General features: G+C 60.8%; 57 protein-coding genes, 1 tRNA gene and 2 pseudogenes. 25 read left to right on the plus strand and 35 right to left on the minus strand.

Annotated features, from left to right (window positions below):
- Both IE166_RS09315 and xylB read right to left on the minus strand, forming a co-directional pair.
- Positions 1-469, minus strand: a pseudogene (locus IE166_RS09315) (xylose isomerase); the annotation flags it as partial.
- 33 nt (positions 470-502) lie between these two features.
- The gene (gene xylB, locus IE166_RS09320; RefSeq protein WP_189503331.1) at positions 503-1,951 is read right to left on the minus strand and encodes a xylulokinase; all 1,449 of its coding nucleotides are present in this window, start codon (positions 1,949-1,951) and stop codon (positions 503-505) included.
- Positions 1,952-2,329: 378 nt separating this feature from the next.
- On the opposite strand from xylB, the gene IE166_RS09325 reads away from it, so the two are divergent.
- Positions 2,330-2,704, plus strand: coding sequence for a hypothetical protein (locus IE166_RS09325; RefSeq protein ID WP_189503332.1), 375 nt, complete (start codon positions 2,330-2,332; stop codon positions 2,702-2,704).
- A gap of 35 nt (positions 2,705-2,739) precedes the next feature.
- On the opposite strand, the gene IE166_RS09330 is transcribed toward IE166_RS09325, so the two are convergent.
- The gene (locus IE166_RS09330; protein ID WP_280514880.1) at positions 2,740-3,135 is read right to left on the minus strand and encodes an ABC transporter ATP-binding protein; all 396 of its coding nucleotides are present in this window, start codon (positions 3,133-3,135) and stop codon (positions 2,740-2,742) included.
- Positions 3,136-3,155: 20 nt separating this feature from the next.
- On the opposite strand from IE166_RS09330, the gene IE166_RS20945 reads away from it, so the two are divergent.
- Positions 3,156-3,485: an LLM class flavin-dependent oxidoreductase gene (locus IE166_RS20945; RefSeq protein ID WP_210312954.1), complete on the plus strand. Its 330-nt coding sequence runs from the start codon at positions 3,156-3,158 to the stop codon at positions 3,483-3,485.
- Between the two features lie 521 nt (positions 3,486-4,006).
- On the opposite strand, the gene IE166_RS09340 is transcribed toward IE166_RS20945, so the two are convergent.
- From IE166_RS09340 to IE166_RS09370, 7 genes are all read right to left on the minus strand, one after another.
- A complete protein-coding gene (locus IE166_RS09340; protein ID WP_189503334.1) occupies positions 4,007-5,038 on the minus strand; it encodes an ABC transporter permease in 1,032 nt (343 codons plus the stop codon).
- Entirely contained in the window at positions 5,035-6,633 is a 1,599-nt protein-coding gene (locus tag IE166_RS09345) for a sugar ABC transporter ATP-binding protein (RefSeq protein WP_189503335.1), read from the minus strand. Before IE166_RS09345 ends, IE166_RS09340 begins: the two co-directional genes overlap by 4 nt.
- Positions 6,634-6,747: 114 nt before the next feature.
- Complete coding sequence (locus IE166_RS09350) at positions 6,748-7,746, minus strand: substrate-binding domain-containing protein (protein ID WP_189503336.1); 999 nt, start codon at positions 7,744-7,746, stop codon at positions 6,748-6,750.
- 71 nt (positions 7,747-7,817) lie between these two features.
- Positions 7,818-8,801 (minus strand): ABC transporter permease, encoded by a 984-nt coding sequence (locus IE166_RS09355; RefSeq protein ID WP_244641429.1) that lies wholly within the window; start codon positions 8,799-8,801, stop codon positions 7,818-7,820.
- A gap of 1,080 nt (positions 8,802-9,881) precedes the next feature.
- A complete protein-coding gene (locus tag IE166_RS20800; RefSeq protein ID WP_280514871.1) occupies positions 9,882-10,211 on the minus strand; it encodes an AAA family ATPase in 330 nt (109 codons plus the stop codon).
- 109 nt (positions 10,212-10,320) lie between these two features.
- Positions 10,321-10,410: an AAA family ATPase gene (locus tag IE166_RS20805; protein ID WP_189503337.1), complete on the minus strand. Its 90-nt coding sequence runs from the start codon at positions 10,408-10,410 to the stop codon at positions 10,321-10,323.
- A 111-nt stretch (positions 10,411-10,521) separates the two neighbouring features.
- The gene (locus tag IE166_RS09370) at positions 10,522-10,683 is read right to left on the minus strand and encodes a hypothetical protein (RefSeq protein ID WP_189503338.1); all 162 of its coding nucleotides are present in this window, start codon (positions 10,681-10,683) and stop codon (positions 10,522-10,524) included.
- Positions 10,684-10,934: 251 nt separating this feature from the next.
- Between IE166_RS09370 and IE166_RS09375 the strand changes: the two genes are divergently transcribed.
- Entirely contained in the window at positions 10,935-11,810 is an 876-nt protein-coding gene (locus tag IE166_RS09375) for an SDR family oxidoreductase (protein ID WP_189503339.1), read from the plus strand.
- A gap of 52 nt (positions 11,811-11,862) precedes the next feature.
- Here IE166_RS09375 and IE166_RS09380 read toward each other — a convergent pair whose 3' ends face one another.
- The 3 genes from IE166_RS09380 to IE166_RS09390 all read right to left on the minus strand — a co-directional run bounded on the left by IE166_RS09380 (position 11,863) and on the right by IE166_RS09390 (position 14,490).
- Positions 11,863-12,762, minus strand: a complete 900-nt coding sequence (locus tag IE166_RS09380; RefSeq protein WP_189503340.1) for a LysR family transcriptional regulator — start codon at positions 12,760-12,762, stop codon at positions 11,863-11,865.
- 741 nt (positions 12,763-13,503) lie between these two features.
- Positions 13,504-14,274: a hypothetical protein gene (locus IE166_RS09385; protein WP_189503341.1), complete on the minus strand. Its 771-nt coding sequence runs from the start codon at positions 14,272-14,274 to the stop codon at positions 13,504-13,506.
- A 3-nt stretch (positions 14,275-14,277) separates the two neighbouring features.
- Positions 14,278-14,490, minus strand: a complete 213-nt coding sequence (locus IE166_RS09390; RefSeq protein ID WP_308430516.1) for a hypothetical protein — start codon at positions 14,488-14,490, stop codon at positions 14,278-14,280.
- A 151-nt stretch (positions 14,491-14,641) separates the two neighbouring features.
- On the opposite strand from IE166_RS09390, the gene IE166_RS09395 reads away from it, so the two are divergent.
- Positions 14,642-14,878: a hypothetical protein gene (locus tag IE166_RS09395; RefSeq protein ID WP_189503342.1), complete on the plus strand. Its 237-nt coding sequence runs from the start codon at positions 14,642-14,644 to the stop codon at positions 14,876-14,878.
- Positions 14,879-14,898: 20 nt separating this feature from the next.
- Here IE166_RS09395 and IE166_RS09400 read toward each other — a convergent pair whose 3' ends face one another.
- Positions 14,899-15,381, minus strand: coding sequence for an SOS response-associated peptidase family protein (locus tag IE166_RS09400; protein WP_308430517.1), 483 nt, complete (start codon positions 15,379-15,381; stop codon positions 14,899-14,901).
- 113 nt (positions 15,382-15,494) lie between these two features.
- Between IE166_RS09400 and IE166_RS09405 the strand changes: the two genes are divergently transcribed.
- Both IE166_RS09405 and IE166_RS09410 read left to right on the plus strand, forming a co-directional pair.
- Positions 15,495-15,881, plus strand: a complete 387-nt coding sequence (locus IE166_RS09405) for a cupin domain-containing protein (protein ID WP_244641430.1) — start codon at positions 15,495-15,497, stop codon at positions 15,879-15,881.
- A gap of 196 nt (positions 15,882-16,077) precedes the next feature.
- Positions 16,078-16,416: a hypothetical protein gene (locus IE166_RS09410; protein WP_210312955.1), complete on the plus strand. Its 339-nt coding sequence runs from the start codon at positions 16,078-16,080 to the stop codon at positions 16,414-16,416.
- Between the two features lie 644 nt (positions 16,417-17,060).
- On the opposite strand, the gene IE166_RS09415 is transcribed toward IE166_RS09410, so the two are convergent.
- Positions 17,061-19,424 carry an EAL domain-containing protein gene (locus IE166_RS09415; RefSeq protein ID WP_189503345.1) on the minus strand — a complete coding sequence of 788 codons (2,364 nt, stop codon included), beginning with the start codon at positions 19,422-19,424 and terminating at the stop codon, positions 17,061-17,063.
- Positions 19,425-19,644: 220 nt separating this feature from the next.
- On the opposite strand from IE166_RS09415, the gene IE166_RS09420 reads away from it, so the two are divergent.
- The 10 genes from IE166_RS09420 (at position 19,645) to glpK (ending at position 30,603) form a co-directional block, all read left to right on the plus strand.
- A complete protein-coding gene (locus tag IE166_RS09420) occupies positions 19,645-20,442 on the plus strand; it encodes a transporter substrate-binding domain-containing protein (RefSeq protein WP_189503346.1) in 798 nt (265 codons plus the stop codon).
- Positions 20,443-20,580: 138 nt separating this feature from the next.
- A complete protein-coding gene (locus IE166_RS09425; protein ID WP_189503347.1) occupies positions 20,581-21,348 on the plus strand; it encodes a DeoR/GlpR family DNA-binding transcription regulator in 768 nt (255 codons plus the stop codon).
- 114 nt (positions 21,349-21,462) lie between these two features.
- Positions 21,463-22,974, plus strand: a complete 1,512-nt coding sequence (gene glpD / locus IE166_RS09430) for a glycerol-3-phosphate dehydrogenase (protein ID WP_189503348.1) — start codon at positions 21,463-21,465, stop codon at positions 22,972-22,974.
- Positions 22,975-22,996: 22 nt separating this feature from the next.
- A complete protein-coding gene (locus IE166_RS09435) occupies positions 22,997-24,076 on the plus strand; it encodes an ABC transporter ATP-binding protein (protein ID WP_189503349.1) in 1,080 nt (359 codons plus the stop codon).
- Between the two features lie 4 nt (positions 24,077-24,080).
- Complete coding sequence (locus IE166_RS09440; protein ID WP_189503350.1) at positions 24,081-25,151, plus strand: ABC transporter ATP-binding protein; 1,071 nt, start codon at positions 24,081-24,083, stop codon at positions 25,149-25,151.
- A complete protein-coding gene (locus tag IE166_RS09445; protein ID WP_189503351.1) occupies positions 25,148-26,014 on the plus strand; it encodes a carbohydrate ABC transporter permease in 867 nt (288 codons plus the stop codon). The genes IE166_RS09440 and IE166_RS09445 overlap by 4 nt, the downstream gene beginning before the upstream one ends.
- A gap of 1 nt (position 26,015) precedes the next feature.
- Positions 26,016-26,915, plus strand: a complete 900-nt coding sequence (locus IE166_RS09450) for a carbohydrate ABC transporter permease (protein WP_244641431.1) — start codon at positions 26,016-26,018, stop codon at positions 26,913-26,915.
- Positions 26,916-26,930: 15 nt separating this feature from the next.
- Positions 26,931-27,212: a DUF2160 domain-containing protein gene (locus IE166_RS09455; RefSeq protein ID WP_189503352.1), complete on the plus strand. Its 282-nt coding sequence runs from the start codon at positions 26,931-26,933 to the stop codon at positions 27,210-27,212.
- An 83-nt stretch (positions 27,213-27,295) separates the two neighbouring features.
- On the plus strand, positions 27,296-29,017 hold the full coding sequence (locus IE166_RS09460) for an ABC transporter substrate-binding protein (RefSeq protein ID WP_189503353.1): 1,722 nt from the start codon (positions 27,296-27,298) through the stop codon (positions 29,015-29,017).
- A gap of 80 nt (positions 29,018-29,097) precedes the next feature.
- Positions 29,098-30,603: a glycerol kinase GlpK gene (glpK, locus tag IE166_RS09465; RefSeq protein WP_189503354.1), complete on the plus strand. Its 1,506-nt coding sequence runs from the start codon at positions 29,098-29,100 to the stop codon at positions 30,601-30,603.
- A 64-nt stretch (positions 30,604-30,667) separates the two neighbouring features.
- On the opposite strand, the gene IE166_RS09470 is transcribed toward glpK, so the two are convergent.
- From IE166_RS09470 to IE166_RS09495, 7 genes and pseudogenes are all read right to left on the minus strand, one after another.
- A complete protein-coding gene (locus IE166_RS09470) occupies positions 30,668-31,237 on the minus strand; it encodes a cytochrome b (RefSeq protein WP_189503355.1) in 570 nt (189 codons plus the stop codon).
- Positions 31,238-31,251: 14 nt separating this feature from the next.
- On the minus strand, positions 31,252-31,467 hold the full coding sequence (locus tag IE166_RS20850) for a manganese efflux pump (RefSeq protein ID WP_308430518.1): 216 nt from the start codon (positions 31,465-31,467) through the stop codon (positions 31,252-31,254).
- A gap of 43 nt (positions 31,468-31,510) precedes the next feature.
- Positions 31,511-31,687: pseudogene (locus IE166_RS20855) on the minus strand (manganese efflux pump); the annotation flags it as partial.
- Positions 31,688-32,216: 529 nt separating this feature from the next.
- Positions 32,217-32,290: transfer RNA gene (locus tag IE166_RS09480), tRNA-Gln, on the minus strand.
- A 181-nt stretch (positions 32,291-32,471) separates the two neighbouring features.
- Positions 32,472-32,612 (minus strand): hypothetical protein, encoded by a 141-nt coding sequence (locus IE166_RS09485; protein WP_189503356.1) that lies wholly within the window; start codon positions 32,610-32,612, stop codon positions 32,472-32,474.
- 11 nt (positions 32,613-32,623) lie between these two features.
- Positions 32,624-32,941, minus strand: coding sequence for a BRA0787 family protein (locus IE166_RS09490; RefSeq protein ID WP_189503357.1), 318 nt, complete (start codon positions 32,939-32,941; stop codon positions 32,624-32,626).
- A gap of 331 nt (positions 32,942-33,272) precedes the next feature.
- A complete protein-coding gene (locus IE166_RS09495) occupies positions 33,273-35,240 on the minus strand; it encodes a polysaccharide biosynthesis protein (RefSeq protein WP_189503358.1) in 1,968 nt (655 codons plus the stop codon).
- Positions 35,241-35,345: 105 nt separating this feature from the next.
- Here IE166_RS09495 and IE166_RS09500 point away from each other — a divergent pair, with 105 nt between their 5' ends.
- Both IE166_RS09500 and IE166_RS09505 read left to right on the plus strand, forming a co-directional pair.
- Positions 35,346-36,299, plus strand: a complete 954-nt coding sequence (locus IE166_RS09500) for an NAD-dependent epimerase/dehydratase family protein (RefSeq protein ID WP_189503359.1) — start codon at positions 35,346-35,348, stop codon at positions 36,297-36,299.
- Positions 36,300-36,341: 42 nt separating this feature from the next.
- Positions 36,342-36,893 carry a sugar transferase gene (locus IE166_RS09505; protein WP_189503360.1) on the plus strand — a complete coding sequence of 184 codons (552 nt, stop codon included), beginning with the start codon at positions 36,342-36,344 and terminating at the stop codon, positions 36,891-36,893.
- A 21-nt stretch (positions 36,894-36,914) separates the two neighbouring features.
- Here IE166_RS09505 and IE166_RS09510 read toward each other — a convergent pair whose 3' ends face one another.
- Positions 36,915-37,391 (minus strand): DUF411 domain-containing protein, encoded by a 477-nt coding sequence (locus IE166_RS09510; protein WP_189503361.1) that lies wholly within the window; start codon positions 37,389-37,391, stop codon positions 36,915-36,917.
- On the opposite strand from IE166_RS09510, the gene IE166_RS20810 reads away from it, so the two are divergent.
- From IE166_RS20810 to IE166_RS09535, 6 genes are all read left to right on the plus strand, one after another.
- The gene (locus tag IE166_RS20810) at positions 37,390-37,521 is read left to right on the plus strand and encodes a hypothetical protein (protein ID WP_280514872.1); all 132 of its coding nucleotides are present in this window, start codon (positions 37,390-37,392) and stop codon (positions 37,519-37,521) included. The genes IE166_RS09510 and IE166_RS20810 overlap by 2 nt on opposite strands.
- A gap of 162 nt (positions 37,522-37,683) precedes the next feature.
- A complete protein-coding gene (locus IE166_RS09515; protein ID WP_189503362.1) occupies positions 37,684-38,025 on the plus strand; it encodes a TIGR01244 family sulfur transferase in 342 nt (113 codons plus the stop codon).
- A 149-nt stretch (positions 38,026-38,174) separates the two neighbouring features.
- Complete coding sequence (locus tag IE166_RS09520) at positions 38,175-40,244, plus strand: putative bifunctional diguanylate cyclase/phosphodiesterase (RefSeq protein WP_189503363.1); 2,070 nt, start codon at positions 38,175-38,177, stop codon at positions 40,242-40,244.
- 55 nt (positions 40,245-40,299) lie between these two features.
- A complete protein-coding gene (gene mutL, locus IE166_RS09525; protein ID WP_189503364.1) occupies positions 40,300-42,075 on the plus strand; it encodes a DNA mismatch repair endonuclease MutL in 1,776 nt (591 codons plus the stop codon).
- Positions 42,076-42,084: 9 nt separating this feature from the next.
- Positions 42,085-42,318 carry a DUF2093 domain-containing protein gene (locus tag IE166_RS09530; RefSeq protein ID WP_189505797.1) on the plus strand — a complete coding sequence of 78 codons (234 nt, stop codon included), beginning with the start codon at positions 42,085-42,087 and terminating at the stop codon, positions 42,316-42,318.
- 114 nt (positions 42,319-42,432) lie between these two features.
- Positions 42,433-42,735 carry a hypothetical protein gene (locus IE166_RS09535; RefSeq protein ID WP_189503365.1) on the plus strand — a complete coding sequence of 101 codons (303 nt, stop codon included), beginning with the start codon at positions 42,433-42,435 and terminating at the stop codon, positions 42,733-42,735.
- Positions 42,736-42,747: 12 nt separating this feature from the next.
- Here the strand turns inward: IE166_RS09535 and lpxK are convergent, their stop codons facing one another.
- From lpxK to IE166_RS09590, 11 genes are all read right to left on the minus strand, one after another.
- Positions 42,748-43,779, minus strand: coding sequence for a tetraacyldisaccharide 4'-kinase (gene lpxK / locus IE166_RS09540; protein WP_189503366.1), 1,032 nt, complete (start codon positions 43,777-43,779; stop codon positions 42,748-42,750).
- Positions 43,779-45,092, minus strand: a complete 1,314-nt coding sequence (waaA, locus tag IE166_RS09545) for a lipid IV(A) 3-deoxy-D-manno-octulosonic acid transferase (RefSeq protein ID WP_189503367.1) — start codon at positions 45,090-45,092, stop codon at positions 43,779-43,781. Before waaA ends, lpxK begins: the two co-directional genes overlap by 1 nt.
- A complete protein-coding gene (locus IE166_RS09550) occupies positions 45,089-45,895 on the minus strand; it encodes a lysophospholipid acyltransferase family protein (RefSeq protein ID WP_244641432.1) in 807 nt (268 codons plus the stop codon). Before IE166_RS09550 ends, waaA begins: the two co-directional genes overlap by 4 nt.
- Positions 45,892-46,143 (minus strand): DUF4170 domain-containing protein, encoded by a 252-nt coding sequence (locus IE166_RS09555; protein ID WP_189503368.1) that lies wholly within the window; start codon positions 46,141-46,143, stop codon positions 45,892-45,894. The genes IE166_RS09550 and IE166_RS09555 overlap by 4 nt, the downstream gene beginning before the upstream one ends.
- Positions 46,144-46,209: 66 nt before the next feature.
- A complete protein-coding gene (locus tag IE166_RS09560; protein WP_244641433.1) occupies positions 46,210-47,010 on the minus strand; it encodes a 3'(2'),5'-bisphosphate nucleotidase CysQ in 801 nt (266 codons plus the stop codon).
- Positions 46,997-48,337: a TldD/PmbA family protein gene (locus IE166_RS09565; protein ID WP_189503369.1), complete on the minus strand. Its 1,341-nt coding sequence runs from the start codon at positions 48,335-48,337 to the stop codon at positions 46,997-46,999. Before IE166_RS09565 ends, IE166_RS09560 begins: the two co-directional genes overlap by 14 nt.
- 134 nt (positions 48,338-48,471) lie before the next feature.
- A complete protein-coding gene (locus IE166_RS09570; protein WP_189503370.1) occupies positions 48,472-49,359 on the minus strand; it encodes a patatin-like phospholipase family protein in 888 nt (295 codons plus the stop codon).
- Between the two features lies 1 nt (position 49,360).
- A complete protein-coding gene (locus IE166_RS09575) occupies positions 49,361-50,827 on the minus strand; it encodes a M16 family metallopeptidase (protein ID WP_244641434.1) in 1,467 nt (488 codons plus the stop codon).
- Positions 50,824-52,218 carry a M16 family metallopeptidase gene (locus tag IE166_RS09580; protein ID WP_189503371.1) on the minus strand — a complete coding sequence of 465 codons (1,395 nt, stop codon included), beginning with the start codon at positions 52,216-52,218 and terminating at the stop codon, positions 50,824-50,826. The genes IE166_RS09575 and IE166_RS09580 overlap by 4 nt, the downstream gene beginning before the upstream one ends.
- Positions 52,219-52,313: 95 nt before the next feature.
- Entirely contained in the window at positions 52,314-52,868 is a 555-nt protein-coding gene (rsmD, locus tag IE166_RS09585; RefSeq protein WP_189503372.1) for a 16S rRNA (guanine(966)-N(2))-methyltransferase RsmD, read from the minus strand.
- Positions 52,849-54,876, minus strand: coding sequence for a pseudouridine synthase (locus tag IE166_RS09590; protein ID WP_189503373.1), 2,028 nt, complete (start codon positions 54,874-54,876; stop codon positions 52,849-52,851). The genes rsmD and IE166_RS09590 overlap by 20 nt, the downstream gene beginning before the upstream one ends.
- 93 nt (positions 54,877-54,969) lie before the next feature.
- Between IE166_RS09590 and IE166_RS09595 the strand changes: the two genes are divergently transcribed.
- Positions 54,970-55,404: a nucleoside deaminase gene (locus IE166_RS09595; protein WP_189505805.1), complete on the plus strand. Its 435-nt coding sequence runs from the start codon at positions 54,970-54,972 to the stop codon at positions 55,402-55,404.
- Here IE166_RS09595 and IE166_RS09600 read toward each other — a convergent pair.
- On the minus strand, positions 55,401-56,078 hold the full coding sequence (locus IE166_RS09600; protein WP_189503374.1) for a hypothetical protein: 678 nt from the start codon (positions 56,076-56,078) through the stop codon (positions 55,401-55,403). The two genes, IE166_RS09595 and IE166_RS09600, sit on opposite strands and share 4 nt — an antisense overlap.
- Positions 56,079-56,244: the final 166 nt, after the last annotated feature.

Raw genomic sequence — 56,244 nt, forward strand, 5'->3', positions numbered from 1 at the left:
GATTGGTCGCGGCACCTGCCATATAGCGGCGATGCGAGAACAGGTTTGCCGTGCCCCACAGCAGCTTGACGCCGGTTTCTTCCTGCTTGCGCGCAAAGATGTCGACGATCTCGTCGAGCCGCTTGGCACTTTCAGCAAACGTTTCGCCTTCCGGCCTGATATCGGCATCGTGGAAGCAGTAGAACGGTGCGCCAAGCGCTGCAAACATCTCGAACGCAACATCGGCCTTTAACCGGGCACCAGCCATATCCGCGGTAAACCACGGCCGCTCGAAGGTCTGTCCGCCAAACGGATCGCTGCCCTCCCAGGCAAAGGAATGCCAGTAGGCCACGGCAAAGCGCAGATGGTCTTCCATCCGCTTGCCGGCCACCAACTCGTCTTTGTTGTAGTGGCGGTAGGCCAGCGGGTTGGTGCTGTCCGTTCCCTCAAACCGCACCGGCGCAACGTCGCCGAAAAAGCCTGTCGTCATGATGATCCTCCCAAAACCATGCCGCGTCTTGGCTCAAGCAGCCTTGATCGCGGGATAAAGGCTGCGATAGCGCTCGTAGGCGTCCTCGAAGGCCGGCCGTAAAGCACTGTCCGGCTCGATGGTGAGGTCTGTCGCCGGCGGCGTGCACACAGTCAGGGGATCAGCGCCGATCGCGGCAATCAAGCCAAGGCGCGCTGCGCCAAATGCTGCGCCAAAATCGCCATCGGCAGGAATGTCGACCGGGATTCCCAACGCTGTCGCAATGACCTTCAACCAGTAATGCGACCGCGATCCGCCGCCGATGGCCGTAACGCGGCTGAGTTCGGTGCCCGCAACGCGAAGTGCTTCCAGGCTGTCGCGGAACGCGAAGGCAACACCCTCGAGCACGGCCTGGGTCATCTCGGTCGCACCCGTCTCCTGCTCCAGCCCAGAAAAAACGCCGCGGATCAAAGCATCATTATGCGGCGTGCGCTCACCTGAAAGATAAGGCAGGAAGGTCACGCCTGTTGGCGCCCGCAGAGTGTCACCCAAAGGCTGCGTCAGATCGGCAGCTTTCTTGCCCGTGATACGCGAGAGCCAGTTCAGCGAATCGGTGGCCGACAGGATGACGCCCATCTGGTGCCAGGTGCCCGGGAGAGCGTGGCAAAATGTATGCACCGCGCTTGAAGCGTTCGGGAGATAAGCAGCATTGGATGCAAACAGAACGCCTGAGGTACCGAGCGACACGAAAGCCGAACCCGGCTTTACCGTGCCCATACCGCAGGCCGAGGCGGCGTTGTCGCCCGCACCACCAGCAACAACAACAGTGCCACTAATGCCCCAAGCCGAGGCCAGCTCGGCACGCAAAGTGCCGCCGACCTCCGTGCCTTCCACTAGAGCGGGCATGTGGCTTTCATCAAGATCGGTCGCCGCAAGAAGATCCGACGACCACTTGCGATTAGCGACATCGAGCCACGCCGTTCCGGCAGAATCCGACATCTCCGAAATGGCTTCGCCGGTCAGCCATAGGCGCAGATAATCCTTCGGCAAGAGAACCTTGGCCACCTTCGCAAAAACGTCCGGCTCGTTCGCCTTGACCCAAGCCAGTTTGGGAGCGGTAAAGCCAGGGAAGACGATATTACCGGTAATGTCGCGGAAGCGCGGATCGGCATCAAGTGCTGCGGCTTCCCGATAAGAGCGCGTGTCGTTCCAAAGAATGCACGGTCGCAAGACCGCGCCGGTAGCATCGATCAGAGTCGCGCCATGCATCTGACCCGAAAGACCGACACCTTTCACTGCGGAAAGTTCAGCCGGATGGGCGGCCTTCAGCGCGCTGATCGCTTCTTCCGTGGCACGGATCCAATGGGCCGGATCCTGCTCCGACCATCCTGAATGCGGCCGCGACACTTCAAGCGAACCATTCGCCGATCCGACAATCCGCTGCTCATCATCGATAAGCAGCGCCTTAACACCCGACGTGCCGAGATCGAGACCTAGATACATGCATTCCTCCAGCAACTCTCCGCACGAAGCTGAGAGTTCGCGATAAGCGATGCCTCCGGTGAGGCTGTTGGGCTCTGTCATAGCAAAATGCACGAGAGCGAAAAGCAGGAACCCTGCGCTATCGAACGTTTTCTGCTTCGGAGAGTTCAAGCCCAAGGCTCAGCAGTATCCATACCTGAGTAGGAAGCTAGGATTTCAAGTCCGATGAGTGGCAGCTGCCTAGGAACGTAAAGGCACCATCGGTCTCAAATATTCCAAGGAATTAGAAAAAGCTAATTTAGAGATTCAACTTCAAGTAAGTGCAGCTGAACAAAACAGCAGGCATTTACAACCTCAGGCTCGTTCTTGTGCATCTTTGTAGCTGGCATGATCTGCATCATGTCGGCGGAAGCGGATCATCCACAAAACCTCGTTCTAAAATGGAGACAGGACGAGCAGAACGATGCCTTCTTGGCCAGCAATCAGATGCGCTGCTCGGCTTCCTATATGCAGACATTGCAGCAAGGTATTGCGCGAACATGCATAATCTACATACCGAAGGGTGGCGTACCAAACAGGCCAGACTTGAATGCCTGCTTCGCAGCAAAAGCTGTTCTCCACCGTATCGAGAATGATCTTTGTGATGGCAAACGCGTTATGCTTCATCTTGCCAATATGATGCCTCTTCCATTTCCAACGCCACGTGAATTAGCTGGCGTGCTGCTGGAATTTGGCGAAGCTTATGGAAGACGTGATTATTCGCGCGAGCAGTAAGATGTCTACTCGTCATGGGGAAAGGAGTGGCTCGTTTATCTTGCTTCGATATGCTGCCAGATATGATCAACAAGCTCCCGGTAAACGGGATCCTTTCTGACCTGCCGAGCATCTCTTGGACGTGCAAGATCAATTGACTGATCCAGCACGATGCGCCCTGGTTTTGCGGCCATGACGATGACCCTGTCCGAAAGCGTGACGGCTTCTTCGATATCGTGGGTGACAAAAACCACAGTTTTCGTGTCCTCGGCCCAGATCCGCAACAACTCGCGTCCCATCGCCATCTTTGTCTGGCTGTCGAGGGCGCCGAACGGTTCATCCATGAGGAAGATGTCCGGTTCGTAGGCAAGGAGCCGACCCAGCGATACACGCTGGCGCATGCCGCCTGACAGTTGATGCGGACGATGATGCTCGAAACCCTTGAGCCTCAGAAACTGCTACGCTCGATCATTTGAGCGGCGGTCGGATCGGCTGGAACATCGTCACGGGCGAAGCCGAAGCGGCAGCCCAGAATTACGGTCGCAAGGAGCACTGGGACAACAACCAGTGCTACGAATGGGCTGGCGAGTTCGTTCAGGTGGTGAAATCCCTCTGGGACAGAGGGAAGGACGATGCGCGCGCTGCCGACAAGGAAAAAGGGCCACTTCATCGACGAGGCACGTGTCCATCGCGTCAGCCACCATGGGAGATTCTTCAACGTCGAAGGACCGCTCAACGCGCAGCGCCCGATTCAAGGACAGATCCCGATTGTCAATACCGGCCGGTCAGATCGCTCCATTGAGCTGGGTACCAAATATTCGACATCAAGTTCACCAACTCGTCGACCTTCGGCTTGGATGGCGCCAAGGCCTACTATGCCGACCTGAAGGCTCGGGTCGCTCGCGTCGGACGCAAGCCGGACGAGCAGTTCATCTTTCCCGGCATCGTCGTCTACACCGACGAAACGGACGAGGAGCACATGCGCTGTATTGCGAGGTCCAGGAGCTCTGGACGCGATGAGGCGACCTGCGCACCATGATTGCCGGAATGCGCGAAGCCGGCGCACGACCTTCAACTTCAACATGATCGAAGGACTGACTGGTGTTCGTGTAGATCAGGGTTCGGGACGGATCCACTGAGGCTTGGATGGTCTCGCAAAGAACCGATAGCCGAACGTCCCCTTTCCCTGAAGATTGTTTGATAGCTACCGGTCAGCTTTCGGCCAGTGGCAGACATTCACGTCCAATGGGCGAATTTTGCTATTGGTGCGGTACCGCGCGACACCCTCGGCAGATCTGACCACTCAGATGGTTTCGGCTCGTCTCACCCAGCGCGCTTTTGCAGAACAAAGAACACGCCAGCGCAGAGGATGAAAAGGCCGAGGATCGCGGTCTGCCATGAGCTCGGAATGCCGATCAGGATCAGCACATTGTTGACCAGCGTGATCAGAACCACCCCAAGCAGCGTGCCAAGGACGGAGCCCGATCCGCCGGTGATGCGGGCGCCACCGAGGATCACGGCCGAGATTACCGACAATTCGATACCGGCGAGATCAAACGGGTTGGCAAGCCGGTTGCTCGAAACATGGATGATGCCGGCAATGCCGGCCAGCATGCCCGCCCAGGCAAACACGAAAAGCTGTACGCTGGACACGCGGTATCCTAGCCGCTCGGCAATGTCGGGCCTGCCGCCAATGGCATAAACGGCGCGGCCGATTAGGGTGAAGCGCAGCATGGCCCAGGTGGCAAGCGCTGCAACCGCCAGAACCAGAACGAAGCCCGGCAGTTGCACGGTGAAGCCGTTTTCGGCTGTGCGCGACATCAGGCTCCATTGGCCAAACGCGTCCATGGCGGGGGGGATATTCATGAACAGCGCCGTGCCGATAAAGGTCAGCAGAAAGCCACGATAGGCATATTGCGTGCCGATAGTGACGATCAGCGATGGCGCTTTCAGCGTATTTACGAGAAGGCCGTTGATCGCGCCTAGCAGCGCGCCGCCAACCGCCGACATGATGAAGATCGACAGCATGCCCATGTCGGGTGCAAACAGCGTCACGGCCTTTGTGACGGCATACATCACAAGCGCGGCAATGGCTGAAAAGGACACATCGAGGCCGCCCGCAGCCAGCACCATCAGGACGCCCAGCGCAAACAGACCGCGCACAACGGAGGCGCGCAGAATGTCGAACAGGTTGGCTAGTTGCCAGAAGGCCGGGTTCAGCAGACCGACGGCGACGCACAAAACCACGATCAGAAGGGCGGCAAAGGCTTCCGGATAACGGCGAAAGAAGCCTGCCGTGCGGCTTGCAAAGCCGGCGCGCGGAGCGTGGTCTTCATTTGTGGCAGACAGGCTCATGCTGTTTTCCCCGCCGCGTCGCCCGTGCGGATCGCGGCACCCATCAGTTCATAAAGAGCGGTTTCGGTTAGGCTTTCGGCCGCTTGCGTGGCCACGACCCTGCCCTTCTGCATCACCGCGATGCGATCGCAGTTCTGCAGCAGTTCCGGCAGGTCGTCGCTGATCAGGATCACTGCCATGCCCGTATCAGCAAGCCCCTGGATGATGCGGAAGATCGTGTCCTTGGAGCCGACATCGACACCGACGGTCGGGCCATGCAGGATCAGGAGGCGCGGCTCGATGGCCAGCCAGCGGCCGATCAGCACGCGCTGCTGGTTGCCGCCGGACAGGGATTGCACCGGCGCCTTGATGTTAGGGGCGACGACCTTGAGGTCGCTCATCAGCTTGCCGGCAACGGCTGCGCTTTTGCTGCGATCCACCAGACCGAGCATGTTGCGCAACCGGTTGAGGATCGCCATGACAACATTGTCTTCGATTGGCTTTTCCAGAAACAGGCCTTCCGTGAGGCGGTCTTCCGGCACATAGCCGACGCCTGCCGCGTTAGCGGACGCTGGATCGGGTAGGGACAGGCGCTCGCCGCCAAGCCGGATTTCGCCGCTATCAGCCGGAACCACGCCGGCAAGGGCCAGCGCCAGCTCGTTGCGGCCGGAGTCCAGCAAGCCGGTGATGCCGAGGATTTCGCCCTTGGCAACGGAAAAGGACACATCGGCAAAGCGCCCGTCGCGGCTGAGATCGGCCACCTGCAGAAGCGTATCGCCAAGCTGCGGATTTTCGCGGTATCGGCCTTCTTCCAGCTCGCGGCCGGTCATCCACTGGCCGAGTTCGCGCTTGCTGGCTTCGCTGATGTCGCATTCGCGCACCATCTCGCCGTCGCGCATCACAATGGCACGGCCGCCGATTTCCTTGCACTCATCGAGCTTGTGGGTGACGAATAGCACGGACACGCCATCAGCATGAAGCGTGCGCACAACCGAAATCAGGTTTTCCACCTCGCGGCGCGTTAGCGACGTGGTGGGCTCGTCCATGATCACGAGGCCGGCCTTGCCGGCAATGGCGCGTGCGATGGCCACCAGCTGGCGCGTCGCGATCGGCAAGTCCTCAATGCGGCTGGACAAGAAGCCGTTGTCGGTCGGCAGGCCGACCTTGGCGAGCGCGCCCTTGGCGGTTTCGCGCAATCGGCGGCCGTGCAGCGGCCGGAACAAGCGGCCATTGCCTTCAACCAGCTGCTGGGTGAGGCCGATATTCTCCTCGACCGAAAGGTTCGGGAGAAGCGACAGGTCCTGATAAACGGTTTCAATGCCGGCCTGCAGGGCGCGGATCGGGTCGAGCTCTTTGCGAGGGGTGCCGTCGATCACGAGATCGCCTTCGCTGGACGGCTGAGCGCCGGACAGGATCTTGATCAGCGTCGACTTTCCGCAGCCGTTTTCGCCAAGCAGATGATAGGTCTGGCCGCGCTCGATGGAAAAGCTCACGCCGCGCAAGGCATGCACGCCGCCATAACGCTTGTGGAGGTTGCGCACTTCAAGGAAGGGCGTTGATCGGGCGCGCTGCTGACCCGGGGCCGCGGCGGGCTGGCTCTTGGCGTCGAGTTCCATGTTCTCGGTCCTGCGTAAAGCCTGCAGCAGCGCATCGAAGCACTGCGGTCAGATAAGGAGGAAGGTCAGGACGACCTGGCGCCGTCCTGGCCTTCGTGGGCGCCGTTCAGATGATCAGAACGGGTAGTCCTTGTAGTTGTCCTTGGTTACGTCGACCCAGGCCTGGCCGCGCACGATCACGCCTTCGCCCGGCCCCTTGGTGACGGCAACCTTGTTGTAGCCGGACACGCCGAGATCCATGCCGTCGGTGATTTCCTCGCCCTTGAGGACCTTGTGGGCCAGGATGTTCATGACATAGCCGGCATCCTTGGGATCCCAGAAGGAGATGCTGTCAACGGCGCCGGAGTCGAGGTACGGGCCGGAGTCCTTAGGCAGGCCGAGGCCGATCACGCAGGTCTTGTCGGCAAGGCCGGCTTCCTCGACCGCGCGGCCGATGCCGATTACGTCGATGGCCGAACCGCCCTGGAAGCCCTTTATGTCGGGATGGGCTCGCAGGATTTCCTTAGCGAGTTCGTAAGCGCGGTTGGCATCGTTGAAGGACTCGTTCTTCGGGGAAACAAGCTCCATCTCGGAATGCTTCTTGGCGTTCTCCGCGCCGCCATCCGCCCACTGCACATGGGTCAGGCTGCCCAGCGAACCGACGAAGGAGGTCCACTTGCCCTTGCCTCCCATGCAGGTGGCGAGCTGTTCGTTAAAGTGGGCGCCGAAAGCGGTGTTGTCGAAGGCTTCCAGGTCAACCAGAGTGTTCTGCAGGTTGTCGGCTTCGTGGGTGATGACCTTGATGCCGCGGCCCTGCGCGCGCCGCAGCACGCCTTCCAGCGAAGACGGGTCCATCGGCACGATGGCAATGGCGCCGACGCCCTGGGCAATCAGGTCCTGCACGATCGCGGCCTGCTGAGCGGCATCGGCCTTGGCCGGGCCGACTTGGCGGGTGGTCACGTCCTTGTTGTCTTCGCCGTAAGCCTTGACGCCTTCTTCCATGCGGGTGAACCAGTTTTCTCCAGTCACCTTCACCACGGTCACGATGCTGTTGTTGCCTTCCTGGGCAACCAACGGGGTTGCGAGCAGGGCGAAAATGGCCGCGCCGCCGAGAAGAGTTGAAACTTTACGCATGTTTGGGGTCCTCCCTTTATCCCTCTCGATGATCGCCGCTGCGCATGAGGGCGTGCGCTGCGGTCGGTTCTTCAACTCCGGACGCGTCGGTAGGGCGTCAGGTCGATGCGAGCCGATGCAAGGAAAAGCAGCAGCAGCACGCCCCAGGCGCAATCGCGGAAGAAGTTCGAAATGTTCATGAAGTTGAACAGACTGGAAAGCATCTGCAATGCGATGGCCGACAGTACGACGCAGATGACCCGTCCATATCCGCCAGCGGGCCGTACACCGGCCATTACCACAACGAGGATCGCCACCAGCACATAGGACGTGCCGTAATCCCATTTCACGCTCGAGGTTCGTGCGGCGATGATGAAGCCGGCGATGGAAGCGAGTACGCCCGCCAGCGTGTAGGTGTGGAACAGCATACGACGCACCGGGATGCCCGCAAAGAAGGCTGCCGTTGGATTGCTGCCGAGTAGAAACAGGCGTTTTCCGAACGAGGAAAAACGCAAAACGACGGCAATGATGGCGGCAACGGCAACGAACAGCGCAAACGGCAGCGGAATTCCCCAGAAGGGCATATTGCCGAAATCATCCATCGGTACGATGTAGCCGAGCGTGCGGGCCGAGCCGCCGGTCAAGCCGACCGCAATGCCTGTGAACAGCAGCTGAGTGCCCAACGTCGCAATGATGGGCGTGAGGCCGGCATAGCCGACAAGCACGCCGTTCACCATGCCGCCAACGAGGCCAGTTGACAGTGCCACCAGTGCGAAGCTGAACGTGTAGGCTGAGGGGGCGGCTTCGGGCGAAACAACAAACGGAACCAGCAGTACGGCCACGACGCCAGACAGATTGGCAAGCGCGATGCCCGATAAATCGATGCCGCCATTGCCGGAAATCATCGCCAACATGACACCCAGCGATAAAAGGCCGAGTTCAGGCACCTGCGCGCCCATGGACTGAAAATTAAAAAGATTGATGAAGGAGCCGCCCACAAACATCAGTGCGGCCACAAGGATCAGCACGTTGACACTGGCCAAGAAGCCAAGCTGGCCATCAAATTGCCTATCCACCTACTTGCTCCGTCATATCTTCATTGTCGATTAGCTGAGGCATAGGCGAGAGACGTTTTCCCACCCTAAGCTACCTTTAGATCGACATCTGTCAAACACAAGCTGAAATACGTAAACTCCACATTCACCTTCCTAAGCCTCTAAGTGGCGATCCGCTTTTTCAACGGTGGTTGAATCTAAGAAGCACAATACTGTTCTTGGTGATGAGTTCGGGCCACAGGGCCGGTCTCAAGACCGCGTTTAGGTAAAAAGCGCCCCGCTGATTGTGCCCACCTAGTCATGCCCTTATGTTAGTAGGAAGGATTGTTAAATTTCGAACGTTCGCAAGACAGAGTATTCGCCACTTAGTTAAATTGATCAGCCTCGTATGCTGAAAGTCTGAATTTAATCTTCAGCGGCCTATTAGCCGACAGTCCAGGTTCAGCCAGACAAGGGCATAAGGTTCAACGAAAGCAGCTCACTGGATCCGGCGTTTAAGGAAGCATTTGTCCACCTGGGACACTATTCCAAGACGGACAAATGAAGCTCGATTTTGCAGTTCCTCGCAACGAGCTCAGTCGGAACTGGATCGCTCTAACGCAATTCCGAGGCGCAAGACTGGCAATCCGCGTTTTACGAAGTAATGGGGAGTAGGCAAGGCAGGTGATAACGGCGTTTGATGGCCCCCCCCCCCTGGTGACGTACTGCGTGCCTGTGGGCACAGTGCACGGGTCATCGGCTGGATCAAAGCTCCGCTGGATGATGCGGCGATTAAGGATCGCGTCGCAACCATCAAGGGTATCAAGGTTCGTTACCCACTTCACCTCCGGTTGCCTAGCGTCCACTGCTTTCCTCCCAATGCTCCGCAACGTTGTGGACTTGCGGGAGGAGGTGCCCCCTGCCCTGGAAAGTCCAGCCTTCGCCATATCGTTTCACGATCGCCTTGAAGGCTCGGTCCGACGCCTTGGCATCGAAGCCGCGGCAAACAGCCGCTCGATCACGGCGTCAGCCAGCAGCCGCAGCTGCTTTCCGCATCCAAAATTCAAGTTTTCTGTAATCGCGTAGTGCAGGAGCTCGCGCGCGATCTCATCCCGGTCGGGTTCACGCGATGCCTTGATGCGCTTGCGATACTCCTGCTGGTACTCTCTTTGCTCCCTGAGCCGCTCCTCGCGCGCGTCTCGCTTCGCCATGTCTACATCCGAGTTCGGCACCATTGCCACGGCAGGGGATTTCGATATGCGTCTCCAAACGTCCCAACCGCTTGAGGGCTGGATCAATCACATCCGGACCGTTGGTTGCGCCTACGATAATTAGGCCGTCGGAACGGGTTGTGCCGTCGAGCAGCTCCAGCAGTTTGTTGACGACGCTGTTCCAGTAGTCAGCGTATTCGTTTTTCTCGCCGCGCCTGCCGATGCCGTCGATCTCGTTCACGAACAAATGGCGGGTACATGGTCCTGTGCTTCCTCAAAGGCCAGCCACATGCCCTTGATGACATTGCCAAGATGGCTCCGCTCCGGTCAGGTAGACACGGATGTGGCAATTAGAGGCACCGCAAGCTGTTGCAGAGAGCCCGCGCGAACGTTGTCTTGCCCGTTCCCGGCGGTCCGGAAAGCAGCAACCTACCTGCCATGCCTCGCGCGACAGTTGCGTGCCGATCCAGGGGCGGGCGTCGATGGCATCGAAACGGCCAAGCCAATCGCGCGGATCGTCTCTGCAGGCTTTGGGCTTCCAGCACACCGGCTTAGAGCCCTGCGACGACGAAGTTGGTCGCAGCGTTCAGCAAGGCGTTCTCGTCTGCTACGCACCAATAGATCGCCCCGCTGCCAGTTCCCAGATGGACTGAAAGTGCCCGAAAGGTCAGAGCGTTCTCACCTTCCGCGTCCAAAATTTCAATTTCGGCCATGATTCCGTCCGAGGGCTGCAACTGGCAATTGCGAGGTGATAGCTGCTTGTTCCCGTCCTATCGGAAGTTTCTGCCAGCCTGAGGATCCATCTTCACTATCGTCGCTGCAGACTACCCGCCGCAACACCAATGTCATGAGGTACTTTTTGTCATTCCTTGTTCAATCATAATGCGTTCTGCGACGTTGTAACGAGAAGCTACCTCTTGTGACGCGTCGAAAAGACGGTTCACGCAATTAAGAGGAATGCAAAATGTCCGATCGCAACGACATTACAGGCGGTAGCAGCGCTTCAGCAGGCGTAGTCTCGCGCCGCAAACTTCTCGCAGCGGCTGCCGCTGCACCTGCCTTCGCAGCAGTCGTGGCGTCAGGAGCTGCGGCGCAAGTGCCTAGTGGCGGAAGCAACAAGGTTGCGCTCGTGACTGGGTCGTCGCGCGGCATCGGTGCAGCGACAGCAAAGCGCCTTGCGCGCGATGGCTACAAGGTCATGGTCAACTGCGTGGTCAATCGCGATCTCGCTGCTGAGGTTGTGCGGGATATCGAAGCAGCGGACGGACAGGCAGCCTGGGAACAGGCCGATGTCAGCGATCCCCGCGCTGTTGCGCGCTTGTTCGAGGCAACCGACAAGGCCTTCGGCGGCGTCGATGTCGTGGTCAACAATGCCGGCATCATGAACCTCGCGCCCTTCGCGCAAATGAGCGACGACGACTTTAACCGGATGATCGACGTCAACCTGAAGGGCGGTTTCTTTGTGCTTCGCGAGGCTGCCAAGCGCGTTCGCGACGGCGGACGCATTATCAGCCTGTCATCAAGCATCATCGAGCTTCGTTCGCCGACTTACGGACCCTACACCGCCACGAAGGGTGCCAACTCCTATTACTCGAACATCCTAGCAAAGGAGCTTGCCGGGCGGCAGATCTCGGTGAACGCTGTTGCACCTGGTCTGGTCAACACGACCCTGTTCACTGATGGCAAGACGCCTGAAATGATCGACGGCTTCGTTCAGCGCACCCCGCACAAGCGCCTCGGGGAGCCCGAAGACATTGCAAACGTAATCGGCACGCTGTGTGAAGGCGATGGTGCCTGGATCAACGGACAAACCATCTTCGCCAATGGTGGCGTCGTTTAAGCATCAGAAGGCTGCGTGGCAGGTCGAGCGGCGCTCGTCGCTCGACAGCCGCCTACTTCGCAATCTCAGTCAGAAAGTCGAGGATGGCACGCACCTTGGCTGATACCATCTTCGGCGAGTGGTGGTAGACGTAAAGCGGAAAGGTTTCTTCGGCCCAATCCGGCAGAAGCTGGATCAGGCGTCCGTCCGCCAGCAGCGGACGCGTGTAGATTTCCAGCGGTTGCGCGATGCCGTAGCCAGACTGGCACGCGGCAAGCAGGCCGCCTGTATCGGTCACCATCATCCGGCCGTTGATCTTGATGGCAATCGTTTCCTCGCCTTTCACGAAATCCCAGTCGTAATGCTTGCCCGTTGCTGGATCACGCATGAGGATGCATTCGCGCGCTTCTAGGTCACTGGGGTGTTCAGGCCTCCCCCATCGCTCGACATAGGCTGGCGATGCGCAAGTCAGGACGCGTGTTTCCAGCAACAATCGGCAGATGAGCGACGAGGGTTCCGGCGGGCCGAAATGGATACCGACATCGAACCCATCTGCAACCAGGTCGCCCATCCGGTCACGGACATGCATCTCCAGAGAAAGCTCAGGATATCGGTCGAGGAACGTGGGCAGGACGGGTCCAAGCACGTAATGCCCGAAACAGCTGTCTACGTTGATGCGCAGGCGGCCGCGGACTTCAGCGCCTGCTCCGGCTGCCCTTGTTGCGGCGTCCTCGATGCTGGTCAGGTGCGGCGCAACCTGCTCGTAGAAGCGCCGGCCTTCATCGGTCAGGGTAATGGATCGAGCATTTCGGTGAAAGATGCGGATACCGACACGTTGCTCGAGGCGAGCAACCGCTCGACTTACAGCCGATTGCGTCAGTCCAATGGCTTCACCAGCGCGTTTGAAGCTGCCCGCTTCAATTACAGCCGAAAGAACTCCGATCCCGTTCAGAAGGCGGCTGTCAAAGACCATGTGTCATGCTTGATGTCTTCTACCGAGATCAGGTGCTCGAACATGTTTGGTGCACCGGAACCTCATGCGAGCCACTGCATGCAGTCCATCACTGCCCGACAGTAAGACGTCAAGTTCGGCCTTCTGACAGTTACGTGAAGCAAGCCTACGAAGCGGCGGTGGTGCAAGTCATTCACACTCGGCAGCACTTAGTGTCTTCACCAGGTTCCTCACTACCGGTTCGAAAGCAGCAGCATGCTTCTCGTTATACTCCAGTCGAAAGTATACAGATGCGCCGTCGCATACCGGGATCGCACGCTGGTAGGAAATCCGCGCCCCTTTTCTTCCTGACCAACTCCAGAACACGTCTGCTTCACGCTTGTAAGAAATCACCCAGCCCGCATGCAAATCTTGCTCAACACGCCATCTGTTCTCAGCAGAGAAACTGCTTTGGTCCGTATAAGCTGCCCACACCCGGAGTTCAGCGGTGCCATCGGCGGAGCGAGCTACGCCACCATCCCCGTTGTCTGACTCTTCAACTCTGGTGAAACCGGCAGGAACTGTTACGCGGTTGCCAAAGCGAGATTTGCGTACTCCTCGGGTTCACTCAAAGCGTCCGTTATGTATCCGGCCTGGGCAGACGCGGCGGAAAGTAACACCAGAAGGGCCGAGATTGTTCTAAGCATTTCTACTCCATGTTCGGCACGGCGCCGGCCGTGAAAAGTACCTGTGGCTTACCGAAGAGAGCGGCGGCGAAAGAATCTAGGCATAGTCGAGCAGGGATCGTCTAGGAGACGACTTCGCTGTGCCCTGAGAGTGTCGACCAATAGTTGATCTTTGCGGATCAGCCAAAGCCCGTTCCTGCCAAGCAGTCATCAACGATCGCAACGACGTTTTAAGGATGCCCACCTGGCCAGCAATCATCAGACCTCTTCGACCAAACCAGCGATGCTTTGGCTGGTGTGCAAATGTGCATACGAGAATGTTGCCTTGGCTCGTCAGCCTGAAGTCCGAAATGCTTTCCCAGCGGTAAGAGCACCGACCAGTCAGCTTTAGATACTCGAAGCCCTCACGCCTGAGTACAAGCTCCCGGCGGGGCAGCGTACAAAGAGCGCCTGCCGTCACAGGGAGGCTTAATATCCCGCCTATCATCAGGTTGAGAGGATCCCAATCGTCAAGCCGTCCCGGCTCTCCCCGAACGCCAACAGAGTAGAAGAGTAATCCTGCGAGAAGCATCACGGCGAGGCATAGCAGAAGGCGATGCCAGAGCGGCGCGCTGAAGCTGATGGGCCCCGGATAAAGCGCCATCCACTTGTCGGCTTGGCCTCGTGAGTAAGCGGAGGCGAACAACCCGTAAAGCATCGACCCTGAAAAGAAGAGGATCGGTAAGGCGAGCCAGCTGCCTTCTTTTTCGAAAGCGATCAACCAGACAGCAGATACAGCAGCCGAAGCGATTAAAGCGGAGACAACAAGAGAAAGGGCTATGGTTGAGTTCGCCAGGCTTTTTAGCGACTGCCACCATCTAATGCGCACCGCTTACTCCACATCCGGCATGGCGCCAGCCTGAAACAGCACCGTCGGTTCGCCGTACTCCCCAAGCGCCACATCGGCCACGCGCGACCAGGCGATGACTTCCGCGTGTTTGTCGGTGAGCCCCTTCGCAATTCGAACCGCCCTTTCCTCGCTTTGTTGATCGACAGGGCCGAACACAGTCTGCAGTTCGCCCTCTTCGTCGCGATCGGAAACCATAACATCAATCAGCTTCGGGAGCTTTGCTTCAGATGACATCATGATCCCCAGTCATGCCGGCAATGATGATCAAGAACTGCTTTGGCGACAAGATGGGGCGCATCCAAACTGGCTGCCGTTGGTTACACCAGACAAATTCTAGGAGATCCACATGGCCACCAACAACGAGCGTCCGAGCATATTATCGCGAAAGTCCGCCTCGGAAACCGAGCGCACACCCGCCCATGGCGACATGCCCAGGGTCTCGGATACGCTGGTGAACATGACCGGGGCACCCGACGCTGACTACCATCCCGAAGCTCTGGCCAACGCGGTAGCAGACAACGAAGCCGGAACCATCCCGGATGACGAGATCGGCGGGATTGAGCCGCTCGAACGCAAGAAGTAGAAGTCAGGATGTCGGGCCAGCTACGATAGACAGTGAGCATCGGGAAACGGTCGCTGTAGTGCCTTCGCTTCGCTCCAGGGCGCACGCATCCCAGCAAACACGATCAGCGGCTCTCTTTTATCCAGCGCAAACCAGTGCAACGGCTTCTTGTTGGTCACCGGGTCAGGCATAGGGCCGTACTCGGAGAAGGACGTCGCCGCCACCAGGCAGCGGCTTTCCGGCTCCAGCCACCGCTTCCAGGGGGCGGAGGACACGTTGCGGAAGTTTGTGGTGCCTGCGTCCGGCTCCATCTTCAGCAAAGCCGCGAAGTCGACATCCTTGCCCTTAGCACGCAGCTTATCGGCCCGTGTGCTGACGGTATCCGTCAGCGCCTTCTGTGAAGACGGCATTCCCCAGTGGGCACGGACAAGCTCGCGTTCGCCGTCGGCGTCAGTGCGAACGATCGGCGCCGAATAGTCAGGAAACACTTTCCCAGGTTCGAGATTGCCGACGTCGGTACGCATCGCTCGTGTGAACTCAAGGATCGCCTGCGGACCTTTGGGTACATTGTAGAGGTTGCACATAGCGCGAACTTACAGGCATGGTCTTTGACTGTAAGTCGGCTCTTGAGTGTGTCATGCGCAAAGATTTCGATCCCGAGACAGTGAAGGCCGATGGTAGATCGGCTGCCAAGGGGTTCCTGTTCGATCCAACAGCACCCGGTCCATGGCGCGGCTCTTTAGCAGGAGAGACCATTGGCAGCCCTGTGACAGTGCTCGCCTACGGCAACGATACACCTGGTGAGGGTCCACCCTTGCATGTTCATCCCTACGACGAGACGTTCGTGGTTTTTGCGGGACGGGCCAGGTTCTTTGTGGGGGATCAAGTAATCGACGCCACCGCAGGAGAGGCCGTGTTAGGACCTGCTGGTGTACCCCATAGGTTTGTGAACCTAGGTCCAGGACGTTTGCAGACGATCGACATCCATCATTCCGATCGTTGGATCCAAACGGACCTCGCATAAAGCCGTCTTCGATCAGTCGGAGGGACCAAACAGGCCTGCTCGGACGTTAGTGGATGACCAATCGACAGGACGTCCCATGCTCAGATCAATGCTGATAGGCCTTACTGCTGGCCAGCGCTCGATGATGCCACTTGCAGCGCTTGCGTTCGCAGCTTGGCGCCGAACGCTTCCGCACGATAACCCTGAAGCACGCTTGATGCAGTTGCCCTTGATTGCCGCAGGCGGTGCGGTGATGGCGGCCGCAGAGGTGGCAGGCGACAAGATGAAGACCGCGCCGGATCGGACGGTGTTCCTCGGCCTGCTCGCGCGAACGATTACCAGCGGCTTTGCAGGTGCGGCTCTCGCGCCTTCGAAGCATAGGGCAGCGGGAGCAACACTCGGCATCGGCGCGGCAATCGGATCGTCCTACCTGGGGCTTGCCACACGCAAATGGGCGATGCGCCGCTGGGGACAAACAACCACTGGCTTCGTAGAGGATGCGATTGTCTTCGCCGCGGCTATGATGATTACCAACGCTAAACGTAAGCGATTCTGAGGGGACAGGATCGGGCTGTATCCTAGATGGTCGGCCATCAAGCAGATAAAGGCCCACCGGTTACGAGCTGGCTATAAGCGTCAAAGCCGTCTTGCCCACTCCCCTTTAGATCTTCGTGCGCAGATGACGAAGCTCCTCGTCGTACAACTCCTCATTGATTTGAGTACACCATGTCTTTGATCGCCCATCATCGCCGTTCGACCACCGACAACCCTCGCCTCCTTCATGTCGAACGGTGAGATCTGGGCGAAGATGCGATCCTGCAGCGTGCACTCGATCGAAGCAGCTCGGCGAAAGGCGGTTATTCCACCTCCTCCACCGCACGTGCCAGAACGTCAAGCAGTGCGTGACAATCGTCGGTTGCGCGATGCCCCTCATGAAAGAGGCCTGACTGGCCAACCAAGTAGCCGAGCTTGTTGCCTTCAAAGCACCGCCCCCTATAGGTCTTTAGTGCCAGAAAACCGACTGATAGCTTTCCACCACTTACTGCCATGTAGGATCGAGGAAACAAGCAGCTAGCACTGGTAGGAGGCCGCCCCCTCTTGCCGTCGATGATCAGTTCACGCCTGGGCAATGGAAATGTTGCCGATGCCTGGCAGATAGCTTTTAAGATTGCTCAGCACCATGTTTGAAAGAAACGCTGCTTAACTTTGAGCTCGTCCTAATTCCCCTGAACGTAGTTGGGAAAATTCGCTCCTTGCTTGAAGTTCACCGAGTGGCATTGGCTTGGAGAAAAGGAAGCCTTGCAGGTCGGTGCATCCAAGGGCCACAAGAAAGTCCCGCTGCGCTTCGGTTTCTACACCTTCCGCAGTTGTCGAAATACTCAGAGTACGCGCGAGGCTCAGCAGCCCGGAGACGAGCGCGGCTCCATCCGCTCTGGCTCCGAGGAGCGCTACGAAAGATCTGTCGATCTTTATTCTATCTATGCCGAAATGCATGAGATGGCTTAGGGATGAGTACCCCGTGCCGAAGTCGTCAAGGGAGACCTGTACACCTCTTGCCCGAAGACGCCTCAATGCTCCGGCGATGTCGCGGCTGTCTTCAATCAGGGCGGACTCTGTTACTTCAAGTTCGAGACGTGACGGAGGCAAGCCTGTCTCAAGAAGCACGGTCTCAACCACATCCTCAAAGCCCGGCACTCGTAGTTGCGAAGGTGAGACATTTACGGCCACGAAGGTGTCTGGCGACCAACTTGCTGCAGCGCTGCAGGCCTCCCGCAGCACCCAACGACCCAGCAGTTCAAGCAAGCCGCCCTCCTCCGCAAGCGGAATGAACTCGTCGGGTGCTAGAAAACCATGCCGTGGATGATGCCATCGGATCAACGCTTCCGCGCCAGACGGCTTGTAGCCATCCGACGCACGGTGGATTGTTTGGTAATAGAGATCGAGTTTCCCGAAATTCTCGTCAAAGCCGAAGGTAGAAGCAGACTGGCCGTTTTGCCCCAGACCGCTGTCTGGCGAGTTCTCCAGCAGCTTGCGCAACTCGCCCTTGAGCGCTTCCCGTGCGTCGCGGCCCTCTTCCATGTCTGGCTGAAACAGCACAGATCTCCCGCGACCCTGGTTCTTGGCCTCGTACAAAGCAACATCGGCCTGTCTCAGGATCTCGCTTGCACTCCCTCCTGAGGGCGGAAGAAGCGTCATGCCCGCCGACCCGCCTATGTGGGCCACAACTTCTCCTGACCGGAGATGGAAGGGACGGCTTAGTTCAGCTACAAGCGCCTTGCATTTGTCACCAAGGGTATTTTCCTCCCTGCCGCTGGTGCAGATCAGGAGCGCAAACTCGTCGCCACCAATCCTGGCCAGGACGTCAGCCGGTCCTATTATGGATCGCATGCGCTCGGCGGCCGTACGGATCAGTTCGTCCCCGGCCGCGTGACCGAAGCGGTCATTGACCGCTTTGAAGCGGTCAAGGTCGATCAGGGCAATCGCTGATCGCTGATCGGACACCGGCTTTTTCGCAAGACATTCTTCCAGCTGAGCCGAGAAATAGGCGCGGTTTGGCAAGGCCGTCAGGACATCATGGCTCGCCAGATGGCGGGCATTGGCTTCGCTGAGCTTGAGTTCGATCAGGCTCGTTCTGAGACGTTTAAGAAGCAGCAGGAAGAGGACGGCAATGACAAGTGCTGCGCCTAGCAAAGCAGGCAGAAGGCGTCCAATAACCCTGGAGCCAGGCAGGTCGGGGCTCCAGACGATGAAGCCGATCGGTTCTCCAGTGGCGCCAGCATCGATCTGAACGGCCACTTCATTGGGATCGGGATCTGCAGAGCGAGCAAACCGGGCACCATTCAATCCTTGCTCGCGGCTTAGATCGTCAAGCGCGGCACCGTCCAGGAAGCGGATTGCGATCAGATAGCGCATGTCTTGCGGCGTGAGAGGTGGCTCTCTTGAGCTGAGATCCTCGGCACGATTTATTGGCGCGATACCGGCAATTGTGGGACGGCCCTCTAGGCGCATCAGTTCAGCAAAGCTGCCGCGACGAGAACTTGATTCCGACGAGTTGGCGAGGACATTGTTGCTGGACATTCGACGAGCCGGATTTGCGCCAGGCTGTCTTTCACGCAGCAGCGGCAGCAGCAGCGGTCGTATCCATCGATAGCGTGCCTCCACTTCCGGACCCGAGCGCATCGCCAATTGTCCATTGCCATCAACCACGAATGCTTGGTCGTAACCGAACACGGCAACAACGATCTTGCTTATCGTTTCCGCGGATTCCGGCCCAGCTACCTCCGACGCCAAAACATCGCCGCTGCTGACCGGACTGGGAACACGGCTGACTTGCGAGGACAATAAAGCCATGTAGCCGGAGCTCACCTGGTCGATCGCTTCGGCCACCTGGTCGACCTGTTCGTGAAGGCGTTGATTAATGAGCGACCGCTGACGTTCAAGCGCAGCGGCATCGCTTTCGGCACCAGCCCAGAGGCCGGACAGAACGACGAGGCCTAAGGTTGCGAGTCCAATCCCCCCAATCAACCACAGGACGCTGCTGGAAGCATTGGCAGCGCGGTACATCAGATAGCCAGGCTCTGGAAGGTTAAGACGCACAGACAATCCCCCACTAAGGCGGAGTATCTCGCCAATGCGTTGAGCATGCCTTACGAAACAACTGGAACTTGCTTTTATGATTACATTGAAACGTCGATTCCGATTTCAATTTATCTTAAGCTGTTTCCGGCCACCGTTGTCGCGCAGCGGAGCCGATTTGCGTTGCTCCATACAGCCGGGAGGTCTCATGCGCTTCGCCAATGCGTCACCGCTTTCCCCTGCGCTCTTCGCGGCTGTAAGTATCCTGATGATCGCCTTTCCAGACTTCAGCCAGGCGCAGACCAAAGTGATTACCAAAATTGCGGTGGAAGGCAGCTTTCCGCCCTTCAACTATGTCGACGCGGACAACAAACTTCAGGGCTTCGACGTCGAGATTGCTCGCGCGCTTTGCGAGACTGCAAACCTTTCGTGCGAGTTCATCATCCAGAAATGGGATGACATGATCCCGAACCTAAACGCGCGCCATTACGATGCTATCGTTTCCTCGATGTCGATGAGCGAGGAGAGACAGAAGCTCGTTGCCTTCACGAACAGCTATTATTCCAGCCCTTCGGTTTTCGTCGTCCGCAAGGAAAGAGAAATGCCTGACTTCCAGTCGAGGTCTCTGGGTGGCCTTGCTCTTGGCGTCACTCTGGATACGGTGCAGGCAGCTTACGTCGCCGAGTTCTTTCCCGATGCAAAGGTGACGATCTTCCCCTCATCGCCTGACCTCTACAAAGGGCTCGCGGAAGGAAGCATCGACGTAGCCTTCGAGGACAAACTTGCGATCTACGACTGGCTGACAAACACAAAGGCGGGTGGCTGCTGCGAGTTCAGAGGCAACGACATCATCGATCGCAAATTTTTCGGCGACGGTGCCGGGATCGCCATCCGCAAGGCAGATGACGACCTCCGCGCAAAATTCAACACTGCACTGGCCGAGATCTCTTCGAACGGAACCTACGACGCTATCAACGCCAAATACTTTCCGTTCAGCATTCGATAAGGGTGAACTGCGTCGCGAAGGTGCAGTCTTGGCAACCAAATCAGCTTGGCTGAGCGCTTAGGAACCAACCCCCGCCATCTCGCCACTTGCCATCTGACTGTCGCCACCCGAAAAGGAAACGAACCTGGAGGCGCCGGCGTGTTTCTTTCTGAACGGCATGCAACGATCATCGCAATGGCCAAGGAGAATGGCCGTGTTCTGGTCGGTGATCTTGCTGCGCATTTCAATGTCACTCCGCAAACGATCCGCAAGGAACTGAACGACCTTTGCAACCAGCGCCTGTTGACGCGCACCCATGGCGGTGCACTGTTTCCATCGGGCATTGAGAACATGGAATACGAAGCGCGGCGTCTCATCGCCGCCGCCGAAAAGGATGCGATCGGTCGGGCAGCGGCCGACATCATCCCGAACAATGCATCGCTGTTCGTCAATATCGGCACGACCACAGAAGCTGTTTCGGAAGCTTTGCTCGCTCATAGCGGCCTCATGGTAATTACCAACAACATCAACGTCGCCAACCGGATGCGTGTTTATCCATCGATCGAAGTCATCATCGCCGGGGGCGTCGTGCGCGGCTCGGATGGCGGCATTGTCGGCGAGGCAGCGGTGGATTTCATTCGTCAGTTCAAGGTCGATTATGCCGTGATTGGCGCATCCGCGATCGACCATGATGGAGCGTTGCTGGATTTTGATCTTCGCGAAGTAAAGGTGGCGCAGGCAATCATTGCCAACGCGCGCCATGTCATCCTTGTGGCCGACGCCACCAAGCTGGAGCGCACTGCGCCCGTAAGGATCGGGCAACTTGCGCAGGTCGACACCTTCATTACCGACCGATGCGACGTCGAAGCCTTACGCACGATCTGCGCCCAAAACGATGTTCGCCTTGTCGAGACCGCCACCAGATAAGCTGACATAGTGTTTGACATTCGTTTGAGTTTGAAACTAACCTTCACTTACTTTCGTTATGGCGCGGAATAAGCATCAGGCGGGGGTTGGAGGAGCTCTTTCAGCGGCGGGCGGATGTACGACATCCTTGTCATCGGCGGTGGCGTTAACGGCTGCGGAATTGCCCGCGATGCCGCAGGACGTGGCTATTCGGTGCTGCTTGCGGAAATGAATGACCTCGCCAGCGGCACGTCTTCTTGGTCTACCAAGCTCATCCATGGCGGCTTGCGCTATCTGGAACATTACGAGTTTCGGCTGGTACGCGAAGCGCTGATTGAGCGCGAGGTTCTGTGGCGGAATGCGCCGCACATCATCTGGCCGATGCGCTTCGTGCTGCCTCATGCTCAGGGCCTTCGGCCTGCCTGGCTGATCCGCCTCGGGCTGTTTCTCTACGACAATCTGGGTGGCCGCCGCTTGCTACCCCCTACCGGCACGCTCGACATGCGCAGCGATCCAGCCGGACTTCCGTTGAAGCCCGGGTTTGCAAAAGCGTTCGAATATTCGGACTGCTGGGTCGACGATGCCCGTCTGGTTGTCCTGAATGCGCGAGACGCGGCTGATCGCGGCGCTGAGATTCTGACCCGCACCAAAGTGGTGCGCGCCGTGCGTGATGGAGACCACTGGCGCGTCACGCTCAGAGACACGATCAGTGGCGAAACGCGTGACATCACGGCTCGCCTGATCGTCAATGCGGCGGGTCCTTGGGTCGATCGTGTCATCGCCGATGCGCTGAACGTTCCGGAAAAGCACCATGTTCGGCTGGTTCAGGGCAGCCACATCGTGGTGCGCCGAAAGTTCAGCGACCCGCGCGCCTACTTCTTCCAGAACCGCGATGGGCGGATCATCTTCGCCATTCCCTATGAGACCGATTTCACGCTGATCGGCACGACGGACCGTGATTATACCGGTGAGCCCGGCTCGGCCGCGATATCGCAGGAAGAGACCGACTATCTCTGCGCAGCCGCCAGCGAATATTTCCGTGAGCCTGTTCGGCGCGGAGACATTGTGTGGACTTATTCCGGTGTCCGGCCGCTCTACGACGATGGTGCATCCAAGGCGCAGGAAGCGACGCGCGACTATGTTCTGAAATCCGAAGGTGGACCGGGGCAAGCGCCGCTCGTGAACATCTTTGGCGGCAAGATCACGACTTATCGTCGATTGGCGGAGTCGATGCTGCAAAAAATTGAGGCGCTGATCGGTCGTAAGGGCAGCGCCTGGACGGCGACGGCACCGCTTCCAGGCGGCGATTTCCCGGTTGAGGGCTTCGATAAGGAGGCCGACCGGCTTTTGCGTGATTATCCGTTCTTGGCTTCGAACGGCGCTCGACGCCTGTCGCGGCTTTACGGAACGCGCGCCCTAAGCTTCCTCGGCAATGCAAATGACGCTGCTGATCTGGGCCAAGTGTTCGGCCACGGCTTGACGGAGGCTGAGGTTCGGTACCTGATGGATCAGGAATGGGCGCTCACGGCGGAAGACGTCCTTTGGCGCCGCACCAAGCTCGGCTTACACTTGGAGGAGCGCCAAGTGGCGGCCCTCGAGTACTTTATAAGGACGACCGCTAAGCGATATCGACCCGCAGCGGAATAGAGCAAGACGGAGGGAGGCCGGAATGCTCGAAATCAGAAACGTCTCGACGCTGGTGGGTGGCCGAACGCATATCGATGGCGTTTCGATCAACCTCGAACGTGGCACGCTCAATGTGCTGCTTGGCCCGACCCTTTCGGGCAAGACTTCGTTGATGCGCCTGATGGCAGGGCTCGACCGACCGACATCGGGCCAGGTGCTTGTTGATGGCAAGGACGTCACTGGCGTTCCGGTACAGAAGCGCAACGTCGCGATGGTGTACCAGCAGTTCATCAACTACCCCGCGATGACGGTCTACGAAAACATCGCTTCGCCGCTGCGTGTCGCCGGAAAGGACAAGGGCGCCATCGACAAGGCGGTCCGCGACGCTGCCGCCCTGCTGAAGCTGACGCCCTATCTGGACCGCATGCCACTCAGCCTGTCCGGCGGTCAGCAGCAGCGAACGGCTTTGGCACGAGCGATTGTCAAGAATGCCGAGCTGGTGCTGCTCGACGAGCCGCTGGCCAATCTCGACTACAAACTTCGCGAGGAACTTCGGGCCGAACTGCCCCGCCTTTTTGCCGCGACTGGCGCCGTCTTCGTTTACGCGACCACTGAGCCACACGAGGCGCTGCTGCTGGGCGGCAACACGGCCACCCTTTCCGAGGGGCGCATCACGCAGTTCGGGCCGACCGTCGATGTGTTCCGCAAGCCGCTCGACTTGATAACGGCTCGAACTTTCGCCGACCCGCCGCTGAACACGCTGGCCGTGCAAAAGGTAGGCACCCGTCTTGAGATCGAGGACGGACCCGCCTTGCCTCTGCCGCCGAATGCGAATGGCACAGCGGACGGCAGCTATACGATCGCCATCCAGCCGCACCACCTCTCGCTGTCGACACCCGCTGGAGAGGCCATCGCGCTCAAAGGCCGCGTTTCGATCGTGGAGATCACCGGTTCCGAAAGCTTCGTGCATCTCGATTTTTCCGGCACGCGCTGGGTCATGCTTGCTCATGGCATCCACCAGTTCGAGCAGGGCGACGAGGTCACGTTCTGGCTCGAGCCGCGCCACATCATGGTCTTCGACGCATACGGACGGGCAGCGACATCGCTGGCGGAGGCTGCGTAAAACGATGGCACGCATCGACCTTGACCATATCCGGCACGCATACGGGGCACGGACGCAGAAGCCGGCTCAATATGCGCTGAAAGAGGTGCATCACACCTTTGAGGACGGCGGCGCCTATGCCCTTCTCGGGCCATCCGGATGCGGCAAGACCACGCTGCTCAACATCATCTCCGGTCTGGTGCAATCATCCGAAGGGCGCATCCTATTCAACGGCCGCGACGTGACGCCGCTGTCGACCCAAGAGCGCAACATTGCCCAAGTGTTTCAGTTTCCGGTCATCTACGACACGATGACGGTCTACGACAATCTGGCCTTCCCGCTGCGAAACCGGGGTGTTGCCGAGCGGGAGGTGGACCGCACGGTTCGCGAGATCCTAGCCATGATCGACCTGGAGAGCTGGACCAACCGCAAGGCACGTGGACTTACGGCCGACCAGAAGCAGAAGATTTCGCTCGGCCGCGGCCTCGTGCGTGCCGATGTCAACGCCATCCTGTTCGACGAACCGCTGACGGTCATCGATCCGCACATGAAGTGGGTTTTGCGCTCGCAGCTCAAGCAACTCCACAAGCGCTTCGGCTACACGATGGTCTATGTCACGCACGACCAAACCGAGGCGCTGACCTTTGCAGACCAGGTCGTCGTGATGTTCGAAGGCGAGATCGTTCAGATCGGAACGCCAGCCGAACTTTTCGCGCGGCCCGAGCACACCTTTGTAGGCTACTTCATCGGCTCACCCGGCATGAACGTTCTGCCTGTGACTTTGGAGGGCGGGACGGCGCGGATTGGCACCAACGAAATCCAACTGCACACCGCGCCAACCCAAGCTCCAAACGGCACGATTGAACTCGGCATCCGGCCTGAATTCGTGCGGATCGGGCGCGAGGGGATGCCTGCTACGGTTACCAAGGTCGAGGATGTCGGCCGCCACCGTATCGTGCGCGCCAAAGTGGAAGGGCACGAGGTTGCGGCGATCCTTGGCGAGGACGACGAAATTCCAGCCGAGCCTCGGATGATCTTCGACCCGGCCGGCATCAATCTCTACGCCGACAACTGGCGGGTGGAAACGGCGCGATGAACAAGACCTGGAACAACAAGGCTTGGTTCATGGTGCTGCCCGTTCTTTTGCTGGTGGCGCTCTCGGCGGTCATTCCGCTGATGACGGTAGTCAACTATTCGGTCCAGGACACGTTCGGAAACAACCAGTTCTTCTGGGCGGGCACGGAATGGTTCCAGGAGATGCTGACCTCAGACCGGTTCTGGGCCGCGATGGGTCGCAATCTGATGTTTTCGGCCATCGTGCTCGCGATCGAGATTCCGCTCGGCATCGTCATTGCTTTGAACATGCCGAAGTCCGGGTGGGGCGTGCCGGTATGCCTTGTCTCGATGGCTTTGCCGCTCCTCATTCCCTGGAACGTTGTCGGCACGATCTGGCAGGTCTTCGGGCGTGTTGACATCGGCCTGCTCGGCTATTCGCTGCGCCAGATTGGTATCGACTACAACTACGTCAACGATCCATTCGACGCCTGGGTAACGGTGATCGGCATGGATGTATGGCACTGGACCAGCCTCGTCGTTCTGCTTTGCTATGCGGGCCTCGTCTCGATACCGGATGCCTATTATCAGGCTGCGAAGATCGACGGCGCTTCGCGATGGGCCGTATTTCGCTACATCCAGCTGCCGAAGATGAACCGCGTCCTGTTGATTGCCGTGCTGCTGCGCTTCATGGACAGCTTCATGATCTACACCGAACCGTTCGTGGTCACCGGCGGCGGACCGGGCAACGCGACGACCTTCCTGTCGATCGATCTGGTCAAGATGGCGGTTGGCCAGTTCGACATCGGCCCTGCGGCGGCTATGTCGATCATCTACTTCCTGATCATTCTGCTCATGTCATGGGTCTTCTACACGGTCATGACCAACTACGATGCGGAGCGGTGACATGAACGACACCGTATCGCGCGTTAATCTGGCCGGCACGGCAGCACCATCGCTTGCAGCCTCGGACAAGCTCGCCCGTTCGATGCGCCGACGCGGCGACGAGAGCCGCTTCTGGTGGCTGGTTCCCTTGCTCTACATCCTGTTTCTGATGCTGCCGATCTACTGGCTCATGAACATGAGCTTTAAGACGAACCAGGAGATCCTCGGCACATTTTCGCTGTGGCCACAGAGCCCAACGCTTCGGAACTATCAGGTCATTCTGACAGACCCATCCTGGTACAAGGGCTACATCAACTCGATCATCTACGTGGTCATGAACACGGTAATTGCGGTGACAGCAGCCCTGCCCGCCGCCTATGCCTTTTCCCGCTATCGGTTCCTCGGCGACAAACACCTGTTCTTCTGGCTCCTGACCAACCGCATGGCGCCGCCGGCGGTGTTCGCCTTGCCCTTCTTCCAGCTTTATTCAGCCTTCGGACTCATCGACACGCACATCGCGGTAGCGCTCGCGCATTGCCTGTTCAACGTGCCGCTAGCGGTGTGGATCCTGGAAGGCTTCATGTCGGGCGTGCCGAAGGAGATCGACGAAACCGCCTATATCGACGGCTACTCTTTTCCGCGCTTCTTTGTGAAGATCTTCATGCCGCTGATTGCGAGCGGCGTCGGCGTCGCAGCGTTCTTCTGCTTCATGTTCTCTTGGGTCGAACTGTTGCTCGCCCGCACACTGACGACCACCGAAGCCAAGCCGATCTCCGCGATCATGACGCGCACGGTTTCCGCTTCCGGTCTCGACTGGGGCGTCCTGGCGGCAGCAGGAGTTCTGACCATCATCCCCGGTGCTCTCGTGATCTGGTTCGTTCGAAATTACATCGCCAAGGGCTTCGCCCTTGGTCGAGTTTGAGCGGAGGGTTTGACCATGAACCTTTCCTGGATGGCATGGACCCTGCCGACCGCAGCCTTTTTCGTCACGATCCTGCTTCTGCTGGTCGGGATGGCAGCCTGGGAATACGCATCCCCCGGCGGCAATCCGCGCGTCGGTATCCTGCGCTTCGAGACGACGCGCGGCGACCGGCTCTTCGTCTCGCTGCTCGGCAGCGCCTTCATCCATCTCACATGGCTCGGGCTGATCGGCCCCAATCTGTGGTGGGCACTCGCTCTTTCGGTGGTTTACGCGATCGGCGTCTTCCGTTTCGTCTGAGGGAGGACTTGTGGTTCCGGCTGGAGGGCCGGAGCTAAATGCTAGGGAAGTGAACTCGTCGCTTTTTCCAGGGAGGAACGAACATGCGACTGAATTTAGTGGCTTCCAGCAGCGCGCTTGTGCTGCTTTGCGGCTTGGGCACCGCCCATGCCGGTATGGATGAGGCGAAAGCCTTCCTTGACACCGAGATCGGCGACATGTCGACGCTCGACCGTGCCGCACAGGAAAAGGAGATGCAGTGGTTCGTGGATGCGGCCAAGCCCTTTGCAGGCATGGACATCAAGGTCGTTTCGGAAACACTGACAACGCATGAATACGAATCCAAGACGCTGGCCAAGGCGTTCTCGGAAATTACGGGCATCAACCTGACCCACGACCTCATCGGCGAGGGCGATGTCGTCGAAAAACTGCAAACACAGATGCAGTCGGGCGAGAATGTGTACGACGCCTATGTCAACGACAGTGATCTGATCGGCACGCATTGGCGCTACCAGCAGGCACGCTCGCTGACCAAGTGGATGGCGAACGAAGGCAAGGACGTCACGAGCCCGACGCTGGACCTTCCCGACTTCATCGGCACCAAGTTTACCACTGCGCCTGACGGAGATCTGTACCAGCTGCCCGACCAGCAGTTCGCAAACCTCTACTGGTTCCGCTACGATTGGTTCAACGACGAGAAGAACAAGGCCGACTTCAAGGCGAAGTATGGCTACGACCTCGGCGTTCCCGTAAACTGGTCCGCCTATGAGGACATTGCCGAGTTCTTCACCGGCCGCGAGATCGACGGCAAGAAGGTCTATGGCCACATGGACTACGGCAAGAAGGATCCGTCGCTCGGCTGGCGTTTCACCGATGCCTGGCTTTCAATGGCCGGCAATGGTGACAAGGGCCTGCCGAACGGTCTTCCGGTCGACGAATGGGGCATCAAGGTAGACGAGAACTCGCGCCCCGTCGGCTCCTGCGTGGCTCGCGGCGGCGACACGAACGGCCCGGCTTCGGTTTATGCCATTCAGAAATATCTCGACTGGATCAAAGCCTATGCACCGCCGGCGGCACAAGGCATGACCTTTGGTGAGTCCGGTCCCGTACCGAGCCAGGGCGAAGTGGCCCAACAGATGTTCACCTACACGGCGTTCACAGCCGATTTTGTCAAGCCAGGCCTGCCAGTGGTGAATGCGGACGGCACACCGAAATGGCGCTTTGCCCCCTCGCCCCACGGCGTCTACTGGAAGGATGGCATGAAGCTCGGCTACCAGGACGTGGGCTCCTGGACCCTGCTGAAGTCGACCCCTGATGATCGCGCGAAAGCCGCCTGGCTCTATGCACAGTTCGTTACCTCGAAGACCGTGGACGTGAAGAAGAGCCATGTCGGTCTCACGCTCACCCGTGAGTCGACCATTCAGCACAAGTCGTTTACCGACCGCGCTCCCAAGCTTGGAGGCCTGATCGAGTTTTACCGTTCGCCTGCGCGTGTCCAGTGGTCGCCTACCGGTACGAACGTCCCAGACTATCCGAAGCTTGCGCAGCTTTGGTGGCAGGCGGTCGGCGACGCCTCGTCAGGTGCCAAGACCGCGCAGGAGGCGATGGACTCGCTCTGCGCCGAACAGGAAAAGGTCATGGAGCGTCTCGAGCGTGCGGGCGTTCAGGGCGACTTCGGGCCGAAGATGGCCGAGGAGCACGATCTCGAATACTGGAACAAGGACGCGGTCGCCAAGGGTAACCTCGCTCCGCAGCTCAAGATCGAGAACGAGAAAGAAAAGCCGATGACCGTCAACTACGACGAGCTGGTGAAGAGCTGGCAGTAATCGCCTCGGCTTGAAAGCAAAACGGGCGGGCGAGCGATCTCCCGCCCGTTCCTTGGCAGCGGTGCGAACCGGACAAGAGCATGAAAAAGCATATCCTCGCTATCGACCAAGGCACGACATCGTCTCGCGCGATCGTCTTCGACACGAAGATGGACATCGTCGCAGCCGGACAGAAGGAATTCGAGCAGCACTATCCACAATCCGGCTGGGTCGAGCATGACCCGGAAGACATCTGGGGTACTGTTGTCTGGTCAGTAAACGAGGCGCTCAACACTGCCAGGCTGAAGGCGGACGACGTCGCTGCGATCGGCATCACCAACCAGCGCGAGACCGTCGTGATCTGGGATCGCGCGTCGGGCAAGCCGATCTACAACGCGATCGTCTGGCAGGACCGGCGGGGAGCGTCGTTGTGCAGGACGTTGCGGGAAGAAGGGTTCGAGCCGGCCTTCTCCCAGAAGACAGGTCTGCTGCTCGATCCGTACTTTTCCGGCACCAAGATCGCTTGGCTGCTGGACAATGTTCCAGGTGCGAGAGAGCGCGCCGAGCGGGGTGAACTGGCTGCGGGAACGATAGACACGTTCCTGATCTGGCGCCTGACCGCTGGCAAGGTTCACGCAACAGATGCGACCAACGCGTCACGCACATTGATCTACAACATCGTTGAGAACCGATGGGACAAGGAGTTGCTCGATATCTTGGGCATTCCAGCTTCGCTGCTTCCTCAGGTGCATGATTGCGCCGCTGACTACGGCTTGACCGACAAGTCGCTGTTTGGAGTGGAAATACCGATCCTCGGCGTCGCCGGCGATCAGCAGGCCGCCACGATCGGGCAGGCATGCTTCGAGCCGGGAATGATCAAGTCGACCTACGGCACGGGCTGCTTCGCCGTCCTGAACACAGGCAAGGAGATCGTGCGATCGGAGAACCGGCTCCTCACCACCATCGCCTACCGGCTGGACGGTGAAACCACGTATGCCCTCGAGGGCTCGATCTTCATCGCGGGCGCGGCAGTGCAATGGCTGCGCGACGGCGCCCGGATGATCTCGAAGGCAGCCGACGCTGGGGAACTCGCCGAACAGGCAGACCCGACCCAGACAATCTATTTCGTCCCCGCCTTCGTCGGCCTCGGTGCGCCGCACTGGGATGCGGACGCACGAGGGGCGATCTATGGGCTCACCCGTAACACCGGTCCGGCCGAATTTGCGCGGGCCACGCTCGAATCCGTCGCATTCCAGACCCGCGATCTTCTCGATGCGATGCACAAGGATTGGAAGTCTAGCGGAACAAACACGGTGCTGCGCGTCGATGGCGGCATGGTAGCTTCTGATTGGACCATGCAGCGGCTTGCGGACATCCTGGATGCGCCCGTCGATCGTCCGCGCATTTTGGAAACCACCGCGCTGGGTGCAGCCTGGCTGGCCGGCAGCCGATCCGGCTTGTGGCCAAGAGAAAAGGGTTTCGCGGACAGCTGGGCACTGGAACGACGGTTCCAGCCGATCATGGAAAACGGCGTGCGGCTGAAGGCAATTAACGGCTGGCGTGACGCCGTAAAGCGCACGTTGTCAGATCCGGTGCCCCAAGACTGACTCCACTGCAGGAAAGCAAAAAGCTGCCTGTCCGCCTCCCACCAAGTTCATCAACGCAAAGGACCTATCGACCGCCGATCGCCCCGATCATGCGTTTGACGGCTGGCGGTTCAAAGCGCTTGTGTGGTATAATCGCCATGAGGACATGGCCTGCGACCAGAACCGCCAGCGTCCACGCGAGAGAACCGTGGAGCCAATCGGCAGGTTCAGTCAGCCAAGCGATCTTCTGTCCTGTTTGCGGAACAAGTCGAATTCCCCAAAACTCGTACCCTTTTCCGCTTCCATAGGCGCGCGTCAGGGCCAGGAACGGAACTGCGAACATGAGCATGTAGAAGATGCCGTGAACGAGGCTGGCGACCCTTCTTCGAAAGGATTGATCCGGCGATTGGCGACAACGCCAGCTTGCAACGGTCCAGGCAATGCGCGGCATCAGCAGGGCGAGAACCAGAACGCCGACGGTGCCATGCGCAGGGCCGAGTTGTGATACCGTCCGCATAACAGTGCCGTCCCCCAGCACACGCCAGCCCACAAGCGTGACGAACTGCCAGACCAAGAGGTAGGCCATGGCCCAGTGCAAGCATCGGCTTATCAGCCCATAGCGCTCCGGCGTGTCGAGCCATTTACTGTTTTGCATCGGTCGTTTCCCACTCACGCGCTCAGATGCTCGAACAGGATCGATGCGCCAAGCACCACCAGAGCGATGCCCGCCACGCCTTCAGCGAGCCTGCCGAACCGTTCAACGATGAGGCGCCCGACCAGCATCCCGCCCGATGCCATAAGGAAGGTGGCCAAGCCAATCGCAACTGCGATCACAACTACGTTGACGTCGAAAAACGCCAGCGACACGCCCGAAGGGTATGGCATCCGGGCTGTTGCCGATCGCGATCGCAAGCAGAACGGTCATGGATCGCACGGCGGTTGCTTCGCCCTCCTTATGGGACAGGGCAGAGAACACCATGTGGAGACCGACGACGGCCAGTATTGCAAACGCAATCCAGTGATCGACGGCTTCGACGAAGCTGCTGGCAGCCAGACCCGCGAACCATCCGATGATCGGCGTGATCGACTCCACAGCACCGAACACTGCGCCGGTTCGGAGCGTTTCCCAAACCGGGGCTGACCGATTGCGGCGCCGCGTCCGACCGAACCGGCAAAGGCGTCGACCGACATGCTGACAGCGACCGATGCGACGGTAAATGGCGACGAAAACACCGCCTCAAGGACAAACGAGAACAGGCTCCGTGCTCACCCGTCCGCTGTAGGTGCATGCAAGCACGGTCTTACTTTCCAGGTCAGGTCGAACACGCCACGCGCTGATGCGCGATTCTCTGGCGCGCTGCCGTTCACAAGAGGTCGCTAGTTCCGATACGCATCACCCAGCTTCGGCAGTGCAGAAAGTCAGACCATAACAGCAGCTTAGAATGTTTATGGCGCAGTCTCCCGTCTTGGTACCTTCGCAGTCCCATCCGCCCTGTGCTCCGTCGGCCCAAAGCGGATGGACACCAGCTCTGGACATCCCTGTGGGCACAAGTTGCGGCAAGCCGATACGACACGAGGGAGCGTCGCTTCGAACAGCTGGATTTCTGCGGATTTCGTGAACCTGGAAAGCAGTTTGGCTGGGGAACCTGGATTCGAACCAGGACTAACGGAGTCAGAGTCCGTGGGTCTACCGTTAACCTATTCCCCAGCAGGCGAAAGAGGATGGCTTGGCCGGTCCGTCTTTGCGAGGCGCGTTATGTCGGTGATAGCAGGTTGTGTCAAGTGGAAAGGCGGCGGCTTATTTCGGGGTTGTGCAATACCCACAAGGGTCTCTTTAGCCGACCGTCGGGCGGAGCCGACACGCTAGGTAAGCGCGTCGGAACCCGGTCTTAGGGCAGGAAGCCGAAAACGACTGCCAGGGTGAACACAGCGGCTGCCGTGAAGACCGTGTAGGCGGCTGCCTGTGAGAGGCTGAACGGACGCGCCTTCAAGGGACGTGTGGCGGGTGCGAGGTCGGTAATCAGGGCCATCGGTTGTCTCCTTAGGCTCGCAGGCGTTCAACGAACAGCGTGCGCATCAAAGTGGCCGCGTCGGCATAGGTGACCTGCTGGTCGCTCAGCGCTCCGTCCTCCTGGGTAACCGCGCGCACTGTTTCGAGCGTGCGCGTCGGCAGAAGGTCGGTGCAATCGCGCATGCGACCGAACACGGCGCTGATGCCCACTGCGCGGCCGTCGAACTCGACTTCCGGTTCGGCCAGATCAGGCGCCCATTCCTCGTAGGCATGGATCGCATCGTCGAAGGCTTGATGCAGAAAGATCGGGGCGTGCCCTTCATGAAGCGCGGGAAGCACAGTCGTCATCGGTCTGTCCTCAGCTTGATGGCAAGATGCCGGTTCAGTTCAGAGCGTCAGATCACTGGTTCGAGGGAAAGGTTAACGCGGACGGATCGGGAAAGTTGTTTCATTTTTCGGCCGCAAGCAGAAACATCTTCCTCAAGAATGAACCCGTGCGATTGGAGGAGCGTCAGGCTCCCTAAGCCGGTTTTCTCAACATCGGCTCAAGGAGTATGACGCACTGAAACAGGATGTCAACAATGTCTACCAAGCTTGTAGATTAAGGCAATGCTTGATGAAAAGCGCCTCTAAGCCATTGATCCGGCTAAGATTCAGGCTCTTGTGGTAAGGCCAGACCTCAGCTCGCGTCCTGATTATATCCGGCTGAGGGTGTGAGATCGGAGGAAGAAAGGAGCGCGCGGTCGCCTGAGTCGGCGCGATATTCCGGCACGATGTGGAACAGCAGCTGCAGCGCGCGCTCGGCGTCTTCTGCGTCCGCTGCCGCCTCGATTTCGTCGATGGTGCGCTTCAGCAAGGCCTTGTCGATCACGCGCGGCGAGGCCATGACATAGCCTTCGTCAGTCCGTTCGTTCTTCACTTCGGATGGGTCGAACAGCTCTTCGTAGAGCTTCTCGCCGGGGCGCAGACCGGTGTAGGTGATCTCGATATCCACGCGCGGCTTGAGCCCCGCCAGCTGGATGAGGCGCTCGGCCAGGTCGACGATGCGCACGGGCTTGCCCATGTCGAGCACCATGATCTTGCCGCGCTCGTTTCTCTGCTGAAGCGCGTGCGACGACGCATGGAGCACGAGGCGCACGGCTTCCGGGATGGTCATGAAATAGCGGATGATATGCGGATGGGTGACCGTGACCGGCCCGCCGCGCGCGATCTGTTCCTGGAAGCGGGGCACGACGGAGCCGTTGGAGCCCAGCACATTGCCGAAGCGCACGGTCTTGAAGCGGGTCTTCGCGGACGCGAGGTCGAGCGACTGGCAATAGGCTTCGGCGCCGCGCTTGGTGGCGCCCATGACGTTGGTGGGGTTCACCGCCTTGTCGGTGGAGATCATCACGAAGGTCGAAGCGCCGGCTTCGAGTGCGGCATTGGCGATGTTGCGTGTGCCGAGCAGATTGGTTTTCACACCTTCGAGCGGGTTGTCCTCGACGAAGGGAACATGCTTGAGCGCCGCGGCATGGAACACGATGTCCGGCCGGTGTTCGGCGAACAGGCTTTGAACGCGGCCGGTGTCGCGGATGTCCATGATGCGCGAAACGACCGGCAGCTTCGGGTGGGTGTCGTGCAGTTCGAGATCGAGCTCGAACAGGTGGAACTCCGAGTTGTCGGTGGCAATCAACACGCGCGGCGCAAAGCCTGCAATCTGGCGGCAGATCTCAGAGCCGATCGACCCGCCTGCCCCGGTCACGAACACGACCTTGTCGTTGAGGAGGCGTGACACGCCTTCGAGGTCGGTTTGGACTTCAGCTCGGCCGAGAAGATCGCCGAGTTCGATCGGCTTGCGTTCCATGGCATCGCCGCTGCGCACTTCCGAGCGCTCGGATTCGCCCGGCAAACGCGACACGATCATGCCATGCGCTGTTGCAGCTTCCACGATCTCGCCAAGCCTCGCCCGATCGACGCCCGCTTCCGTAATCAGCAATTCGGTGATGGACACGCCGCGTCGCTTCAAGGCCGCGTTTATCGCCGGCAGATCCTCCAGCGAGCCCAGAACTTTGACGCCCTGCACCTTGCGGCCGAGATTGCTGCGCGACTTGTCGAGGATGCCGATAACGGACACGCCTCCGGCGGGATTGCGGCGCGCCGAGCGGATGAAGCTGTCGGCCGCATCGCTCATGCCCAGCAACAGGATATAGCGTCGGTTTTCCGACAAACGGCCGATCATCGGCGTGCCGAGGAAGCTGCGCTCCACGATCAGGCGATAGGTGAGCCGCGAGGCCGTCATGCCGCCGACAAGATAGATCATGGTCAGGATCGGCACGGAGCGCGGCAGCCATTCGCCACGCGAAACCAGGAACGCGGCGAGCGTGCAGGTGATCACGGCCGTCAGCGCTGCCTTGATGATAGCCGTCAGATCCGGCAAGGACACATAGCGCCAGGAGCCGGAACTCACCGAAAACAGGATGAAGGACACGGCGCACACGGCGGCAAAGGCGCCGATGCGCAGATGCAGATCCGGCACATACATCAGGCCAATCTCGCCGTAGAAGGTGAGATATGCGAGATAAACCGCGATACATGCGACGATCAGGTCGTGCGCGAGGCTGACATAGCGCAAAATGCCGTGATCCCTCGCAAAGCCGTAGAGACTCATTGCATCATCCAAACCCAATTCACGTCATTCACTTAGGACAACAGCCATGTGCAAGCAATTGCATCCGCATCACAGCGGCTTTCTCGCATCGACGGGTGCGGACAAATGAGGCTGGCCGTCACAGGGGCCAACGGCTTCATCGGGCGTCACGTCGTCCGCCATCTGGCTAATCAGGGCTACCAGGTGGCAGCGGGCATCCGCGCCGGTGCGGCAATCCCCGCTGACTGGAACGGCACGTCCGGGATCGACCTCGTTCGCCTGAGTGAAAAGCCCGACCAGTTCGCACCCTTGCTCGACGGCGCCGAGGCCGTGATCCACCTCGCCGGGCTGGCCGCCGTTCCGAAGGGCGATGACGTAGCCCAAGCCCTGCAGGCGGCGAATGTGGATCTGACCGCCGCGCTGGTGAAAGCCGCAAAGGCCGCCGGCGTTCAGAGTTTCATTCATCTTAGCTCCATCCGCGCCGTGGTCGGATCGACGTCATCGACCGTCGTGACGAACGAAACGCCGCCGGCGCCAGTCGAGCCCTATGGCCGCTCCAAGCTGGACAGCGAGCGTATCGTCGCCACCTTTGCCTCGCCGGAACGTCTGGCCGTCGCATTGCGGCCGCCGTTGGTGATCGGCGCCGATGCGGGCGGCAACTGGAAACGGCTTCAGCAGCTCGCTGCCAGCGGCCTGCCCCTGCCCTTCGGCGGCATCGACAATCGACGCTCCTACCTGTCCGTGCAGACCCTGAGCGAAGCGCTTGCGCATCTTGCCGGACGCGAATGGGCAGTTGACCTTTCGGGGACCTACTGCCTCGCCGATCCTCTCCCGCTTGCCCTTCCGGAGGTCATCACCGCCTTGCGGATGGGGATGAAGCGCGGCGGCCGCTTGTTCTTTTTGCCTGGCCTGTCCGCCACACGCGCCCTGCCCGTCTTGAGCGGTGCGGCCAACAGCCTGTTCGGCTCGTTGCCGGTCGATGCAGGCCACTTCTTCCGCTCCTTCGCCTTCGAGCCAAGCACGCCGCTGGTGAACGCCATCGAGGCGTCGGGCGCGCAATATGTTGCGGCTTCCTCATGAGACAGCTGGTCAGGCAGGCCCTTCCCCTTCTATGAGGCGTGCATGAAGCGCTTGCTCGACCTTTCTTTGGCCCTGATCGGCATTGTTCCCGCCTTGGCGGTGATCGGCATTCTGGTCATCTTCGTGCGCCGCGGCTCTCCGGGTCCCGGCCTTTTGCGGCAGGCGCGGGTGGGACGCGATGAGCAGGTCTTCACCTGTTTCAAGTTGCGCACGATGTTTGTGGATACGCCTGATCGCCCTAGCCACGAAGTCGGCCGCGTCGCCATCACTCCGATCGGCGGGTTGTTGCGGCGCACCAAGCTCGACGAACTGCCGCAGCTCATCAACATCCTGCGCGGCGAGATGAGCTTCGTGGGCCCACGCCCTTGCTTGCCGAGCCAGGTCGCCTTGGTCGAAGCCCGGCGCCGACACGGTGTTTCCCACCTGCGGCCAGGCATTACGGGCGTGTCGCAGGTAGCGGGCGTCGATATGTCCGATCCCGAACCCCTCGCCACGCTGGACGCAACCTATCTCGGTCAGATGACGGTTGCGCGCGATTTGCAACTGATCATCCAGACCGTGCTCGGTTCAGGTCGGGGTGACCGGGTCGTTTAAAATCGCTCTAGCGACGCGCGCTCAAGCAGCGTCATAGTGCGAAAAGATCTCGGTCTTCCCGTTCTTGCCGAACAGCACGACATCATAGGCTTCGCGTTCGGCCTCCGACCCCATGCCCGGCGCGCCCGTGGGCATGCCCGGCGCAGACAGGCCGATGGCGTCGCGGCGTTCGTCTAACAAGCGCACGATATCGGCAGCCGGCACATGTCCTTCGATCAGGTAGCCGTCGATGTGGGCCGTGTGGCAGGAGAACAGCGCTTCGGGAATGCCATTCTCGCGCTTGTAGCGATCAAGCTCGATCGCATCGATCGTTTCCACGGTGACCTTGAAGCCGGCTTTTTGCATAACATTCACCCAGGCCGAGCAGCAGCCACAGTTCGGATCCTTGAGGACATGGATTTCGCGGCTTTGCGCGTTTGCGGCCGGCATGGCCAGCGTCAGCCCAAGGGCAGAAGCGGCGAGCAGAAGTTTGCGGCGGGAATAAAGGTGAGTGGACATGACGATCCTTCATCTGACGGACAAACGGATCGAGCCGTCGCGCCGCCTTTTCGTGCCTTGGCTGCCGGTGGTGCCGAACCTGGCTCGTTCGCCATCCCCCGCCGAAGGCAAGTGCTTGCAGCATCGTTAAAGACCGCCATCGGGCAATGGTCTTTGAGGTAGATCAACGGGCATCAAAAATGCAGCGCTTCGCTCAGGCTCGTAAGGGCACCGAAGCCGTTTCGAGATCAGCTTGATTGACGCCGCTGCGCACATCGGCTCTGTAGCGCTCAGGTGAATGCGAGAGGACGCCATGAACATCAAAGAGATCGCACCGGACTATTCGGTTTCCGCGCAGATCCAGGCCGGCGATGTCGCCGAACTGAAGGCTGCCGGCTTCAAGAGCGTGATCTGCAACCGTCCCGACAATGAAGATCCCGGCCAGCCCAGCGTTGCCGAGATCCAGGCGGCCGTTGAAGCCGCTGGCCTGGAATTCCGCCATGTGCCGGTGATCAGCGGCCAGATGACCGCGCAGAATGTCGAGGAACAGGCGCAGGCGCTCGAAGCGTTGCCGAAGCCGGTCTTTGCTTATTGCCGGTCCGGCACGCGTTCCACCAACCTTTATGGCTATATCCAGGAAATGAACCGAGGCTAAGCCGCTAGCAGCTTAGTCGTGGTGCCCACCACCTAGTCTTGGCTGCAACGCCTCGGTAACCACGATCGACTTAGCGCGGGGAACATTTTCCGACTCATTAACTTCATCCGGTGACTGTCCGTGGGGGGCGGGACAACCGGGGAAAAAGAATGACGGATAAGGGGTCCGGTCCAAGTGCGGACAGGCTGAGTACCGTCATCAAGTGCGCCTACTGGTTTGCCTTGATGGTCATGTCCGCCATGACCATTGCTTCCTTCGTGCTGCTGCAGCAGATGATGACGGAACAGCAGCGCGACGCAGGCATCCTGCAACTGTCCGGCGAGCAGAAGGCGCTGTCGCAGCGCGTCGTATTTCTCGTGCTTGCCGCCAGCAAGGGCAATGGCGACAACGAAAACCTCGTTTACTCCCTCCGGTCCGCAACGGCGCTGTTCGAAAAGAACTATGATCGCCTGCTGTCGCTCACGGGTGCGGATTTCAACTCACCAAACGTGCAAGACCCTGCTTCGGTGGACGCCGTCTTCTACGGCAAGCCCTATCATCTCGACCACTTCTCAACGAGCCTGGCTGCCAATGGCTGGAGGCTCGCGACCGCAATCGAAGAGGGACTGGAGCAAGAAGGACAAAGTGCGACCTACCTTGCCGGCCGCGAGCGCGCCAATGTCGATCGCACCGTCGCCGACGCGACGCTCAACGCCTATGAGGCGCTGAGCACCCGGCTGATGGAGCAGGCCGAACAGCGGCGAGCGCAGCTGATGAGCATGCATCGCAAGCTGTTCATGCTGTCCATGGCGACGATCGCGATGATCGGTCTGCTGGTTTTCCGGCCGATGACGCAGATGATCGTGCGGCGCACCGGCCAGTTGGTGGAAGCGCGCAACGAAATGGCCTTTGCCGCCGAGCACGATTCGCTCACCAGCCTTTACAATCGCGCCTATCTCATCGCCAATTTCGAGCGTTTTCTGAGCGATATGCGCGCCCGTGGAGAGCGGCTCGCGGTGATCCAGATCGATCTCGACCGTTTCAAGCAGATCAACGACACGCTCGGTCATGCAGCGGGCGACATGGTGCTCAGCCGCACGGCGCAGCGCATGCGCCAGGCCTGCCGTGCCAAGGACATCTGCGTTCGCCTTGGCGGCGATGAATTCATCGTCCTCATTCCAGCACCCAACAGCTTCACCAGCGTCCAGTCCGCCACAACGCATCTGCTCGACACCATCAACCAGCCCCTCACTTTCAACGGGGCGACCATTCTTCCCGGTGCGAGCGCCGGCGTCGCGATTTTCCCTGACGATGCCAGCCGATCCGAGGATCTGATCGTGCATGCCGACCTCGCGCTGTATTCCGCCAAGCGGCTGGGCGGCGGAGCGTCCGCCTTCTTTTCCGGCGATCTGCGCGCCGAGCTCGATCATCACAAGGCATTTGCGCGCGACATCCGCATCGCGGTGGCTGATGACGCCTTCAACGTCTTCTTCCAGCCGCAGGTCGATCTGATCGGAGGGTCCGTGATCGGCGTTGAAGCGCTTATACGCTGGCGCCACCCCGTCCGCGGTACGATCTCGCCATCGATCTTCCTGCCTGTTGCGGAAAAAAGCGGCGCGATGGCAGATATCGGTCGCCTCGTCATTCGCAAGGCGATTGCGCAGGCAGGCATATGGCATCGCGCCGGCATCGTGTTCGGGCGGCTTGCCGTGAATGTGTCGAGCGCTGAATTGCGCGAGCCCGACTTCGAGAGCTTCCTGTTCAAGGCACTCGACCAGGCCGGCCTGCCGATCTCGTGCCTCTCGCTCGAGATCGTGGAATCCGTCATTCTCGACGACGAAAAGACGGGCATCGCCCACAAGCTGCGCCGGCTGCGGCTTGCCGGCATCCATCTCGAACTCGACGATTTCGGCACCGGCTATGCGTCGCTCAGCCATATCGATCCGGACCAGATCGACCGGGTGAAGATCGATCGCCGTTTCGTCAGCGGCATTGACCACCATGATGCCAATGCCAAGATCGTGCGCGCGGTGATCGAACTGGCGCGGGCGCTGGAGATCGGCGTGGTCGCCGAGGGTGCGGAAACGCAGGCGCAACTCGAAGCCCTGAAGCGTTTGGGATGCCCTGCCGTTCAGGGCTACGGCATCGCCTTCCCCATGCCCGGCCACGAAACCGCTGTGTGGCTGACGCAGCAGGCGCGCATGGTTGCCGGCCTGCCGCCATCAAGCCAGGTTGCCTGAAAAGCTCGAACACTGACAGGCTGACCGGACCGTCGAATCCGGCTATAGCTACGTCATGCCCATTCGCCAGCTTTCAGACAGCGTCATCAACCAGATCGCCGCCGGCGAGGTCATCGAGCGCCCCGCTTCGGTGGTCAAGGAGCTGGTGGAAAACGCGCTCGATGCCGGTGCCTCGCGTATCGAGATCGCGACGGCCGGCGGCGGGCTGACGCTTCTACGCGTCAGCGACGACGGCTGCGGCATGGGCCCGGACGAACTGCCGCTGGCGATCGGCCGCCATTGCACCTCCAAGCTCAGCGACGACATCTTCGACATCCGCTCGCTCGGCTTCCGCGGCGAAGCTCTGCCCTCGATCGGTTCGGTGTCGCGCCTGTCGATCCGCTCGCGTACACGCGATGGCGAGGCAGCCGAAATCCGGATCGAAGGCGGCACACTGCATCCGGTGCGCCCGGCGGCGGGCAATCAGGGCACGGTGGTGGAAGTGCGCGACCTCTTTTATGCCACCCCTGCCCGGCTGAAATTCATGAAAAGCGAGCGGGCCGAAACCGCCGCCATCACCGATTTGGTCAAGCGCATCTCCATCGCCTTTCCGCATGTCCGCTTCACCCTGTCCGGCAGCGACCGCTCCACGCTCGACCTCCCCGCCCATACAGGGCCCAATGCCCGGATCGCCCGCATCGCCGATGTGTTGGGCGCAGAGTTCGCCGACAACGCGCTGCCGCTGGAAGCCGGTCGCGAAGGCGTGCAGCTTGCCGGCTACATCTCCATTCCCGCCTTCAGCCGCGCCAACGCCCTGATGGCGCATGTTTATGTCAACGGCCGCCCGGTGCGCGACAAGATGCTCGGCGGCGCCATTCGCGGTGCCTATGCCGACGTTCTGTCGCGCGATCGCTATCCGGTGACCGCGCTGTTTCTGTCGCTCGATCCCGCACAAGTTGACGTCAACGTTCATCCCGCCAAGGCCGATGTCCGCTTCCGCGATCCCGGCCTGGTGCGCGGCCTCCTCGTCGGCGCGATCCGGCAGGCATTGGCGCTTGGCGGCGTGCGGGCGGCGACCTCGGGCGCGGATGCGATGCTGCAAGCGTTTCGTCCGGGCACGCCGCCCCCGTCCACTCCGCAGCCAGCGCCCTTCTCCTACACCGCCTCCCCCTCCCGCCCGCTAGACTTCGGCTTCCGCGAAAGCGCGCGCAGCGATTACGTCGCGGTTGAACCGGCACCCGCGCCTGAACCGCCGGATTTCATCACCGATCAGCAGACGCTGGGTGCGGCCCGCGCGCAGGTGCATGAGAACTACATCGTCGCTCAGACCGCCGATTCCCTCATCATCGTCGACCAGCACGCCGCCCATGAGCGCCTGGTCTACGAAGCGTTGAAAACCGCGCTGCATGACCGCCCTCTTCCCACCCAGATGCTGCTTCTGCCGGAGATCGTCGATCTGCCGGAAGACGACGCCAGCCGCCTCGAAACCCACGCTGACACGCTCGCCCGCCTCGGTCTCGTTCTGGAGCGCTTCGGCCCAGGTGCGATGGCCGTGCGTGAAACCCCGGCGATGCTCGGCGAAGTGGATGTGCCCGCGCTGATCCGCGATCTGGCCGACGAGATCGCCGACAGTGACACCACCGACGCGCTTACCCGCCGCCTTCATGCGATCGCCTCGCGCATGGCCTGCCATGGCTCTGTGCGCTCAGGCCGGCGGTTGCGGGCGGAGGAGATGAACGCGCTTTTGCGCCAGATGGAAGCGACGCCGGGGTCCGGCACCTGCAATCATGGCCGCCCCACCTATATTGAACTGAAATTGCACGATATAGAGCGGCTGTTCGGACGCCGCTGAGACCATATGATGATGAACCGTTTTGAAGGGCCCGGTGCCCGTGAAGCCAAGCTGCGCTACCTGGATGGCGACTTCCAGGTGACAAGCCCCGGCGCCTTTGTTCGCTGCGCCGTGACGCACGAGACGATCCCGCTCGACGAGCTGCGCTATTGGAGCGTCGAACGCCAGGAGCCTTACGCCAGCTGCGAGGTCTCCCTTCAGCGCGAAATCGACAACAATCCGGATCTGCGCAAGCGGGGTTGAATCAGCAAAGTCCCGGGGGATTGAAGCTCCCGCCCGTTAGGAGCATGGCTCGGCCATGCCGGCTTGCGCCCATCTCGGCGAGTCGGCGGTTTCATCAGCCTACGGACTTTGACTATGCAGACCTTCAAGCAATTCCTTATCCCGATCATCGTCGGCCTCGTGGTCGGCTTCGGCGCCATGACAGCCGACAAGATGCGCGGGCGCGAATGGGTAGTTTCGCCCGAACAGATCGCCCAGGCCAAGGCGGAGGGCAAAATGGGCTATGAAAGCGCGCCCGGCACGGTGACCGTACTGCCGATCCGCAGCGAAAGGGCCGATAGCCTCCCCTTCATCTGGACCTTCTATGGCATCGCCGCCGCTGCCGCGTCTTTCGTCGTGATCCGCCGCAAGGAAAAGGCAAAGGCCAAGCAGGCCTAGGACCCACCTCAGTCAGCCAGAAACTGCTCGCCGCTGCTTGTATGCGGCGAGCGTTGCGTCGATGATCCGCTGGGTCGCCGTGGGATTGTCGAAAGCGGTCTCGACCTCCAGCACGTCCACCCCCTCCAGGAAGCGGTTGGCCGCCGGCGACCAGCCCTGCAACCGCGCCGCGTCCTTGGCCGTGGTGATCAGCCTAGCATCCAGATCCGCCGCCGAGCGCTCGAGATCTGCGAGTTCGTCTTCCGCATAAGCATGATGATCGGGGAAGCTCCGCGTTCCCCTCAGCTCGCCGCCCGCATCGCGCACCGTGTCGAAGAACTTGGCATTGTTGCCGATCCCCGCGAAAGCCAGAAAGCGGCGTCCAACGAAATCCTGACCCGGCACGAGCCGCGTTTGCGCCTCGAATACCGCCCGCCCGGCACGAGCCGCCTTGCGGATCACGAGATCGCCCGCAGTACCCCGCCCCATCTTCAACACCGCATCGGTGAAGCGCAGTTGTTCCACCAGACCGGCGCGCAGCGGCCCCCCGGGGATGACATGGCCGTTGCCGATGCCGCGCGCCGCATCCACCACCAGAAGCGCGAAATCGATATGGATACGCGCGCTTTGAAACCCGTCATCCATGATCAGCGCGTCACAGCCCTGCTCGATCAGCAGCCGGGCGCCCGCTTGCCGATCGGCTGAAACAGCCACTGGCGCTGCCGCTGCCAGAAGCAACGGCTCGTCGCCGACATGGCGGGCAATATCGTGATGCAGGTCAACCAGATGCGGCTTGCCGAAGCTGCCGCCATGGCCGCGCGACAGGATCCCGGGCGTGAAGCCGCGCGCTCGAAAGGCTTTCGCCATGGCAATCGCCACCGGCGTCTTGCCCGTTCCGCCGACCGTAAAATTGCCGATGCACAGCACCGGCGCCGCGACCTTCACGCGCGCCGCCCGGCGCATCTGCCGCCCTGCCACCGCGCCATAGAGGGCCGAAGCCGGCCAAAGGCCCCAGGCGCGCCAGTCCGGTTGTTCCCACCAGAAGGGCGGTGCCTCGCTTGCCATCAGCCAAAGCCGCCTTCAAGCCGCGCTTTCACCACCAGCGGATGGATGAAGGGGTCGAGCGCGCGCAAGGTGCGATCGAGCGCGCCGCGCATGTCCTCCACGGTCGCAAAAGCTGCCGCACCCATCTTGTGCCGCACGGCATCGTTGTTGAGCAGGAAACTGACGGCACCCGCCAGCATCTCGCGATCCTTGACCAGCCGCGCACCGCCACCCTCGATCAGCTGCGAATAGGTGTCGCGAAAATTCTGCACGTTCTCGCCGGACAAAACGGCCGTTTCCAGCATGGCCGGCTCGATCGGGTTCTGCCCGCCCTGCCCGGCCATTGAGCGCCCCATGAAGGCGATCTCGGTCAGGCGCAGATAAAGCCCCATATCGCCGATCGTGTCGCCCAGCAGCACATCGACATCCGGCCGCACCGGCTCGTTCAGGCTTTGGCGCGCAACCGAAAGGCCGCGCTTGGCGAGGTCAGCCGCCACCGCGTCGCCGCGCTCGGGATGGCGCGGCACGATAATGGTCAGGATCCCCTCATGCCGGCTTTTCAGCTGCGCATGGACCTCGCCGGCGATCTCTTCCTCGCCCGGATGGGTCGAGACGGCCGCCCAGGTTTCGCGATCGTTGATCTGGCTGGCAAGCCGCTTGTGCATGCGCGGGTCGAATGGCGGCGGATCGGTGTCGAGCTTGAGATTGCCGGAGACGGTCACGGGACGCGCGCCCAGCGCACGGAAGCGCTCGCCGTCGAGTTCGGACTGCGCCACGACGAAAGCGAGGTTCTCGAACAGCGCTTCGGCCAGATGTGGCCGCTTCTGCCAAGACTTGAACGAGCGATCCGACAAACGCCCGTTCACCAGCACCTGCGGCACGCGCCGCTTGCCGAGCGCCAGGATCGTGGTCGGCCAGATCTCGGATTCCGCGATGATGGCGAGGTCTGGCTGCCAGTGATCGAGGAAGCGCTCCACCGCCGGCTTCAAATCCAGCGGCACATATTGGTGGATCACCTGATGGCCGAGCCGTTCCTCGACGATCTTTGCCGAGGTCACCGTGCCCGTCGTCAGCACCACCCGGATGCCGACATCGAGTATGCGCTCGATCAGCGGAATCACCGCGCCAGTCTCACCCACACTAGCGGCATGGATCCAGATCACAGGGCCGTTGGGACGCTCCTGCCCAGCCACGCCATAGCGCTCGCGCCTTCGTTGCCGGTCTTCCTTGCCGCGGCTGGCGCGGTAGGCAACATAAGGACCAACGAAGGGAAAAGCTGCCGAACCGGCAATGCCATAAAGCGACAGCAGCCGGCGTGCCCAGCGCTCGCTCATTGAGCGGCTCCGGTCTGGTTGGGCTTGGCATCCACCAGGTCATGCGCGCGCACCGTCACCTCGTTCAGGCCGCTGGTCACGGCCAAACGCAGCACTTCCATCTCGGCTTCGGTCGCATCATCGGCAACATGGATCGGTTCGCCAATCACCATGGCGCTGCGTCCGAAAGGCAGGCTGATCGTCATCTTGTCCCAGGAGCGTTCCACCACCTTGCGGCGGCTGCTGGCATAGGCGGCGGGAAAGATCGGTCGGCCGGAAATGCGGGCGAGCATGACGATGCCCATTCCGGCATCGCGCGGCGTCCCATTGGGAATATCTGCAACCATGGCCACCGATCTTCCCTCATCCAGTGACTTTTTAAGGGCAAGCAGCGCACGCGCGCCGCCTTTTTCGACCGACTTCTTGGCGCTGCGGCCGCCAGACCCGCGCACGATGCCGACGCCGAAGCGCTTCATCACCAGCGCGTTCAACTCGGCATCGCTGCTGCGCGAGACCATCACGTCGATGGGATATTCCTTGGGGTAGAGCGTCGGATACATCAGGTGCTGGCCGTGCCACACCGCATAGATCGCCGGCCCGTCCTGCGCCATGGATGTCGCGAGGTCGCTCGAGCCCGGCACGAGCCGGTTGGTGCCGCCGACGAAACGCAGGCCGCCTTCAACCAGAAAGGCGAGCGCATGCTTCACCACCGCCGAGTTCGCCAGGGGCCGGCGGATCGTCCGCCACAGCTCCTTGAGCGCGCGCGGCGAGTGGCGGCGGCGCGCGGGCGCCTTCCGCTTTGCGCTCACCTCCGTTGTCGTCACGCTTGCGGTGCCGCAGACACTGCCGGTTCGAGAAGGCGGTGAAGATGCACGATGAAATAGCGCATATGGGCGTTGTCGACCGTTTCCTGCGCCTTGGCGCGCCAGGCGCGTTCGGCCGACTTGTAGTCGGGGAAGATGCCGACGATGTCGAGGTCGTCGAGATTGCGGAAGTCGACGCCCTTGAGGGAGCTCAGCTCGCCGCCGAAAACCAGGTGCAGCAGCTGCTTGGGTTCTGTTTGTTCGGTCATGCGGCTCTCCAGAAAATCTAAGGTGATGCGGATGAACGCCGTTCTACATGGGCTCGGGCTGCGAAGTCACCGGAATTTTGCGAGGATCACCGTCATCTTCGCAAGCAGCGGCCCACTGCCGGCGGCAAGCGCGCCGTGCTTGGAATTGGCCGTCGCGTAAACCAACGGCTCGCCGGTCGCATCCACGACCTTTCCGCCCGCTTCATGCAAGATGCAATCGGCACCCGCCAGATCCCAATCATGGGAGTCGGGCTTCACGAAAGTCCCATCGATCTCACCGCGCGCCACCATGGCCACGCGATAAGCCAGCGACGGCACATAGGTCACCGGGCGGAAGTCGCGCCGGTCGGCTTCATCGAGAGACTGGATCATCGGCCTCGGCCCGCCGACCGCCGGCTCGGCACGGGTCGGCGCAACGGAGATCGCATGGCCGTTCAACCGCGCCCCGCCGCCAAGGGCTGCCTCGAAAATCTCGTTCTTCACCGGACAGTCGAGCACGCCGGCGATCGAGCGCCCATCTTCCACCACGCCGATCGAAACGCACCAGGTCGCCTTGCCTTCGATATAAGCGCGGGTGCCGTCGATCGGGTCGACCACGAAAGTGCGCTTGGCGGAAAGGCGATCCAGATTGTCGGCGGTTTCTTCCGACAGCCAGCCGTAATCAGGTCTTGCCGCGATCAGCGTTTCGCGCAGGAACTTGTCGACGGCGTAATCGGCCTCGCTCACCGGCGACTGGCCTTCCTTCCACCAGACTTCCGGCGACTGCTTGAAATAACGCATGGCGATCTCGCCCGCTTCCCGCGCGGCATCGCGTATCAGGTCGAGATCGGCATCAAAGGCGGTCGGGATCGTGTCAGCTTCCAGCAAGCGTCATTCCCTCGATCAGCAAGGTCGGCGCGGCGGTGCCGAAGTTGCGGTCCACATCGGAGGCTGGCACCATGCGCAAGAACATATCCTTCAAGTTGGAAGCGATCGTCACTTCGGCAACCGGATAGGCCAATTCGCCCTTCTCGATCCAGAAGCCCGATGCTCCACGGCTATATTCGCCGGTCACCATGTTGACGCCCTGACCGAACACTTCCGTTACGTAGAACCCGCTTTCCAGCCCGGCGATCATGTCTTCCGGCGAGATAGAACCCGGCTCGATGGCAAGGTTGGTCGAACTCGGCGAAACCGACGTACCATGACGCGCGCCGCGCCCGTTGGTGACCAGGCCCAGCTCCTTTGCGGCGGAGGTCGATAAGAACCACTGCTGCAGCACGCCGCCATCGACCATCACCAGCCGTTCGCCACGCACTCCTTCGCCATCAAAGGGCCGCGATGCCGAACCGCGCCTGCGGGTCGGATCATCCGTGACGGTAATCGCGGCCGACGCGACCTGCTTGTTCATGCTGTCGCGCAGGAAGCTGGTCTTGCGCGCAACCGAAGCGCCGTTGATTGCGCCTGCCAGATGTCCTGCAATGCCGCGTGCGACGCGTGGATCGAACACAACGGTGACCGGTCCAGTCTTCGCCTTGCGCGGCTTCAAGCGCCGCACAGCCCTTTCGCCAGCGCGGCGGCCGATCGTGGCGGCATCTTCCAGCTCGTTGAAGTGAATGCGCGACGAGAAATCATAATCGCGCTCCATGCCGGTGCCCTCACCCGCAATCACGCTGACCGAGCGCGAGAAGCGCGAGCCGACATAATGGCCGGTGAAACCGTGCGACGTCGCCAGCACCAGACCGCCATATCCGAAGCCCGCACCGCTGCCCGCCGAGTTCGTCACGCCCTCGATGCCAAGTGCAGCTTCCTCGGCCTCAAGTGCGGCTTCGCGTAACTGATCGCCGGACAGTTCAGTCGGGTCGAAAAGATCGAGATCATCGACGCCTTCTGACAGAAGCGATGGATCTGCCAGCGACTGATAGGGATCTTCCGGCGACACCTTCGCCATCGCCACAGCGCGCTCTGCCAAAGCCGCAATGTCGGCGCCGGCGTTGGCTGAAATATTCGCCACCCGCTGCCCGACAAAAACCCGCAGCGAGATGTCGTCGCTCTCAGATGCTTCCGTGTTCTCGACCTTGCCGAGACGAACCGAGACCCCCACCGAGCGTCCGCGAACGGCAACCGCATCGGCGGCATCGGCACCTGCGCGCTTGGCCGCTTCCACCAGCTCAGCCACCTGATTGACGAGCTTTTCGGCGGCTGAATCGGGCATTCTGTGTTCCTAAACGGGAAAAAACGGGCGCAAAACGGGACAAAAGCGGCAGGCGACGCCGTAAAAACCGGCTTCAGCAACCATCTATTGCCGGCTTTCGGCCTCTGCAATGGCGCAGTCGGTTTTAATCTGCTTCAGGCCGCGGCTTTGACCGCGACATCGACCGCACGTTTCAATTCATCCTTGACCGATAGCGTTTCGGACAGGACGCGATCGATCTTGAGGAAGTCGAGCGCCCGGTAGCGCGTGCCCGGCCGCAGATAGATTGCCGGCGGATTCTGCTTCATCTTCAACTGGTTGATCGCCTGCATCATGATCTGGTTGGCGCCCAGCAGCATATCCATCGACTTCGGCGTGCGGCCGATATCCTCGATCGGATCACCGATCACGTCGATCGCGATCACGATGTCAGCCTTCCCTTCAACCAGATCGAACGGCACCGGGTTGTAGATGCCGCCGTCGATCAAGGTCCGGCCATCGCGTTGAACCGGACTGAAGATCGCCGGAATCGCCGCCGACGCACACAGCGCCGATTGCAGCTCGCCGTCTTCGATAACCACTTGTTCCTGCTTGAAAAAATCAGTCGCAGTAACCTTCAGAGGTATATGCAAGTCCTCAAAACTGGCCGGCAGACCGTCCGGCAGGAAAGCACTTAACAGGCGCTGAATGTTGAACTGGCTGACCCGCAAACCGGACGACATCAGGTCGCTCAGCGTGCCAGGCCGAGCGCTCCACATGCGGCGCGTCAGTTCGGCTCGCTTGCTGAGAACGAGCCGAGCAAATTCATGGATTTCCTTGCCGCTCAGGCCGGAAGCCATGGCAGCGCCCATGATTGCGCCGATGGAGGAGCCGGCGATGGCGACCGGGCGGATGCCGAGTTCGTCGAGCGCTTCGATGACGTGGATGTGGGCAAGTCCGCGCGCACCGCCGCCGCCGAAGGCCACGGCGAAGCTTGGTTCGCTTCGCTTCGGCAGGGACGTACCCTGGGTTCGGTTGACGTCCACCACATCATCGAAGGCCATCTTACCCTCCGGTTTGGGTCTTTCCCTCGTCCGCTGCCGGCACCTCAGGCGATTCACCAGCGGGAGCCGGCGCAGGTGCCGGGCCAGACGTTGCAGCCGGCGGCGCACCGTCTTTCTTCGCAGCCGGGCCAACGATCATGATCGCAGGCTGGGCTTCAAGCAAGCGCTTTGCCTGCGCCTTGACGTCGTCCAGCGTCACCGCCTCGATCAGCCCTTCGCGGCGCTCGATGTAATCGATGCCGAGATCTTCCAGCTGGATCTGGGTCAGCGTCGCAGCGATCGAACCCGAGCTGTCGAGATTGTTGATGGCATAAGCGCCGATCGTGTAGCGCTTGGCCTTGTCGAGCTCTTCCTGCGTCGGACCACCATCCGCCATCCTCTTCACTTCCTGCCGGATGAGGTCGAGCGTTTCGCCCGAACGATCCGCGCGGGTCGCGGTGCCGATTGCAAGCGCCGACGAGTAGCGGCGCGTCGACAGCGACGAGCCCACGCCATAGGCCAGCCCGCGCTTTTCACGGACTTCCTCGAACAAGCGCGACAAGAAGGTGCCGCCGCCTAGAACCTCGTTCATGAGATAGGCTGCGAAGAAGCCTGGATCCTTGCGGCTGACGCCGGGGTAAGCAAGCTGAATGCTGGTTTGCGGCAGGTCGTAGTCGATCTTGATATCCTGGCCGAGCTTCATGTCGGCCTGCGGGATCTCGCGCAGTTCGGCATGTTCCGGCAGGGCGCCGAACACCTCGTCCAGATAGGCTTTCAGCTTTTCCGGATCGATCGCGCCGACGACGCTGACCACCAGATTGTCGCGGGCAAACTGTGCCTTGTGCATCGCGAGGAGATCATCGCGGGTCAGGCTGGTGAGGCTCTGCGTGCCGCCATCTTCCTGGCGGGCATAGGGATGCGAGCCGTAAACGGCGCGGCTCCAGGCGATCTTGGCCTGTTCCTGCGGATCGCGCGAACGGGCCGCGATACCGGCAAGCAGTTGCGAGCGGATGCGCTCGACCGGCTCGGCATCGAAGCGCGGCTTCTGTACGGACAAAGCCAGCAGCTTCATGCCTTCATCGAGATCCTCCTGGATGGCGCGGAACGAACCCTGGATCTCGTCGGTCGAAGACGCAAAGCTAATTTCTGCACCGGAATCATCGAGCCGATCCTGATAGGCTTCGCGATCGAGATCGCCTGCGCCCTCGTCGAAGAGGCCGGACATCAGGGTCGCGAGACCTTCCTTGCCGGCGGGGTCCTGCACCGAACCGCCCTTGAAGGCAAAGCGCATGGAAATGATCGGAACAGAATAATCTTCCACCAGCCAGGCGGTGACACCGGATTGGCTTTTCACCTCCTGGATCTTGACTGCGGCATGCGCCATCAGCGGCTGCATCGTCAGCCAAGCGAGTGCAAGGATGGTGGTGACGAAAGCGAGTTTCAAACGGGCCATGGTGGGAAGGAGCATCATCTCACAAAAACGATTCACGACTTCTCCTCCCCGGCAGGCAGCAGATAGCTGCTGACGGCACGCTTCTGGTTGAGGAACTCGGTTGCGGCGCGCTGGATATCAGCGGCTGTCAGCGCCTTGATGCGCTCGGGCCATTCCTCGATGTCCTTGATCTCGCCGCCGGTGGTCAGCGTCGAACCATAGATCCGCGCCATGCCGGACTGGTTGTCGCGCGCAAAGATCAGGCCGCGCACCAGACGGTTCTTGGCACGTTCCAGTTCCTGATCGCCGATGCCGTCCTTCACCAGACGCGCGATCTCGGCATCAACCGCCTTTTCCAGCGTTTCCAGCTTGGTTTCACCGATGGGCGAGCCGTAAACGGTGAAGCTCGACGCATCCAGCGCGGTGCCCTGATAATAGGAGCCGACGGATGCCGCGAGCTTCTCCTTCACGACAAGCGCCTGGTAAAGCCGGCTGCGCGCGCCGCCCCCAAGCACTTCAGCCAGAAGATCGAGCGCTTCGGCTTGGCCGGGCACCTTCTTGGCGCTGCCATAAGACGGCACAACCCAGGACTTCTGGTAGCTGGGAATCGTCACGCGCGGATCAGACATCGAGACGGTGCGCGACGTGTTCTGCTCCGGTTCCTGCGGGCGAACGCGCGGCGGCAGATCCGGACCGCGCTCAACCTTGCCATAGGTCTTTTCGGCCAGAGCCTTTACGCCTGCAACATCCACATCGCCGGCAACCACCAGCACTGCGTTGTTGGGCGCATAATAGCGGTTGTAGAAGTCGATGGCGTCAGCGCGGTTCAGCTCTTCCATTTCCTGCATCCAGCCGATCACCGGGATGCGATAGGGATGGTTCTGGTAGAGCGTCGCCGACATTTCTTCCTGAAGCAGCGCGCTGGGATCACCCTCGATGCGCATACGGCGTTCTTCAAGGATCACGTCGCGCTCAGGACCGATCACGGCATCCGTCAGAACGAGGTTGCGCATCCGGTCGGCCTCGAAGCCCATCATGGTTTCGAGTGCATCCGGCGATACCTGCTGGAAGAAGGCGGTGTAATCATAGGAGGTGAAGGCGTTTTCCGAGCCGCCGATCGCCGCAACCGCTGCCGAAAATTCGCCGGCCTTATGGTTCGAGGTGCCCTTGAACATCAGGTGCTCGAAGAAGTGCGCGATACCAGACTTGCCGGGCGCTTCATCGGCGCTGCCGATCTTGTACCACAGCATGTGCGTGACAACCGGCGCGCGACGATCCGGGATCACGACGACTTGCAGCCCATTGGCGAGGGTGAAGTTCTCGACCCGATTTTCGATTGCAGCAGCGGCCGGTTTTTCCTGTGCCATTGCCACGGGAACAGGTCCCGCCAGACACAGGCCGAGCGCAAGCGCCCCGCCCCAGTTCGATGCCAGTTTGCGCAACGCCATGCCGCTCCTCGCTTCCGAATGCAGATACCGCGAATCCCGCTTGGGCTCGCTGGACAGTTTCAAGCACGCTACACGTCAGGCGAAAGCGGCCAAAGTCAGGCGCGGCGAATGAAACGAATAACCGTTTCGCCGTAGTTGCGCTCGTCTTCGGTCACGAAGCCTTGAGGCAGGTCGAACGGGGCGGCGGCACTTTCTTCCACCACACACAGAACATCAGGCTCGAGCCATCCGCCCTTCAAGGCAGACAGCAGGGCGGCCTCGCCGAGTTGCTTGTTATAAGGCGGGTCGGCAAAAAGCAGGCCGAAGGGCTGCAGGGTGCCGACCGGACCAAGCGAGGTCGCATCGCGGCGAAAGATCCGGGTGCGCCCTTGCAGGCTAAAGGCTTCGACATTTTCGCGGATCAAGCCGCGGCCTTCCGCGCCTTCCTCGATGAACACAGCGCTGGCAGCACCACGCGACACGGCTTCAAGCCCGAGCGCGCCCGTTCCCGCAAAGAGATCGAGCACGCGCCGGCCTTTCAGCGCATCGGGGAAGCGATGGGCAAGCACGTTGAAGACCGCTTCGCGGGTGCGGTCGGTGGTGGGGCGGATGGACTGCGTGCGGGGCGTGGCGAGCGCGCGCCCGCGCAGCTCACCGCCGACGATCCGCATTTCTTCCGCCGCTCCTCGGACCACCGCCGGGTCCACCACGCTTCGGACCATCATTGCCGCGGCTTTCGCCGCCGGCGCGTGGACCAGCCTCGCTCCTCGGCTTGAACGAGCGGGTCTCCGGCCTGTCACCGCCGGATGGACGATCCTTGTTGAACGGACGCTTGTCGCCGAACGGCTTCTTGGCGAAGGGCTTGTCGCCTGCAGGACGCGGAGCGCGATCTTCGCTGCGAGTTTCCGGCCGGTCGCGCTTTACATAGGACTGACCCTCGCTGGAGCGTGCACGGTAGGGCTTGGCTGCTCCTTCCTCGCGGTCGCCACGCGGCGCGCCGAAACCACCTTCCGGACGGTCGCGCTTGACGAAGGGGCGCCCTTCGGTCGGGCGCGCACGATATGGCTTCGCACCGCCCTCTTCACGGTTTTCGCGGGGGCCGCTCTCCCGGGGCTTGAAGCTGCGGCCTTCGGAGCTGGCATCGCTGCGATAGGGCCGGTCGGAGGATGGGCGCGAGCGTGGTGCGCGCGCTTCATCGCGTGCTGCTCGTTCGGCCGCTTCCGCCTCGACCTTCTTGTCGCTTCTCGGTCGCGCGCCGGGTGCCATCCAGACATTGGCATTGCGGCGGGGCGGCGGTGGCGCGCGCTCTTCTTCGCGCTTGCCGCGCGGACCCGCTCCGCCCGATTTGAAGCCGCCTGGCTTATCGCCGAACCGGCCAGCGGGTTTGTCGCCGAAGCGATCCGGCTTGTCGCCAAAGCTGCGCGGCTTGTCGCCGAACCGGCCTTGTGGCTTGGTTTGCAGCCGGTCCAGCATGTCGGTGCGGTGGTCTTCACGCTCCCGCTTGCGGTTCGGCGTGCCTTCGCTGCGACGTTCACGCTGCGGTTCTTCCGCGCGCGCAGGCGCAGGCGCAGCGCGGTCGGGCAGATCGAACACTGCGCCGGATTCGGCCATCAAGCGTTCACCCAGCTGGTCACGCAGATAGCGGCCCTTCAGCTCGGACACGGTGCCTTCCGGCAACTCACCCAGCTGGAACGGGCCGTAGGAAATGCGGATCAGGCGGGTGACGTCGAGACCGAGCGCCCCCAGCACGTTCTTGACCTCGCGGTTCTTGCCTTCACGCAAACCGATCGTCAGCCAGGCATTGGAGCCCTGCTGCCGGTCGAGCGCGGCTTCGATCGAGCCATAGAATACGCCGTCGACGGCGATGCCGTTCTTCAATTCGGCAAGCTTGGCCTCATCCACCGTGCCGTGAACGCGGACGCGGTAACGCCGCAGCCAGCCGGTGGCCGGCAGTTCCAGAACGCGCGCCAGCCCGCCATCGTTGGTCAGCAGCAGCAGGCCCTCGGTATTGATGTCGAGGCGACCAACGGTGAGCAGACGCGGAAGATCCTTGGGCAGCACGTCGAACACTGTGCGGCGGCCTTCCGGGTCCTTGTTGGTGGTGACCACACCACCCGGCTTGTGGAACAGGAACAGCCGCGTGCGCTCGATCTCGGGGATCGGATTGCCGTCGAGTTCGATGCGATCATTGGCGGTGACGTTGCGGGCCGGGCTGTCGAGCACCACACCGTTGACCCGGATGCGGCCGTCGGCGATCAGCGCTTCGGCATCGCGGCGCGAGGAAATGCCCGCGCGCGCCAGCCGCTTGGCGATGCGCTCGCCATTCGTCGGATCTTCCACCTCGACCATGCGGCGGCGCGGTGGCGGCGCATCGCCGTCACGCGGCTTGCGATCGCCGGACGGCCGGTCGCCGAAAGGCTTTCTGTCGCCGAACGATTTGCGTTCGCCAAACGGCTTGCGGTCATCGAACGGCCTGTCGCCGGCCGGACGATCGCCGCGTGGCTTGTCTCCATAGGGCTTGTCACCATGCGGCTTGGCGCCATAAGGCTTGTCGCCGCGCGGTTTGTCGGCGCGAGGGCGATCGTCTCGCGGCCTGTCACCCTGAGGGCGATCGCGGTCAGCGCGTGCGCCCGGGCGGCTGTTGCCGGGCTTGAATGGTTTTTTGCGGTCGTCGTCCATGTGGCCTTCGTCGTGTTCGGCGGATAGATACCCGCTTCGCCTTGGCGTTGCGAGGTTTATAGTGCGGATACGATCATGACGCAGCCGGATTTCATGGCAATCGCCTTCGAACAGGCGGAAAAAGCCGCAGCGAGAGGCGAAGTGCCCGTTGGCGCCGTGATTGTCGGCAACGGCGCGGTCATTGCTGCGGGCGGAAACGAAACGCGCTTGCGCAACGATCCCACTGCCCATGCCGAGATCGTGGCAATCCGCAGCGCCTGCGAACAGCTCGGTCAGGAAAGGCTGACCGGTCTCGATCTTTACGTGACGCTGGAGCCCTGCGCCATGTGCGCGGCGGCGATTTCGTTCGCCAGGATGCGCCGGCTTTATTACGGCGCTTCAGACCCGAAGGGCGGGGGCGTCGAGCATGGCGGCCGCTTCTTCACACAGCCGACCTGCCATCACCAGCCGGACATCTATTCCGGCTTGGGCGAGACGCGCTCGGCAGATTTGCTGCGGCGCTTCTTTGCCGGGAAGCGTGACGCTTAAAGCCAGGGGATCCAGCTCTTGCCGCTGCTGCCCGACTCCTTGCGAGCCGCAGCCTTGGCACGACGCTCCTTCACAGCCTCATCCTCGCCGATGTCGTTGGCATCGGCCGTGGCGGATGGCTCGCGATAGGTGAGCGGCGGCTCGCTGAGATACTTGCGGCTGGTCGGGCTGCCCTGACGCTGTTCGGCAACGCGGCGGCGGACCTCTTCGCGCTCGCTGCGGGCGCCGGGTTCCAGACCGTTCATCGGACGCTCGGACAAGCGGGCGTTGACCGCGACAGGCTGGCGTGCGCGCGCTGCCGGATCGACATCCGGCACGACTTCGGGACGGTAGTTCGGGTTATTTTGATTGGCCGTCGCGTCGGCGCGAATACGCGCACGGCGCTGTTCGGGCGATTCCGGCCAGGCGGTGTTGTCGGCGGAAGCGACGCTTTCCTGCGGCGGCGGCAGGTTCTTGGAGGACGGGCGCACGAGATCAGGGCGCGGCTTGTAGTCGATCCGTTCCTTTTTCTCACCCATGCCCAGCGCGAACATGCCCGACACATCCTCGACGAGTTGCTCGTTGGCCGTCTTGTCCGTGCCGTAAGTGGGCGAGGACATGCAGCCTGCAGCCAAAGCGCTGGCGAAAAGAACCGGCGCTACAATCGCAGCACGCCTTGCCGAGAAGCCTGTCATATCGTCGCTTCGCCCTTCATCACCATCCAGCCAGAACCACCTCGACGAGACGGTTCTCCCGGCCAAGCGCCGGATGCGGCTCCCCAGCCGCATGAACGCCCTGCATCGCGGTGGAATTCGGCGACAACAAGGCATGGTTGCCATAAAGGAAAGCGGAACGGAGAGC

It is taken from the genome of Tianweitania populi, from assembly GCF_014652875.1.
Lineage (GTDB): Bacteria > Pseudomonadota > Alphaproteobacteria > Rhizobiales > Rhizobiaceae > Tianweitania > Tianweitania populi.

What these genes read in the sequence shown, in the direction of transcription:
- waaA (WP_189503367.1), bottom strand. Translation starts at nt 45,092, where the DNA reads ATGAGCGAGCGCTGGGCACGCCGGCTGCTGTCGCTTTATGGCATTGCC.
- IE166_RS09375 (WP_189503339.1), top strand. Translation starts at nt 10,935, where the DNA reads ATGTCCGATCGCAACGACATTACAGGCGGTAGCAGCGCTTCAGCAGGC.
- IE166_RS09500 (WP_189503359.1), top strand. Translation starts at nt 35,346, where the DNA reads ATGAGGCTGGCCGTCACAGGGGCCAACGGCTTCATCGGGCGTCACGTC.
- lpxK (WP_189503366.1), bottom strand. Translation starts at nt 43,779, where the DNA reads ATGGCAAGCGAGGCACCGCCCTTCTGGTGGGAACAACCGGACTGGCGC.
- IE166_RS09400 (WP_308430517.1), bottom strand. Translation starts at nt 15,381, where the DNA reads ATGCGTACCGACGTCGGCAATCTCGAACCTGGGAAAGTGTTTCCTGAC.
- IE166_RS09495 (WP_189503358.1), bottom strand. Translation starts at nt 35,240, where the DNA reads ATGAGTCTCTACGGCTTTGCGAGGGATCACGGCATTTTGCGCTATGTC.
- IE166_RS09565 (WP_189503369.1), bottom strand. Translation starts at nt 48,337, where the DNA reads ATGCCCGATTCAGCCGCCGAAAAGCTCGTCAATCAGGTGGCTGAGCTG.
- IE166_RS09530 (WP_189505797.1), top strand. Translation starts at nt 42,085, where the DNA reads ATGATGAACCGTTTTGAAGGGCCCGGTGCCCGTGAAGCCAAGCTGCGC.
- IE166_RS09485 (WP_189503356.1), bottom strand. Translation starts at nt 32,612, where the DNA reads ATGGCCCTGATTACCGACCTCGCACCCGCCACACGTCCCTTGAAGGCG.
- IE166_RS09590 (WP_189503373.1), bottom strand. Translation starts at nt 54,876, where the DNA reads ATGGACGACGACCGCAAAAAACCATTCAAGCCCGGCAACAGCCGCCCG.
- IE166_RS09535 (WP_189503365.1), top strand. Translation starts at nt 42,433, where the DNA reads ATGCAGACCTTCAAGCAATTCCTTATCCCGATCATCGTCGGCCTCGTG.
- IE166_RS20805 (WP_189503337.1), bottom strand. Translation starts at nt 10,410, where the DNA reads ATGGCAGGTAGGTTGCTGCTTTCCGGACCGCCGGGAACGGGCAAGACA.
- IE166_RS09325 (WP_189503332.1), top strand. Translation starts at nt 2,330, where the DNA reads ATGTCGGCGGAAGCGGATCATCCACAAAACCTCGTTCTAAAATGGAGA.
- IE166_RS09415 (WP_189503345.1), bottom strand. Translation starts at nt 19,424, where the DNA reads ATGTACCGCGCTGCCAATGCTTCCAGCAGCGTCCTGTGGTTGATTGGG.
- IE166_RS09570 (WP_189503370.1), bottom strand. Translation starts at nt 49,359, where the DNA reads ATGGCCTTCGATGATGTGGTGGACGTCAACCGAACCCAGGGTACGTCC.
- IE166_RS09515 (WP_189503362.1), top strand. Translation starts at nt 37,684, where the DNA reads ATGAACATCAAAGAGATCGCACCGGACTATTCGGTTTCCGCGCAGATC.
- IE166_RS09555 (WP_189503368.1), bottom strand. Translation starts at nt 46,143, where the DNA reads ATGACCGAACAAACAGAACCCAAGCAGCTGCTGCACCTGGTTTTCGGC.
- IE166_RS09490 (WP_189503357.1), bottom strand. Translation starts at nt 32,941, where the DNA reads ATGACGACTGTGCTTCCCGCGCTTCATGAAGGGCACGCCCCGATCTTT.
- IE166_RS09390 (WP_308430516.1), bottom strand. Translation starts at nt 14,490, where the DNA reads ATGGTTTCCGATCGCGACGAAGAGGGCGAACTGCAGACTGTGTTCGGC.
- IE166_RS09450 (WP_244641431.1), top strand. Translation starts at nt 26,016, where the DNA reads ATGAACGACACCGTATCGCGCGTTAATCTGGCCGGCACGGCAGCACCA.
- IE166_RS20810 (WP_280514872.1), top strand. Translation starts at nt 37,390, where the DNA reads ATGACGATCCTTCATCTGACGGACAAACGGATCGAGCCGTCGCGCCGC.
- IE166_RS09595 (WP_189505805.1), top strand. Translation starts at nt 54,970, where the DNA reads ATGGCAATCGCCTTCGAACAGGCGGAAAAAGCCGCAGCGAGAGGCGAA.
- IE166_RS09455 (WP_189503352.1), top strand. Translation starts at nt 26,931, where the DNA reads ATGAACCTTTCCTGGATGGCATGGACCCTGCCGACCGCAGCCTTTTTC.
- glpK (WP_189503354.1), top strand. Translation starts at nt 29,098, where the DNA reads ATGAAAAAGCATATCCTCGCTATCGACCAAGGCACGACATCGTCTCGC.
- IE166_RS09345 (WP_189503335.1), bottom strand. Translation starts at nt 6,633, where the DNA reads ATGGAACTCGACGCCAAGAGCCAGCCCGCCGCGGCCCCGGGTCAGCAG.
- glpD (WP_189503348.1), top strand. Translation starts at nt 21,463, where the DNA reads ATGTACGACATCCTTGTCATCGGCGGTGGCGTTAACGGCTGCGGAATT.
- IE166_RS09435 (WP_189503349.1), top strand. Translation starts at nt 22,997, where the DNA reads ATGCTCGAAATCAGAAACGTCTCGACGCTGGTGGGTGGCCGAACGCAT.
- IE166_RS09580 (WP_189503371.1), bottom strand. Translation starts at nt 52,218, where the DNA reads ATGGCGTTGCGCAAACTGGCATCGAACTGGGGCGGGGCGCTTGCGCTC.
- IE166_RS09340 (WP_189503334.1), bottom strand. Translation starts at nt 5,038, where the DNA reads ATGAGCCTGTCTGCCACAAATGAAGACCACGCTCCGCGCGCCGGCTTT.
- IE166_RS09405 (WP_244641430.1), top strand. Translation starts at nt 15,495, where the DNA reads ATGCGCAAAGATTTCGATCCCGAGACAGTGAAGGCCGATGGTAGATCG.
- IE166_RS09470 (WP_189503355.1), bottom strand. Translation starts at nt 31,237, where the DNA reads ATGCAAAACAGTAAATGGCTCGACACGCCGGAGCGCTATGGGCTGATA.
- IE166_RS09445 (WP_189503351.1), top strand. Translation starts at nt 25,148, where the DNA reads ATGAACAAGACCTGGAACAACAAGGCTTGGTTCATGGTGCTGCCCGTT.
- IE166_RS09350 (WP_189503336.1), bottom strand. Translation starts at nt 7,746, where the DNA reads ATGCGTAAAGTTTCAACTCTTCTCGGCGGCGCGGCCATTTTCGCCCTG.
- IE166_RS09510 (WP_189503361.1), bottom strand. Translation starts at nt 37,391, where the DNA reads ATGTCCACTCACCTTTATTCCCGCCGCAAACTTCTGCTCGCCGCTTCT.
- IE166_RS20850 (WP_308430518.1), bottom strand. Translation starts at nt 31,467, where the DNA reads ATGCCATACCCTTCGGGCGTGTCGCTGGCGTTTTTCGACGTCAACGTA.
- mutL (WP_189503364.1), top strand. Translation starts at nt 40,300, where the DNA reads ATGCCCATTCGCCAGCTTTCAGACAGCGTCATCAACCAGATCGCCGCC.
- IE166_RS09600 (WP_189503374.1), bottom strand. Translation starts at nt 56,078, where the DNA reads ATGACAGGCTTCTCGGCAAGGCGTGCTGCGATTGTAGCGCCGGTTCTT.
- IE166_RS09380 (WP_189503340.1), bottom strand. Translation starts at nt 12,762, where the DNA reads ATGGTCTTTGACAGCCGCCTTCTGAACGGGATCGGAGTTCTTTCGGCT.
- xylB (WP_189503331.1), bottom strand. Translation starts at nt 1,951, where the DNA reads ATGTATCTAGGTCTCGATCTCGGCACGTCGGGTGTTAAGGCGCTGCTT.
- IE166_RS09520 (WP_189503363.1), top strand. Translation starts at nt 38,175, where the DNA reads ATGACGGATAAGGGGTCCGGTCCAAGTGCGGACAGGCTGAGTACCGTC.
- IE166_RS09410 (WP_210312955.1), top strand. Translation starts at nt 16,078, where the DNA reads ATGCAGTTGCCCTTGATTGCCGCAGGCGGTGCGGTGATGGCGGCCGCA.
- IE166_RS09395 (WP_189503342.1), top strand. Translation starts at nt 14,642, where the DNA reads ATGGCCACCAACAACGAGCGTCCGAGCATATTATCGCGAAAGTCCGCC.
- IE166_RS09420 (WP_189503346.1), top strand. Translation starts at nt 19,645, where the DNA reads ATGCGCTTCGCCAATGCGTCACCGCTTTCCCCTGCGCTCTTCGCGGCT.
- IE166_RS09460 (WP_189503353.1), top strand. Translation starts at nt 27,296, where the DNA reads ATGCGACTGAATTTAGTGGCTTCCAGCAGCGCGCTTGTGCTGCTTTGC.
- IE166_RS09505 (WP_189503360.1), top strand. Translation starts at nt 36,342, where the DNA reads ATGAAGCGCTTGCTCGACCTTTCTTTGGCCCTGATCGGCATTGTTCCC.
- rsmD (WP_189503372.1), bottom strand. Translation starts at nt 52,868, where the DNA reads ATGCGGATCGTCGGCGGTGAGCTGCGCGGGCGCGCGCTCGCCACGCCC.
- IE166_RS09440 (WP_189503350.1), top strand. Translation starts at nt 24,081, where the DNA reads ATGGCACGCATCGACCTTGACCATATCCGGCACGCATACGGGGCACGG.
- IE166_RS09370 (WP_189503338.1), bottom strand. Translation starts at nt 10,683, where the DNA reads ATGGCCGAAATTGAAATTTTGGACGCGGAAGGTGAGAACGCTCTGACC.